This window comes from Gilliamella sp. X-23, assembly GCF_057063545.1.
The window spans coordinates 1-55,583 of record NZ_JBXSQG010000016.1; the positions used below are offsets into that span (position 1 = coordinate 1).

Below are 55,583 nucleotides of genomic sequence, written 5' to 3' on the forward strand. Positions count from 1 at the left end.
TAAATTTGTGGTCTATTTATAGTATGGCAAGGTTTCGGACGTTTTGACCTTTGGCGAATAAAATGGTTACAGTGATCACGTCCGAGTCAGGGAATTAAAGCGAATTCCCTGACAACCCACGCTTTGGTTGCAGAATGTGGCCTACGGCTACGCTACTCGTATCATCCTGATACTCGCCTCTTCGAGGCCATCTTCGCTGTGCTCAGATGTTCAAATTTGTTCCAGACAAATTTGTCCGCCGCCGCTCGGTCTTAACGCACCGTTTGTGGGATTACTCGTATCATCCTGATACTCGCCTCTTCGAGGTCATCTTCGCTTTGCTCAGATGTTCAAATTTGTTCCAGACAAATTTGTCAGACGCAGCACAAACTCGCCAAACATCCTTGTTTGGCGTGCTAACCTCGCTCTGTTGTCGGCACATTCTGACGCCGGAATAAGACAGACAACATAGCCTTGGGGGGGGTATGTGAACTGCTTTTTTGTTAAAAAACAATGCAATTACATCCAAAAAGCGGTCAGGAAAGGTATTGATTTTATTAAAGTTTTTATTTTTCTGTTTTCAAGCTAAATCAATCACTTACACAACCTAAGCAAAGTGCTGACATACAACAAATCAACAAAAACACGAATAGCGCTCTAATAACAACAATTTAACCGCTCCAAACCCTTTTTTTTACGACAATTTAAAATTAAATAAAATCAAAACATTAAAAAACAGCTCAAAAAAAGGGTTTTCAAAGATGAAATTGTTGTTTATCTTTATATAGCAAGATTTATCAAATCTTGAGTTCTACCTTAACGCCGTGTAGGCGGTTTAGAAATTTATCTCAGAGCTAACCTGAGTTTTACCACGCCTTAACGCCGTGTAGGCGGTTTAGAAAATTAACTGCTCGCTCAAAAAAACCGCGCCCATCCTTAACGCCGTGTAGGCGGTTTAGAAACTGCATTTTTGCTAATAAAATCTGCACCATATCCTTAACGCCGTGTAGGCGGTTTAGAAAAAAAACTTTTGTTGCCCAGATGAGATTTCAATCCTTAACGCCGTGTAGGCGTTTAATTTAAATAAATCATATAATTATAAAAACATAATATCTTCCAAAAAAGATGGTTATGCTGTTTGTTTTATTCCGGCGTCAGAATGTGCCGACAACAGAGCGAGGTTAGCACGCCAAACAGGGATGTTTGGCGAGTTTGTGGTGCGCTTGGAGCGCGTCCACAAACGGTGCGTTAAGACCGAGTGGCGGCGGAGGGTAGCCGAAGGCCACATTCTGCAGCCAAAGCGTGGGTTGTTAGGGAATTCGCTTTAATTCCCTAACTCGGACGTGGTCACTATGGCTATTTTGTTCACCAAAGGCCAAAACGTCCGAAACCACCACACCCAATCCATCCTATTCACCAACCCAAAAAGGCTTGATTTTCCGCTCAAAAATCGGTCAGGAAAGATATTGATTTTATTAAAGTTTTTCTGGCTGTTTTTTTAACAAAAACTGCCTTACAAAAACAAACTCACCCATCCTTCATTTAATAAAAAACCAGACATTACGTCTGGTCTTTTTACTCTTTTTATCACGACAACTTTTAAAAATCTAAATTTGCCGCTTTAAGGGCATTTTCTTCAATAAATAGTCGGCGGGGTTCAACTTCATCACCCATTAATGTAGTAAATAATTGATCCGCTTCAATGGCATCTTTTATGGTGACTTGCAACATGCGACGACTAGTTGGGTCCATTGTTGTTTCCCACAATTGTTCTGGGTTCATTTCTCCTAGTCCTTTATAACGTTGAATAGTTAATCCACGACGTGATTCTTTAATTAACCAATCAACAGCTTCGTCAAAAGATTCAACGGGTTGTTTGCGCTCACCACGTTGGATGAATGCGCTGTCTTCCAATAGATCTTTTAATTGTGCACCAAGATGACAGATGTTGCGGTATTCATTGCTATGAATGAACGCCTGATCCAACGTGTAATTCGTGTCAACACCATGTGTTTTGACCTTAATTACCGGCAGGTGCAATTGGGTTTTTTCATTGTAGTCAGTTGCATAGCGGTAACTGCTACCATGTTGTTCTTTGCTTGTCAGTTTTTCGACAAGTATTTTTGCCCAGTTTTCAGCTTGTTGCTGGCTTTGTAAGATAGTTTCGTTTAGTACATCGTGGTATACCAATTCTGACAGTAGTGCTTTTGGATAGCGTCGTTCCATTTTAGTGATGAGCTTTTCGACTTTTTGATATTCCGCAATCAGCCGTTCTAATGCTTCGCCAGCAAGTGCTGGAGCATGATCATTAACGTGTAACGAGGCATCTTCAAGCGCTAAGGCGATTTGGAATTGCGTCATGGCATCATCGTCTTTGATGTATTGTTCCTGTTTGCCTTTTTTGACTTTGTATAAAGGTGGTTGTGCTATATAAACATAGCCGCGTTCGATGATTTCTGGCATTTGACGATAAAAGAACGTTAATAATAAGGTGCGGATGTGTGAACCATCGACATCAGCATCGGTCATGATAATAATGCTATGGTAACGCATTTTATCTGGATTATATTCATCACGGCCAATACCACAACCTAATGCAGTAATTAACGTTCCCACTTCTTGCGATGAAAGCATTTTATCAAAACGGGCTTTTTCGACGTTTAATATCTTACCTTTTAGCGGTAAAATTGCTTGGTTTTTGCGATTGCGCCCTTGTTTTGCCGAGCCACCTGCCGAGTCCCCTTCCACTAAGTAAAGTTCAGATAGCGCCGGGTCTTTTTCTTGGCAGTCAGCGAGTTTACCCGGTAAGCCACCAAGGTCTAATGCGCCTTTACGTCGTGTCATTTCGCGTGCTTTGCGTGCTGCTTCTCGTGCTCTTGCTGCGTCAATGATTTTGCCGACGACAATTTTGGCATCGGATGGGTTTTCAAGTAAGTATTCTGCTAACTTTTCGCCCATGACGGATTCAACCGCCGATTTAACTTCTGATGAGACTAATTTGTCTTTAGTTTGTGATGAGAATTTAGGATCAGGGACTTTAACTGATACAACCGCGATGAGACCTTCACGCGCATCATCACCAGTGGCACTAATTTTCGCTTTTTTGCTGTATCCTTCAGCTTCCATATAATTGTTTAATGTGCGCGTCATTGCACCACGGAAACCGGCTAAGTGTGTACCGCCGTCTCGTTGGGGGATGTTGTTAGTAAAACAATAGATATTTTCTTGGTAGCCATCGTTCCACTGCAGTGCCACTTCGACGCCAATATCGTCTTTTTCTGTGCTGAAGTAAAATATTTTTGGGTGAATCGGGTTTTTGTTTTTATTGAGATATTCAACAAAAGCTTGGATTCCGCCTTCGTAATGATAATGTTCATTTTTGCCTGTACGTTCATCAAGTAATTTTATCGATACACCTGAGTTTAGGAACGAGAGTTCACGAAGTCGTTTGGCGAGTATTTCGTAGACAAATTCGATGTTGGTAAATGTTTCAGGACTTGGCCAGAAGCGGACGTATGTGCCTGATTCTGTGGTTTCGCCAATCACGTTAAGTGGTGCTTGTGGTACCCCTAAGTTGTAAATTTGTTGGTGTATTTTTCCGTCACGATAAATCACTAATTCTAATTTATCCGATAAAGCATTTACCACTGAAACACCAACACCGTGTAAGCCACCAGATACTTTGTAAGAATTATCATCAAATTTCCCGCCAGCATGTAATACAGTCATAATAACTTCAGCAGCAGAGATGCCTTCTTCTTCATGTATACCTGTTGGAATACCCCGACCATCGTCACGTACAGAAACTGAGTTATCGGGATGGATGGTTACTTCAATATGGTGACAATAACCGGCTAATGCTTCATCAATGGCATTATCGACCACTTCAAAAACCATATGGTGAAGTCCTGTGCCATCATCAGTATCACCAATATACATACCTGGACGTTTACGGACAGCATCAAGTCCTTTAAGGACTTTAATGCTAGAAGAATCATAAGAATTAGACATGGATTTCTCGACTTATTTGATTGTTTATATCATTCTGTATATTTACGAGATTATACCAGATTTTATGTAAAAAATCTTATCATTTTCATCGATCATATGGGTAATTTGCGATTGATTGACGGCCGTAATAAATACTTGTGAATTAGCAAGCTTTAGCCGTTTGGCTAATAATGTTCTTTTGTTGTTGTCTAATTCAGATGCAAAATCATCAATCAAGTAAACACAGGCTTGGGTATTTTGCTTTGAATAATATTCACCCTGCGATAGGCGTAAAGCACACATTAATAACTTTAGTTGCCCACGAGATAATAGATCTTCAACGGGGATATTGTCGATGCGTAAGCGAATATCCGCTTTATGTGGGCCGGTCGATGTGTAGTTGAGTAGTTTATCGCGTTCATACTGTTTTTGGAGTATTTGAGCATAATCTGTATCGTGATCCCAACCTTGGAAATACTGGCAATTTAGTTGATATTCGGGCAAAAAGTCATGACACGTTTGCATAATTTCAGGAAAAATTTTTTGCGAGTAATCAGCTCTTATTTGACTAATTTTTTCAGCAATGGGTGCGATCTCTTTGTCCCAAGGTAATAATTGATTATAATTTTTAGCTTGCTTTAGCAGTGCATTGCGTTGTTTAAATAGGCGTTTTAAACTGTTCCATAAATGGACAAATTCTGGGTAATGGTGAAAGCACCCCCAGTCGATAAATGAACGTCGATATTTAGGTCCCCCCGTTAATAAGTCAAACCCTTCTGGGGTAATGAGTTGGATAGGGAGTAGTTTGGCTAGATCAGTGAGTCGAAAGCCTTCGTCTCCGTCTATTTTGATTTTATTTTCACTATTGCGTGATTTAGAAAGACCAATTGAATGTGTTTGTTGGTTGGTGTTTTTTATTTCGCTAAATAATACCAGTTCGGGTTGTTCGTGCTGAATGATGCGATTGGATTGGGTGTGCCTAAATGCGCGGCCATGCCCAAGCATATAAATGGCTTCGAGTAGGCTTGTTTTGCCACTGCCATTATCGCCAACAATGAAGTTGAAATGCGGCGATAAGGTGAGCTTTGCGTAATCAATATTACGGAAATGATGTATGTTGATGGTTGAAAGAGTCATATGCTATCAATTATTCCGGCCGAAGCCGGAAAATTAAGTAAGAGTTGATTATAAGCGCATTGGCATAACAACATAAGTGGCAGATTGATTGTTGATATCTTCAATTTGTACACTTGATACGGCGTCAGTAAGTAATAGCTGTACGCTATCACATTTCAATGTATTTAATATGTCGAGTAAATAGGTGACATTGAAGCCAATTTCAAGCTCTGCTGATTCATATTTTACGTCAACAACTTCTTCAGCTTCTTCTTGTTCAGGATTGTTTGCAGTAATTTTTATTTGGTTGTTATGGACATGAAGTCGGATACCGCGGAACTTTTCATTAGACAAGATGGCAACCCTTGATAGGGCATTTCTGAGTTCTTCGCAGGAGACTTCAAGTGGTTTATCTGGATTGCGTGGTAATACGCGTTTATAGTCAGGAAATCGACCATCAATGAGTTTTGATGTGAAAGTGAAATCACCAAGGTTAACACGTAAGTTGTTATTACCAATTTGCATCGTGATTAGTTCGTCGTTATCGCTAACCAGTTTTGCGAGCTCAAGCACTCCTTTTCTTGGTAAAATAACGGAGTGAGTAGTTTGTGTATCTTGTTCTATTGGTTGTGCGCATAGTGCTAGTCGATGTCCATCAGTCGCGACTGTTTTTAATAGGCCATCTTCAATTTCAAATAACATGCCATTTAAATAATATCTGACATCTTGGTTTGCCATTGAAAATTGTACTGCATCAATCAGTCGTTTTATGGTTTTTTGTGGAACAGAAAGGTCGACATCGCTTTGCCAATTTTCCAAATTAGGAAAATCATTAGCAGGTAGCGTTGCTAAAGAAAATTTACTACGACCGGATTGAATCATCAATCGGTTATCGTCAACGCTTATCGATATTTGGGCATCATTAGGTAAGTTTCGACAGATATCAAGAAACTTTCTTGCTGGTACAGTAGTTGCACCCGGCTCACTTGGTTCGGTTAATTGTAGATAGGATATCATCTCTATTTCAAGATCCGTTCCCGTCATTGATAGCCTGTTGTCATTGACTTGTAATAATAGATTTCCCAAAATTGGTAGCGTCGGGCGATTACTCAGTGGAGCGCTGACAAGGTGCAAGGGTTTTATCAGTTTTTCACGATCTATAATAAATTTCATAGTATTGATTCTTTTTTAAGTTGATAATGTTCGAATTAAATTGGAATAATCTTCTTTAATTGCATTGCTTTCTTCTTTTAATTCTGCAATTTTTCTACATGCATGTAATACGGTTGTGTGATCTCTTCCACCAAAGCCATCGCCGATTTCAGGCAGGCTTTTGTTAGTGAGTTCCTTGGCAAGCGCCATTGCGACTTGTCGTGGTCTTGCAACCGAACGGGAACGACGTTTAGAAAGTAAATCTGATACTTTAATTTTATAGTATTCGGCAACCGTTTTTTGTATATTTTCAATGGTAACCAGTTTTTCTTGTAAAGCCAGTAAATCTTTTAAGGCATCTTTAACAAAATCAATGGTAATCGCTTTCCCTGTAAAATTAGCATTAGCGATGACGCGATTAAGTGCACCCTCTAACTCTCGAACATTGGAACGTAGCCTTTTAGCAATAAAAAAAGCGACTTCTTCGGGTAATTTAATATGATTTTCTTCGGCTTTTTTCATCAAAATGGCAACTCGTGTTTCGAGCTCAGGGGGCTCAATTGCAATGGTTAATCCCCAACCAAAACGTGATTTTAAGCGGTCTTCAACACCATCAATTTCTTTAGGGTAACGATCCGAGGTTAAAATAATTTGTTGATTGCCTTCTAATAACGAATTAAACGTGTGAAAAAACTCCTCTTGGGATCGCTCTTTATTGGCAAAAAATTGAATGTCATCAATCAACAACGCATCAACTGAACGATAGTAATTTTTAAACTCTTCAATAGCATTATTTTGTAGTGCTTTTACCATATCTTGCACAAAGCGTTCCGAATGCATGTAGACAACTTTGGCATTAGGCTTTTCTTCCATTATTTGATTGCCAACCGCATGTAATAAATGCGTTTTACCTAAACCAGTAGAACCGTATAAAAATAATGGGTTATAAGCTTTTCCGGGGTTTTCAGCCACTTGTTTTGCCGCAGCAACACCTAGTTGGTTTGATTTACCTTCGACAAAACTGTTGAAAGTATGTTTATGATTAATACCTGAACGGTAAATATGATTGTGATTTGTTTCTTTTGTTGTTTGCCAAGCCGGTAAAACATCCATTTTGCGCTGGCTACTTTGGGCTTTTTTATCTGTCGATACAGTCGAGCCAACTTCAAGAAATAATTTTAAAGAATCGTCATTAAAAAGCTTATTTAGTAATTGGGATATAGTGGTTAAATATTTATTCCTTACCCAATCTAACACAAATCTATTTGGTGCATAAATATAAAGTTTGTTATCGACCATTTCCGCTTGCAACGGGCGAATCCATAAATTGAATTCCGTTGTAGGAATTTCTTCTTGTAATTGAGAAAGGCAATCTTGCCAAATCGCGGTAGGCACGGCAACTCCTTCAATTTTTCTTACTAACAATACCGTAAGGCATTATAATCCCTTTTGTGGATAATTTGTAGTTCTAAGGTGATATATATTTAGTTGTTAACAAAAAAGAGAGATAAAAAAACCCGGCTTTTAACCGGGTCTTAATGAATAACTTAAAAAAACAAAAATTAATTTGTTGAATTAGTTACTTGAACTTCTTGAACGTTACGTGCTTTAACTTCAATTTCAACACGACGATCTGGTGCTAAACATGCTTTTAAGTCAGCGCCACGAAGTGCATTACATTTAGTACCAGTTACTGGTTGAGTTTTACCTACACCATGAGCACTGATTAAGTTAGCAGGAACACCTTTAGAAATTAAGTATTTCATTACAGAATTAGCGCGTTGTTCTGATAATTTTTGGTTGTAACTATCTGAACCGATACGGTCAGTATGGCCAATTACAACAACAGCACTTTCTGTTGGGTTGATTTTAACAAGGCTTGTTAATAAGTTGTCTAATGCTTGACGACCTTCAGCTTTTAAGTCAGCTTTTGCATAAGCAAATAGAACATCTTCATTTAATACATAACGTTTTACTTCAGTTTTTAATTCAACTGGAGCTGGAGCTGCTGGTGCGCCTAAACGGTAAGTAATACCTAAACTTACTAGTCCAGCATCTGGAGATGCATCAGTTTTAGTATGAATATGTTGAACATATTGGTATTCTAAACGAGTAGAGAAGTCTTCGTCGAAACGATAGTCAAGACCTAACGCATACACAGGAGATAGGTCAGTTTTTGTACCATTGTCAAGTTTGTCGCCATCTTTTACTAAACCGCCGTTTTTCCATTTAGCGATAGTTACCATTCCACCTGCACGACCATAGATATCTAGGTTGTCAATGATAGGGTAGCTTAATTTACCAGTTAAAGATACACCTTGAGCAGAAACTTTACTATGACCTACATCATAATCTCTGCCTGCATAATGGAAAGATCTTTTATATTTAGCAGATCCTAACCAGTCATAACCTAATTCAAAAGCTAAATAAGGATTTGCTTGGAAACCAAGGAAAGCACCACCAGCAATATTGCTACGGTTTGAAGTGCTGATACCAACGTTATCCCATACACGAACTTTATTCGCATCTAATCGATAAAGCTCTGACCAACCTAATTTAGCACCTGTATAAAAAGTGTTGTCTTCATATGCTGCATTAGCTGCAGTAGCTGTTAAACTTGCAACTGCGATTGCTAGAGCTAGAGTAGTTTTTTTCATTTTATTGCCTCAACTTATATATTGTTATAGACGATGTTTAGTTTCTTTTATTGTTTAAAATACACTTCAAATAAAAAGAACAATACTTATTTTTATATAATTATGTTACCCATAATCTGTCTGCTAGTATAGCATAGATAATAGGCAAATCCATAACTAATGATGGTATAATGCAAAAAAAATTTAAATAATTTTATCAAATGATTTTGTTAATTGTTATGTAAAAGTCATTAATAGTATTGGCTAATGAATTAGCCATAATAATGAAATCAGCTTCTAGTTTTTTATCAAATTCATCTGAACCGATATCTTCATTTTCGTCTAAAATAACCGAATCAAATTTAATTCGTTTAAATGTTAAGTCATTATTGACGATAAAGCTGACGCCTCTTTCATCAATAATTTTAATTTTTGTGACCCATTTGCCAGAATCAAAATGAACACGCATTTCGTCACCGGTGATCTCTTGGTTTTTGCAGTTGATAATTCCATTACCTTCAAGCGGATCTTTGAGTTCGGCTTGATCACCTAATATAAATGGTGGAAAATTCAGGTTTTCTTTAACCCAAGTCGTCATGATTTGTTCAAGTGGTTTATCAATTGATAACGGTGTTAATGCAAGCGATCCAAGCTCTTTGCGTAAAATGGCTAAGATATCTTCGGCTTGTTTAAAACTACTACAATCAACAACAATGCGTTTATTTTGTGTATCAATCCATAACCAATAGTGATTATATTTACTAAATGCTCTTGGCATGAGATCAATCATGACTTCGTCTTTTAAGGTGGCTTTTTCGTTTTTAGTCAGTTTTCTACTGAGTGCGTGTTCTTGTTTATCGATTTTCTCTAATAATGCTTGTTTAATAACAGGGGTGGGTAATATTTTGGTTTCTTTTTTGATTCGTAATAATAAATGCCCTTGCATATCAATAATAAAAGCATCGTCATTATTATCATGATAAGGCGATACCCAACCCATTTTGGTTGTGTCTAAATTACCGCAGGGGGTAAAAAGATGCGATTTTATTGCGTTTTCAATCGCATCTTTATTAAGTAACGTGTCATTATTGAGTTGATAAATGATGGCATTTTTAAACCAAAGCATACTTTTCTATTTCCTGAATTTTTTGTGGTAATGATTTTATTTCACTTAAAATAGCTAACAACTTGATATTGATGTCTATTAATTAAAAATTATAAGATACACCCATATAAATTGAGGTGACAGTGCTATTGTCAACCATTGGGCTATCAGCTGCGTCACCAGTTAATTTGTCGATATGAACACCGCCAAAAGTAGCCATATTTTCGGTGAATGAATATTGTGCTGCGATTTCGGCGTAAGGTGTCAATGAGCTATTGGCATTGAAGTATCTCAATCCTGAACGAGATGATTCTTTATGCGAAATACCATAATAATAACCATTGTGTTTACCATTAGCCCAATTTATCCCGATGGTCGGTGCAACAATGAAATTACCTTGCATATAAGGGACGGTATAATCGCTGTTAACTAAAATACTATTACTGTTATTTAGCATATCAGCCCCAACGCTACTAGAAAATCCACCCCAGTTGGTTACAAGGGAATATTCTATTTCAGTTAGTAATGTTGAGTGACGGCTATCAAGTTGTTTTAATTGGTGATTATCTGAATTGTGTGGTTTAAATTCATTAGATAAGTAGCGAGCACCAATTGAAATATTTTGATCATCAGCATGATAAACATAAATCCCAGCGGATAAATCATCGATAAAAAATCGCCCATTGTCATAATCAATATGGGGAATAGGAGAATAATGAGCACTGTAACTTTTATAAGGTGAATTTTCCCAACCAATACCAATCCCAAGGGAGGTGGGCTCAGCTAATGCGATCTGGGTAGTTCCTAATGCTATTATTGATAAAATAGAAAGTGCATAAGGTATTTTTTTCATTTTTTGATGCCCGTATATCGTGCTTATCTATATAAGAGAGCGCTTGTTATCAGTTCGCAAATTTTATTATCTTTTAGTGTATTTTTTTGTTTTGTTTATCGTCACACAATTTATACAGTAATTATACATTGTAACAAACAAATTTCTTGAATAATAATGCCACATTTTATCGTATTTGAATATGGATTAGTGAGATAAATTATGAGCAAACCAACTTTAGAAATGATTAACAGTCGTCCTGATGATGCGACACTGTTAGCGGATGAAGCTAAATATTGTTCTTTTGGCGATACCGTGCATTATGTTGAACCACCAAAAATCTTTGATGGTTGTGAAGGTAGTTATATGTATGACAAAGAAGGCAAAGCTTTCCTTGACTTACAAATGTGGTATTCTGCGTGTAACTTTGGTTATGCTAATGAACGTTTAAATAATGTGCTTAAAAAGCAAATTGATACTTTACCACAGTGCGCTAGCCAATATTTGCATCCAACTAAAATTGAATTAGCCAAAACCATTGCCCAAGGCATGGAAAAGCGTTTTGGTTATGAAGGACGAGTACATTTCAATGTGGGTGGTTCACAATGTATTGAAGACTCTTTAAAATTGGTTCGTAATGCATCTGGCGGTAAATCGTTAATGTTTGCTTTCCAAGGTGGATACCATGGTCGTACTTTAGGCGCTTCATCCATTACATCAAGTTATCGTTATCGTCGTCGCTATGGTCATTTTGGTGATCGTGCTATGTTTGTTCCATTCCCATATCCTTTCCGTCGACCAAAAGGCATGACAGCAGAAGAATATGGTGAACATTTGGTGGCTGAATTTGCGCGTTTATTTGAAACCGAATACCACGGTGTTTGGGATCCAAAAGTGGGACAAGCGGAATATGCAGCGTTTTATGCCGAACCTTTACAAGCAACAGGTGGTTATATTGTTCCTCCTCGTAATTACTTTAAAGGTCTTAAAAAAGTCTTAGATCAGTATGGTATTTTATTAGTCGTTGATGAAATCCAAATGGGCTTTTATCGTACTGGTAAACTTTGGTCAATTGAACACTTTGATGTCAAACCTGATGTTGTGGTTTTTGCTAAAGCATTAACTAATGGTCTTAATCCGCTAGGTGGTTTATGGGCACGTGAAGAATTAATTAATCCACAAGTATTCCCAGTTGGTTCAACTCACTCAACTTTTGCCTCAAATCCACTTGGTACAGCAGTTGGTCTTGAAGTGTTAAAAATGACTTCTGAAACCGATTACGAAAAAATGGTCATGGAGAGCGGTGCTTACTTCCTAGAAGGTTTAAAAACACTTGAGAAGAAACACAAAGAGATCGGCGAAGTTGATGGTTTAGGCTTAGCGCTACGTGCTGAAATCTGTACTGAAGATGGCTTTACAGCCAATAAAGCACTTGTTGACAAAATGGTTGATATCGGTATGTCCGGTGATCTTGATTGGAAAGGTACCAAAATGGGCTTAGTGCTGGATATTGGTGGTTACTATAAAAACGTGATTACCTTTGCGCCATCGTTACACATCTCTCGTCAAGAAATTGATCAGGGTATTGAACTGTTGGATCAATTAATTACACGAGCTAAAAAAGAGCTTTAATTGTTTTGTTTTCATTTTCCCGCCAATGTCTATTGGCGGGACCGCGAGTTACAGCCAATCTTATATTTAACGTTATGAAATATATCAATCAGTTAGAACCCAATGAATTAATAGACAATTTTCTAACTCATCCTCCACAAGAATTTTCCGCATGGCTGAGTGAAGATGGTGTGCCTGTTTTTTCTGCCAAGTTTGATCTTCTTACTACTGCAGATGATGATTTCAGACATAAAATTCAAAAACTGCCTTTTTATCATAAATGGCAGCGCTACTTACAACCCAATACTTGTTTTGTTGGCGCAACTGTTTCGGAATATGCGTTACTAAATGATAAAGTGGATGCTAATCAATTAGCACAACATCTAAAAACGGCTTATGCTAAGCAATATCCTTTTTTGATTGTTAAAGATATACCTATCGCATCGCCTTTACTGAGCGAAAAAGAAAATGATTATTCAATGCATCTTATTTCGTCACTAAAAGAACAAGGTTTTATTGAAGTTGAAGGGCAAGCATTGGCTTGGCTACCGATTGATTTTGCCAATATAGATGAGGTTTTTTCACGATTTTCTTATAGCCGACGTAAAAATTTTAGGCGAAAACTAAAATCACGAGAAAAATTAGTGATTAATATGTTGCATAGTGGTGATGAGTGTTTTTATGACCAAGCGGTTTTAGATGAGTATTATCAATTATATCTTAATGTTTATCAGCAAAGTGAAATCCATTTTGACTTATTGACTAAGCCCTTTTTTAGTCAGCTATTACAAAGCAAAACCCAAAATGCGCATATTGTGACTTATCACCATGATGATAAGTTGGTGGGGTACAATATTTGTTTTGTTGTGAACAATATGCTAGTTGATAAGTATATTGGTATGGTTTATCCACAGGCAAGAGAGCTCAATCTCTATTTTGTAAGCTGGTTTGTAAATCTTGAATATGCTTTGCAGCAAGGATTTAGTCATTATATTGCGGGTTGGACCGATCCTGAGGTAAAAGCATCACTCGGTGCAAAATTTACTTTTACTAAGCATCTTGTTTATATTCGCAATCCATTACTAAGAGCTGTATTACGCAGATTGATTGGTCACTTTGAAAGTGATAAGGAGAAAGTAGCATGAGCTGTCCTATTATTCTCAACTTTGATGGAAGCGTGGGTGATATTTGTCATGCTCAAACGGTTGATGTTACGCAGTGGCAAGATACAATTCGTTTTAGTTGCACTAAGAAACAATTTAGCCAATTTAAACAGGTATTACAGCAATCTTTGCCGGAAAGCTATGGCACGGTATTAATGGGCAGTGGTGATTTTCATCATATTTCATTACTACTTATTGAACGTTTAGCAAAGCAATATTCCGCAGATAATCCGATCCAAGTTGTGATTTTTGATAATCATCCAGACAATATGCGCTATCTATTTGGTGTGCATTGTGGATCATGGGTTAGTTATGTGGCAAGTTTGCCTTTTGTGAGTCATGTACATGTGCTTGGCATTACCTCCCATGATATTGGTATAGCCCATTTTTGGGAAAATAGATGGAAACCGCTATTTCATAAAAAATTGACTTACTGGAGCTTAGATGTCAATGTCGCATGGGCAAAAAAAATTGGTTTAGGACATGCTTTTAGGCATTTTGCCACACCAGATGACCTTATTGCTAACTTCTTATCCGAACAATATCATAGCGCACAACCGGTCTATTTATCGATTGATAAAGACGTATTAAGCGAAGAGGTGATTCACACCAACTGGGATCAAGGCAAGCTACAAACGTATCATCTGCTTGATACTATATCGTCAATTAAACCTAGAATTATCGGCAGTGATATTACCGGTGAACTATCAATATGGCAGCCATCTAATTGGTTTAAACGTTTGCTTAGTTCTCTTGATAAACAACCGAGCATATCGCCAAATAACCTTCTTAATTGGCAGCAAGAACAGCATCAACTTAATTTGACGCTATTAAAAACATTAACAGTATAAGTTTTTAAAAGTTTCAGGAAAGTAGGCTTAAGGCCTAGCTTTCCATTATGATTGGAACTTAGGGTTAATGGTTGTGCGGATTTTGTTTCGATAATTTGCTTTCTGCTAATGCCAAAAAGAGAATGCCTGAAACAATTAATATTGTACCAATTAACTTGAATAAGGTAATCGGTTCGTGAAATAACCAAATTGAAACAACCATCACTGTCACAACTTCGAAGTGTGATGCGGCAAAAGCGGGTCCTACAGGGGCTTTTTTTAATAACGTCATCCAAGTAAAAAATGTCAGAATATAGCCTGCTATTGAGATATAGATCCAAGGGTTAGTAAATACGCGAATTAACCATTCAATGCTCATCTCTAACGGTTGAGCTTCAATCGCTGTTAATTTAAAACTACATTGCGCAATTGTGTCAAAAAAGAGCAATACAGAAAAGCCAATTAAGTAAAATCTAGCCATATTACGACATTCCTACAAAAACAACACCGGCGGTGATTAATAGCATTCCGAGCAAGCGGTAACTAGTCAGTAATTCTTTGAAAATAATACGGCCAACTAGCATGATAGTAATAATATTAAATGAGGCAAGTAATACCCCTTGCGAAAGTGGTACTAACGTTAAAAAGGCTAACCATAATAAAAATTCAGCAACATACGAGGTAACACCAATCCAAATCCACTTATTTTTTGCTAAATCTAACCAATAGTACCAACCATCGCGATTGTTGGGGGCGATGGCTGCAAATTTAAAAGCGACTTGGCCTAAGGTATCGAAGCAGATGTTACTAACCCAAAGTAGAATAACTAATGGTGACATTATGCTTTTATTCCTTCTGCTATATTATCAAAGAAAGAAACACACTCCTTGATCACTTCGCGGCGCTGGCTATCAATGGTAATTAAATGATAGCTATCATTTAATACCACTAACTTTGTTGGTCCTGAAACTTGCTTTTCGACCAATTTGGCATTCGTTTCTATATTGGCGATATCATCGTTACCTGAATGCATAATTAAACAAGGCGAAATCACTTGGGGCAATTGCTTGCGCATAGCTTTTGCCAATAACTGCATTTCGGCAAGCGCAGGGAATGGATTTCCTGCAAGGCCTGCTGATGCAGCATCACCACTTAACATACTTTCAGAGACCACCGCACGAATGCGTTCATCTTTAAGTCCATAAGGCGGTTGTTCAATGAAAACCTGTTTTTGGAAAATACCCAATTTTTTAAAGTAAACAAGTAAGAAAAACAGTTTTTTTGCCCAAAATGGCATACTCCAACCATCGTAACAAAATGTGGGTGCTAACACACCAACCCCTTTAATTTGTTCAGGTCTGTCTACTGCCAGTTTGAGCGCAAGTAGTGCGCCCATTGATAGTCCTGCAACAAAGATATTATCTACATGCTGTGCTAAATAATCAGCGCCATCTTGCACGCTTTTATACCAATCTTGCCAAGTTGTTTTACACAAATCTTCTTCCGTACCACAATGCCCAGCTAACTGGATGGCATAAACCGTAAATCCTGCTTTATGTAAACCATTGGCTAAAATTCGCATTTCATTGGGGGTACCGGTTAAGCCATGAATTAACAGTACACCATTTTTATTACCTGGTAGAAAGTAAGATAAATCTTCGATTGTACTCATTAATGTTCCTTATTCTTTTACCATCATCACAGGAATAACCGCTTGTTGAGTTTGTTCTAATGCGGTTGTGACATCGGCAAAGCTGGTGATTTGCGTGTGTGCTATGCTATTTTTTTCGCAATAGTTAACTAACTTATCTTTAGCAAAGACAAAATCAACATTATGCGACACGCAATAGTCTGACGTACCGTCACCAACATAAAGTATTTGTGGAAAATATTTTTGTTTTTTAACATGATTACATTTGCAATTACCGCTTTTTTTGATGCAGTCTTTGTTTGCATAGGGGAACTCAAGGCGCCAACTGCGCGCATTATTATGCAGTAATTTATTGGCAAAAATCGGCAACTGTTTAATACCATGACGTTTTAAAATAAACTCAATGGCATAATCAAGACCGTCGCTAACTACGTGGACAGGGATATTATTTTGTTCAGTATATTGAATAAAGGATTTAAAATCCGGATCAATTTCAATTTGAGATAAGACGTCATTGAGCTCATCTAAGCTTGCATCCATTAAGGCAATTTGCTTGCTCATACATTCTTGAGAGCCAATTTTGCCATTAACCCATAATGTTTCGAGTTCATCACAACCCTCTTGACCAAAATGGCTTAGTAAGGTGTCGGTAACATCTTTTACACTAATTGTGCCATCAAAATCACACAAGACAATTGGCGAGTGATGTTGTGTATAAGATGGATGAAAAAGAAAGTTTGTAATTGATGAAAAAGTATTCATGTTTAATGTAAAAATAGCCTATTTAAAGATATTGGCGCAAATTCTCTCATAGAGTAACTATAAACTTTGTAGGCTCTTTGTATATATTTTGTAACGAGGGAATAATTGTCTGTATAATGGGGCATCTCTAAGTAAAAGTGGCAGTGATTAAGAACAAATAATGAGTGAACGTATATTAATCATCGAAGATGATCAGCGGTTAGCCAATCTAATTCAAGTTTATCTTATTCGGCAAGGGTATCTTGTTGAATGGCATAATAGCGGTGCAGGCGCTGAAGAAAGAATTCAACAGCTTAATCCAGATCTGGTTATATTAGATGTGATGTTACCTGAAAAAACGGGTTTTGATATTTGTCGTGATATACGCACATGGTTTACTAACTACATCCTTATAATGACAGCTAGCGAAGATAATATTGATGAGATCGTTGGGTTGGAATTGGGGGCGGATGATTATTTAGCTAAGCCTGTTGAGCCAAGATTACTGCTTGCCCGCATACGAGCCTTATTAAGACGGAAACAGATAGAAACCGACAAAGACAATCATAAAGAATTGATTGTGCCACTAAATAATAAAACGCTAATATTTGACAATTTAGTCATCGATGGCGAAAACCGAAAAGTGCTCTTGCAAGAGCAAGAAATTGATTTAACAACCGCTGAGTTTGATCTGTTATGGTTACTTGCGCATAATGCAGGGACAATTTTATCGCGAGATGATATTTTTTCTCAGGTAAGAGGGATCGATTTTGATGGTAGCGATCGTTCTATTGATGCACGTGTGTCAAGACTTCGTCGGAAATTACTCGATGATCCAGATAATCCATCGCGCATCAAAACCGTACGTGGTAAAGGCTATTTATTTATGCGAGAGGGAGAAAGCCATTGAGCCAATTATTAGCCAAACCGCTATTTTTTAATCGCCGAATTGTATTTTATCTAGTCATTTTACTCTTATTGCAAAGTATCATTGCTTATGGTGCTTTATTGGTTTTTGATTCATTACCTTCATCATTAACCGATATGCCTGATGATCATATTGTATTTCGAGAATCTCAACGAGGCACGGTAAACCTGATTCGTATGCAAATTAACGAGCACAAAGATCGTCCCCTTCAAGACGTGGTTAATGAATTACAACCTTATTTTGGTTACCCTATCGAAGTCTTGCCAATTAATACACCCTTACCCGATGCGGTACTTAACGAGTTACACAAGCTGGACTTTTCTTATGATAGCGACAGAGAGGTCGTTTACATTGATTTAAAAGATGGCAACTTGCTCCAATTAGGCCCTATTGCCATGCGAGATATTTTGGCATCCAACACCATGTCATTGACCATCTTTCTTATTATTTGGGCTGTATTTAGTGCCATCATCTTTTTTATTTTAATTTATATGGCGTTTAGCGCTGTTTGGAAAGATTTGGTTAATATCAGGCAGACCGCCGAACAACTAGGACAAGGTAATTTAAAAGCACGAACCGAAAATGTTAAAGGTTGGTTGTTTAAGCCGCTCGCTAACGTATTAAATAATATGGGCACGCATATTGAACACTTAGTAAGTACCAATCAAACGATTTCTCATGCAATGGCACATGAACTACGCACCCCGCTTGCACGAATGCGATTTGAACTTAGTATGCTTGAAGAATCTCACGACGAACAAGAAAAACGTCTTTTACAAAAAGGTATGAGTGATGATATTAACGAGCTTGAAACATTAATCAATGCCAGCTTGAATTATTTTAAAATGCAGCAAAGCAATATCGAGCTAAACTTAACACGTGTAGCACTCAAAGAGTGGGGCGAAAAAGTGTGCCAATCACTGGCGTTATTCAAACCGAAAGGATTTGAGCTAACTTGTAATAGCCAAGATGAACACGCCATGATTGATACCAATTTAGTTGAAACTATTGTGAAAAATCTGTTACTTAATGCATTTAAATATGCAGCTCATAAAGCGGTTTTAAATATCACCAAACATGAAAATCGTGTTATCCTTGAGATCGATGATGATGGCGCTGGTATTCCTTTTGATGCGCGCGAAAAGATTTTTATGCCTTTTGCCAGACTTGACACTAGTCGTACACGTTCAACCGGTGGTTATGGGCTTGGTTTAGCTTATGTAAAATTAATGGCAGAATTTCATGATGGCAAAGCGTTTGTTGTTACAAGTCCATTAGGTGGAGCAAGATTTGTGGTTTCGTTAAAATCGGGTGATGAATAGCGACTGTATTTATTTGGAAACACGGTCAAAAAGTGGTCAGGAAAGGTGTTGATTTTATTGAAGTTTTTTGTTAGTGTTTTTTTAGTTAACACATGGGTTATTTTATTAAAAAACGACATTGTTTAACCAAAAGCCAATTTTGTCGATACAAATAGCCTGTTTTTCGTTTCAGAAATAACAAAAATTTGTTATATTCATCAACCAATACAAGAAGTAATAGCAAAGCAAATATTCTTAATTTGTTACTAATAAATATATCATCAGAGGTTTTTTATGAGCGGTTCACTACCGACAGAGACTGAAACTCGTCCGACTAATTTTATCCGCCAAATTATTGATGCAGATCTTGCTGCTGGCAAATATAAAACAACGCATACCCGTTTTCCGCCAGAGCCAAATGGCTATTTACATATTGGGCATGCCAAATCAATTTGTTTAAATTTTGGTATTGCACAAGACTATCAGGGTAAGTGTAACTTGCGTTTTGACGATACTAATCCAGCTAAAGAAGATATAGAGTATGTTGAGTCGATTAAACAAGATGTCCGTTGGTTAGGGTTTGAATGGGATGGTGAGATTTGTTACTCATCTGACTATTTTGACAGGCTATATGATTATGCAATTGAACTCATCAATAAAGGGCTTGCTTATGTAGATGAACTGTCTGCTGATGAAATTCGTGAATATCGTGGTACTTTAACGCAACCGGGTAAAAATAGTCCTTATCGTGATCGTAGTGTTGAAGAAAACCTAGCTCTTTTTACACAAATGAAAGAAGGCAAATTCGCCGAAGGAAAAGCCTGCCTAAGAGCCAAAATTGACATGGCATCGCCATTTATTGTGATGCGCGATCCGGTGTTATACCGCATTAAATTTGCCGAGCATCACCAAACAGGCAACAAATGGTGCATTTACCCAATGTACGATTTCACCCATTGTATTTCAGATGCGATCGAAAATATCACCCATTCACTCTGTACGCTTGAATTCCAAGACAATCGTCGTTTATATGATTGGGTATTAGATAATATTACTATCGAAGCGCGTCCTCATCAGTATGAATTTTCAAGATTAAATTTAGAGTATGCCATTACCTCTAAACGTAAGTTAAATCTATTAGTATCAGAAAACATTGTTGACGGCTGGGATGATCCGCGCATGCCAACGGTATCGGGTTTACGTCGTCGTGGTTATACACCTGCTTCAATCCGTGAATTTTGCCGTCGAATTGGGGTGACCAAACAAGAAAATACTGTTGAAATGAGTACCCTTGAGTTTTGTATTCGTGAAGATCTGAACGAAAATGCACCTCGCGCAATGGCAGTGCTAGATCCCGTTAAAGTTGTGATCGAGAACTTCTCGGACACGATTGACGAAGTGCTTAGCATGCCAAATCACCCAAACCGCCCAGAATTAGGAGCTCGCGAAGTGACATTCACGCGTGAAATTTACATCGACCGAGCTGATTTTAGGGAAGAAGCTAACAAAAACTACAAGCGCCTAGTGCTTGGTAAAGAAGTGCGTTTGCGTAATGCCTATGTGATTCGTGCTGATCGCGTTGAAAAAGATGCCGAAGGCAACATCCAAACAATCTATTGCAGTTACGATCCTGCCACGTTAAACAAAAATCCGGAAGATGGTCGTAAAGTGAAAGGCGTCATTCATTGGGTTTCGGCTAAGTTTGCCAAACCGGCTGAAATTCGTCTGTATGATCGTTTATTTAATACGCCAACCCCAGGTGCAGCCGAGGACTTTTTATCAACCATTAATCCTAATTCATTAATTATTAAACAAGGTTTTGTTGAGCCAAGTTTACAAAATGCGAAAGCCGAGCATGCTTATCAATTTGAACGTGAAGGCTACTTCTGTTTAGATAATAAATATGCAACCGAAGATAAGCTTGTGTTTAACCGAACCGTAGGTTTAAGAGATAGCTGGAACGAAGCATAATTAACTCAATCATTCGCCGACTTATTGGGGCGGCGAATGATTGTAGTTGCCACCTCATTTATATTACTTGAATCTAATTCAATAAATTATTCTTCGTGTTTAAATAATTTTGTTTGTTGATCTAAATAGCTCAGCACATCAGGCATTCGGTGTTTGCCAGCCATTGATTGCACGCTATTAGCTGCATTTATTAGCGGTATGCCTATCGAGGTAACATATAGCGGATGCTTGCTTTGGCCACGAAGAACTTCGATCAAATACTCGCTATTGCCTGAAAACGGCTTTTTAGCAACACCAATAATAGGAATGGTTTTGTTTAATGCATGATACAAATGCCCACCTAGCCCTATCTTACCTTCATCCAAATGCACATAACCATCAATCACAATGCAGGTAAGTTTACTTAAATCAATTTTATCAAGTAGTGACATAATGCAAGGCAATTCACGTTGATAAAACTGACCTGATTGATAGGGCGCAACATTATCTTGATAATCTGTGATTACCTGTTCAATTGCTGAGGTTGAATCAGTCCAATGATGAAATAAAACGCCGACCGATTTGGCGCGGTTATCAATGTAATAAACATCAATTGCAAGTATCATATTAAGTTATCTTCTCTTTAAAACATTATTTATCAATGAATCAATACATTGAAACTAACTGAGTAAGATAACATTATTACTGTTATTAATTCAATGCGATAATATTCACTTCTGTGTTGATTATTATTAAATAAACTTATTAAGTTTAGTTATTCCGATGGTCATAAGCCAATCCACTAAACAATACATCATTTAAAAAGTACAAGCCGTCAATCTGTTGCAAATAACTTAACTCTACCCGAACCGGTGGATTAAACTCAGTTTTATTTTTTATCTCATTCATTTTATTTTCCTTTTCGCCCTGTTCTAATTATTGTGATGCGAGATCTGGTATTATACCGCATTAAATTTGCTGTGCATCACCCAAACAGGCAACAAGTGGTGCATTTATCCAATGTACGATTTTACCCATTGTATTTCAGATACGATCGAAAACATCACCTATATTAAATTTAGAGTACGCCATTAAATCTACTCGTGCTGAAAAAATCGTCGATGGTTGGGACGATCCGCGCATGCTAACGGTATCAGGATTACGTCGTAGTGGTTATATACCTGCCTAGATCCGTGAATTTTGCCGTCGAATTGGGGTGACCAAGCAAGAAAACATTGTTGAAATGAGTACCCTTGAGTTTTGTATTCATGAAGACCTGAACGAAAACGCACCTTGCGCATATGCAACAGAAGAAAAGCGTGTGCATAACCGAACTGTGGACTTAAGAGATAGCCGGAACGAGGCATAATTTAACTCAATTATCACCGACTTATTGAATCGGCAAATATCCACAATAGCCACTTCAATTCCCTTTACTTTAATCTAATTTTTCCAATCCCGACAACTCTACCATCACTATCCAAAAATTGGTCAGGAAAAGTATTGATTTTATTTAAGTTTTTATTTGATTGTTTTTACTCAAAAAACAGTAAAAAAACGTTTTTCAAGACATTACTTTATTAACAAAACTTTACAAAAATCAATAAAAAAAAGTTAGTTGTCCATTATGATGCGGAATATAATTTCGTTATAGGACAAAAGTCCGATCAGTTGAATAAGCAAATAATTCTAAAATTCTTATAAAAAAATTCACTTAACAGGTTGGTTTGTATGTATTGCAATTCCTCAGTGTATCTTTTGGGTTATCAAAGTTGTAGTTATCAAGATTCCTCACGAGTTTTATTTTTACCGCTGAATTTAGCGAAATTATTAGTATTTTCTCTGAGGTTGACACCTTTGTTATTACTTTCTTCGTTTAGTGTACAGGCGTTATCGGTTTATACATCACAAACTATTGAAGGTACTGCGCCGTATTTAACGTTCGACGGTGGTCGAACAAGGGCCACATCAACGGATAGTTTGTTGTCTATAAGGTTGCAGGATGGCCAAGTCATCACGCCGTCTACTAATACATCAAGTGTATCAAATCCAATAAGATTGCCTTATGCAGGGAATTCTCTGGATGATATAGATATGATAGTCCCGTCATCGGCTAGTTCAGTTGATTTAAGTGATTTAGTCACTCGATATAATTATTGGCGTGATGATGATGGGGATGGACAGGGTGCTAATGGTGTTACCGCATCGGGGAATATATCGGTATCGTTTAGGGATAAGGATGGCAATAGAGTTAATCGTAGTGATGCATTGGATATATGTAAGTCTCCTTATAGGGTAACTTTAAGTAGTACAGGGGGATATTTACAGACACAGTACGGGGTTCCTAATAGAACCAGTTTTAGTGGAGCTACGGTGGATTATTATATCAATCCGTATAACACTGTTCCTCGTATTTGTTACGCAAGGCCAAATCTTGATAGTTATGGCATAGGCAATCACGCAGGCCCAGCTAACATATGGAACCCTTATAAGGGTTTTTTAGTTCAGTCAACAAGTCCATCATCTTATAACCGAAACTTTCCGACAACAGGTGCTGATGGATTATATTTTGATTTGGACATAGGTGGAATCGATGCAAGTCAGTTGACGTGGTCTTCGGTCGCTCGGGGTGGAATAACGGCTACAGTGACAAGTGTTACACCTAGTGATGGATGGATTCCTAGTATTGATAGAGGAAAAGTTGTCGCACGTGTTAAGTTAAGCGGTCCTAGGGCTGATAGTACTCAAATAAACTCAAGTAGTCCTAGTCCTCTAGCTGTACCATCTTTGCCGCAGACCTTTGAGTTGGTAGGTAGGGATGGTAGTGGTAATGAGTTGAGGTATGGATTTGTGTTACAGCAGTGGTTCGTCCATCGGGATAATGTAAGCGATAGTCAGTCTTACCAATCCTTTTGGTGTAGAAGTTTGGGTTATCGTTTGCCAAAAGTAAAGGATTTAACCAATGCAGTCAAAACAGATAGTCCTTCTATTTCTGGTGCCTTACCATCTTCATCTAATAATTATTTCCAGCGTCACATAGGTGCTGGGTTTTTCACGGAGTGGGGCCTCATGGACGAGTATGATGTGGGCTTCTCCTTCTACGACTACTGGACGAGCGACGCATCAGGTAGCGATGGCTTCTTCATTGTCGACGCGGCGAACGGCGCCGTTAACAGCAACAGTGCCAGGTACTACCATTATGGCCTTTGTTCTGCACCTTAGCTTTTATTTCTTAGTCCTTAATCCTTGGGCTGCGGGGGCGGTTATGGTGCAGATAGAGGATAATCTAACAAAGAATAAAGCCCCCGCGTAAGTTGGGGCATTCCCTTAGGGTTGCGCTGTTGCGGCGAAGCCACAATCGCGCCGCCTCCCCCCGCCGACGACGCTGAAAGTGTCGATGGCAATCCTAGTGGATAATGCTGTGGCGGTTTAAATTTGTGGTCTATTTATAGTACGGCAAGGTTTCGGACGTTTTGACCTTGGGTGAACAAAATAGCCACAGTGACCACGTCCGAGCAAAGGGAATTAGAGCGAATTCCCTTTGCAATCCCACGCTTTGGCTACAGAATGTGGCCTACGGCTGCCCTCCGCCGCCGCTCGGTCTTAACGCACCGTTTGTGGACGCGCTCCAAGCGCACCACAAACTCGCCAAACGTCCTGTTTGGCGTGCTAACCTCGCTCTGTTGTCGGCACATTCCGACGCCGGAATAAGACAGACAACATAGCCATCGTTTTTGGGATGGGTTATTGTGTTTTTATAAGGCGGTTTTTGTTAAAAAATGGCCAGAAAAACTTTAATAAAATCAATATCTTTTCTGACCGATTTTTAGCGGAAAATCAAGCCTTTTTTGTTTTGGTGAATAGAATAAATTAGGTGCGCAGGTTTCGGACGTTTTGACCTTGGGTGAATAAAATAGCTACAGTGACCACGTCCGAGCAAAGGGAATTAAAGCGAATTCCCTGACAACCCACGCTTTGGCTACAGAATGTGGCCTGCGGCTCCCCGACGTCGCCGCTCGGTCTTAACGCACCGTTTGTGGACGCGCTCCCGGCGCACCACAAACTCGCCAAACATTCCTGTTTGGCGTGCTAACCTCGCTCTGTTGTCGGCACATTCTGACGCCGGAATAAGACAAACAACATAACCATCGTTTTTGGGCTGGGTTATTGTGTTTTTATAAGGCGGTTTTTGTTAAAAAAACAGTTAGAAAAAAACTTTAATAAAATCAATGCCTTTTCTGACCGATTTTTAGTGGAAAATCAAGCCTTTTTGGTTTTGGTGAATAGAATAAATTAAGTGTGCAGGTTTCGGACGTTTTGACCTTTGGTGAATAAAATAGCTACAGTGACCACGTCCGAGCAAAGGGAATTAAAGCGAATTCCCTTTGCAATCCCACGCTTTGGCTGCAAAATGTGGCCTACGGCACTACTCGTATCATCCTGATACTCGCCTCTTCGAGGCCATCTTCGCTTTGCTCAGATGTTCAAATTTGTTCCAGACAAATTTGTCCGCCGTCACTCGGTCTTAACGCACCGGCTATTATCCGTTCCAGACGGAGAATAGCCTCGCCAAACATCCCTGTTTGGCGTGCTAACTTCGCTCTGTTGTCGGCACATTCTGACGCCGGAACAAGACAAACAACATAACCTTGGGTGTTTTTTGTGAATTGCTTTTTTATTAAAAAGCAATGTAATTACATCCAAAAAGTGGTCAGGAAAGGTATTGATTTTATTGAAGTTTTTATTTTGCTGTTTTTAAGCTAAATCAAACACTTACACAACCTAAGCAAATCGCCGACATACAACAAATCAACAAAACCACGAATAGCGCCCCAATAACAGCAAATTAACCGCTCCAAACCCTTTTTTTTACGATAATTTAAAATTAAATAAAATCAACACATTAAAAAAGCTCAAAAAAAGGGTTTTCAAAGATGAAATTGTTGTTTATCTTTATACAGCAAAATTTATCAAATCTTTAGCTCTACCTTAACGCCGTATAGGCGGTTTAGAAAAAGCTTTAGACAATCAAAGTACGGGAACATATCCTTAACGCCGTATAGGCGTTTAATTCAAATAAAATCAATTGCATAATTATAAAAACATAATATCTTCTAAATAAGGATGGTTATGTTGTTTGTCCTATTCCGGCGTCGGGTAGCCTCAGGCCACATTCTGTAGCCAAGCGCGGGATTGCTAAGGGAATTCGCTTTAATTCCCTTAGCTCGGACGTGGTCACTAGCGCTATTTTGTACACCCAAGGTCAAAACGTCCGAAACCACCGCACTCAATTCATTCCATTCACCAAAACAAAGAGGGCTGATTTTCCGCCAAAAATCGGTCAGAAAAAGTATTGATTTTATTAAAGTTTTTCTGGCTGTTTTTTTAACAAAAACTGCCTTACAAAAACACAACAATCCATCCCAAAAAACGATGGTTATGTTATTTGTCCTATTCCGGCGTCAGAATGTGCCGACAACAGAGTGAGGTTAGCACGCCAAACAGGGATGTTTGGCGAGGCTATGCTTCGCCGGGAGCGAATCATAGCCGGTGCGTTAAGACCGAGCGGCGGCGTCGGGTAGCCGCAGGCCACATTCTGCAGCCAAAGCGCGGGATTGCTAAGGGAATTCGCTCTAATTCCCTTAGCTCGGACGTGGTCACTGTGGCTATTTTGTTCACTATAGGTCAAAACGTCCGAAACCTCTGCACCTAATTCATTCTATTCACCAAAACAAAAAAGGCCTGATTTTCCACCCAAAAATCGGTCAGAAAAGGCATTGATTTTATTAAAGTTTTTTTGATTGTTTTTTAACAAAAAACAAACTCCCCCCACCATCACCCGATTAATTGTATTTAATATAGCCACATCGTACGCTTTCTTTTATAATATTATTCTATTTTCCCCCTATTTTTAGCTTAAAAAGAGTAATTTTCATGAAAATTTTAGCTGGCTGTTCTGCTTTATCTGCATTTCGTATTAGTAAAATCTTATCTACTTGTTGTGAAAAATCCATCCCTGTTATTGATATTGAAGCCCAATATCTCCATTTTGTTGATTTGGCAGGCGAGTTAACGGCTGAACAACAGCTAACTTTAGATAAATTATTACAATACGGTCCTAAAACCGCACAAATCAATGTTAAAGAGATATCCAGCAAGCAACTTTTTTTAGTTACTCCAAGAGCCGGAACCATTTCACCTTGGTCGTCAAAAGCGACGGACATTGCGCATAATTGTGGCTTGTCGCAGATTCGCCGTATTGAGCGAGGAATCGCTTATTATGTGCAAGTGAGTTCGCCATTAACCGATTCACAAAAAAATGATTTTTTATCATTGATTCACGATCGCATGATGGAAGCCGTTTTTAGTCGTGTTGAGCAAGCCGAGCAGCTATTCCACGTTGAGTCACCTACGCCTGTAACAACCGTTGATTTATTAGGTCAGGGACGCAAGGCCTTAGAAGACGCTAACCTTAAATTAGGTTTGGCATTAGCGCCTGATGAAATTGATTATTTAGTTGAAAATTTTGAAAAATTAAAACGTAATCCGACTGATATTGAACTTTATATGTTTGCGCAAGCCAACTCTGAGCATTGTCGCCATAAGATTTTTAACGCTGATTGGATTATTGATGGTAAAAAACAGCCTAAATCACTGTTTAAGATGATCAAAAATACTTTTGAACACACCCCTGATTATGTTTCGTCCGCTTATAAGGATAATGCCGCTGTGATGGATGGCTCGAAAGTTGGGCGCTTTTTTGCCGATAATGAGAATAAAACCTACGGTTATCATCAAGAATATGCGGATATTTTAATGAAAGTGGAAACGCATAATCATCCAACAGCCATATCACCTTGGCCGGGTGCAGCAACGGGAAGTGGGGGTGAGATTCGTGATGAGGGTGCAACAGGGCGCGGAGCTAAACCTAAAGCTGGTTTAGTGGGTTTTTCGGTTTCTAATTTGCGAATTCCTAATTTTGAACAACCTTGGGAGCAAGATTTTGGTAAGCCCGATCGTATTGTCAGTGCGTTTAATATTATGATGGAGGGTCCTTTAGGGGGAGCCGCCTTTAATAATGAATTTGGTCGTCCGGCTTTATTGGGGTATTTCCGTACTTATGAAGAAAAGGTCAATAGCCATAATGGTGAGGAGCTTAGAGGATACCATAAGCCGATTATGTTGGCAGGCGGTATGGGTAATATACGTCGTGAACATATCCAAAAGGGTGAGTTTCCAGCTGGCTCTAAGCTGATTGTGTTAGGTGGTCCTGCCATGAATATTGGCTTAGGCGGTGGGGCGGCGTCGTCTATGGCGTCGGGCCAGTCTGATGCCGATCTGGATTTTGCTTCTGTTCAGCGTGATAACCCTGAAATGGAGCGCCGTTGTCAGGAGGTTATCGATCGTTGTTGGCAACTTGGTGAAGATAATCCTATTTTATTTATTCATGATGTGGGTGCAGGCGGTTTGTCTAATGCGATGCCTGAGCTGGTTAGTGACGGTGGTTGTGGTGGTCAATTTGAGCTACGCAAAATACTTAGCGATGAGCCAGGGATGTCACCGCTAGAAATTTGGTGTAACGAATCGCAAGAACGTTATGTGCTCGCTATCCATCCGGATAAATTGGCCCTGTTTGATGAGCTTTGCCAACGCGAGCGGGCGCCTTATGCGGTGATTGGTCAAGCAACTGCCAATAAAGCTGTTACTTTGCATGATGATCATTTTAATAATAATCCAATTGATTTGCCATTGGATGTGCTCCTTGGTAAAACACCTAAAATGCAACGAGATGTTAAGACCCATCAAGCACATGGCGATAATTTTTCAACTGCTGATATTAATTTATATGATGCGGTTAAACGGATTTTACATTTGCCAACCGTTGCTGAAAAGACCTTTTTAATCACCATTGGCGATCGCTCTGTGACGGGGATGGTATCGCGCGATCAAATGGTTGGCCCATGGCAAGTGCCTGTTGCTGATTGTGCGGTTACGACTGCAAGCTTAGATAGCTATTATGGCGAAGCTATGTCAATCGGTGAACGCGCCCCCGTTGCTTTGCTTAACTTTGCCGCTTCAGCAAGGCTTGCCGTTGGCGAGGCGATTACCAATATTGCCGCAACGAATATTGGCGATATCAAACGCATTAAGCTTTCAGCTAACTGGATGGCCGCCGCTGGCCATCCGGGCGAAGATGCTGGGCTTTATCAAGCAGTTAAAGCCATTGGCGAAGAATTATGCCCAGCATTGGGTCTGGCGATTCCTGTTGGTAAAGATTCGATGTCGATGAAAACCACATGGCAACAAGATGGCGAACAAAAAACAGTGACGTCGCCATTATCGTTGGTGATTTCGGCATTTGCGCGCGTTGAAGATGTGCGTAAAACCGTGACACCGCAATTGCGTGTCGATCAAGATAATACGTTATTGTTGGTTGATTTATCGAAAGGTCACCAAGCGTTAGGCGCAACTGCACTGGCACAGGTGTACCGTCATTTAGGTCAAAAAACAGCGGATGTTCATGATGTTAAGGAGCTTGCGGCTTTTTATCAAGCAATTCAAGCCTTAGTCAGTCAAAATGCTCTGCTTGCTTATCATGATCGTTCCGATGGAGGGCTGTTTGTGACATTGGCCGAGATGGCTTTTGCTGGGCATTGTGGTGTTGATGTTGATATTTCTCAATTAGGCCATGATGTGATTGCTTCGCTATTTAATGAGGAGCTTGGTGCTGTTATTCAGGTGGCCAATAGTTGTTTAGACGATGTGATGGCTTGCTTTAAGCAGTTTGGCTTATCTCATGCGGTTTATGTTTTGGGTCGTGCTAAAGCAGGACAACAATTTATTGTGCGTAACAAATCTGCTGTGGTTTACAGTGAGTCGCGCTCAACGTTAAGAACATGGTGGGCCGAAACAACTTGGCAGATGCAGCGGTTACGTGATAATCCTGAGTGTGCGGATCAAGAACATCAAGCCAAACAAAATGAAGATGATCCAGGCTTAAGTGTGCACTTAACCTTTGATCCTCAAGCAGATATTGCAGCGCCTTATATTGTCACTGGCGTAAAACCTAAAGTGGCTGTGTTACGTGAACAAGGTGTTAATTCGCATGTCGAAATGGCCGCTGCATTCAATCGAGCTGGTTTTGAAGCCATTGATGTGCATATGACGGATCTGCTTTCTGGTCGTATTACGCTTGATCCATTTAGTACACTGGTTGCTTGTGGTGGCTTTTCTTATGGTGATGTGTTGGGTGCTGGCGAAGGTTGGGCTAAATCGGTGCTGTTTAATGAGCGAGTTCGATATGAGTTTGAGCAGTTTTTCCATCGCGGCGATACGTTATCGTTAGGGGTTTGTAATGGTTGCCAAATGATGTCGAATTTGAAGGATTTGATTCCGGGGGCTGATCTGTGGCCACGCTTTGTTCGTAATGTGTCAGAACGTTTCGAAGCGCGTTTTAGTCTAGTGAAAATTCAATCAAGCCCATCTTTGCTGTTTACCGGTATGACGGACTCTTATATGCCAATTGCGGTTTCGCATGGGGAAGGACGGGTTGAAGTTGCTGATGATGTGCATTTAACGCATTTAGAAGCCTCTGGATTAGTTGCTATGCGTTATATTGATCATTTTGGTCAAGTCACAGAGCAATATCCTAATAATCCGAATGGTTCTCCAAATGGGATCACAGCAGTCACCTCTAAAGATGGTCGCGCAACGATTATGATGCCTCATCCTGAGCGTGTATTTAGAACTGTAACAAATTCTTGGCACCCAGATAATTGGGGCGAAGATAGTCCATGGATGCGCCTATTCCGTAATGCGCGTAAGCAATTAGGTTAAATAAAAAAATCGCCGATATTTTTGTCGGCGATTTTGTTATTAGTGTTTAGGCTTTAGCTGATTGCTGCTGCCTTTGGGTGAGCGGTTTTGCTAATTGGTTATTCATTTTTTGTAATAATTGTTCGGTACTTTCCCAATTAATACAAGCATCAGTGACTGATACGCCATATTTCAAGTTTTCTGGCGGTTGTTCAGACGATTGATTGCCTTCAAATAAGTTGCTTTCAATCATTACACCAATAATTGAGTTATTGCCGTGTTCAATTTGTTCAATAATTGAGTCGGCAACAATCGGTTGATTGCGATAATCTTTGTTGGAATTAGCATGACTACAATCAATCATTAAGTTAGGTAACAATCCCGCCTTTTTCATTTGTGTTTCACATAATGCGACATTTTCAGCATCAAAATTTGGCGTTTTGCCACCACGCAAAATAACATGACCGTGTGGATTGCCCATGGTTTGTAAAACGGTTACTTGCCCTTGTTGATTGATCCCCACAAAGCGGTGCGCCATTGATGCCGATTTCATGGCGTTAATGGCGACATCTAAACTGCCATCGGTGCCATTTTTAAAGCCGACTGGCATTGATAGTCCTGATGCCATTTCTCTATGTGTTTGTGATTCAGTCGTTCTTGCGCCGATTGCTGACCAACTAATTAAATCGCCAATATATTGTGGTGTGTTGGGGTCTAATGCTTCGGTTGCAATAGGCAACCCAATTTTGGTGATATCGAGTAATAATTTGCGTGCTTTTTTAAGTCCATGTTCAATATCAAATGAGCTGTCCATATGTGGGTCGTTAATCATTCCTTTCCAACCTACGGTGGTGCGTGGTTTTTCAAAATAGACACGCATGACAATAAATAGGTGATCGTTGACTTCGTCGGATAGTTTTTTTAATTTATGTGCATATTCAATTGCTGCAACGGGGTCATGAATAGAGCAAGGACCGCATACGATAAGTAATCGATGATCTCGGCGTTCTAAAATATCAACAATGGTTTGTCTTGATGAGGCAATTTGCTTTTCTAGATCATTAGATAGCGGATAAAGTTTTTTTATCTCTATGGGGGTAACTAGCATGTGTTCATCCCTAATTCTGACATTATTTAGTGAATCTTTTAACATTTTTATTTTCCTTGTTAAAATCATTTATACTTTATATGTAAAATATTAATTACATTAACGCTTATTATGTAAACACAAAATTACACAATAGTAAATTAAATTTTCACTTATTAATCAGAATTCATTAGGGTTGTTTTTATTGTGTAGTTTTAGTAAATTTATATTTACATTTTAATCGTGTAGAGCTTTATGTGTGTTGATTTAATCTGAGATCTGATAATAATGATTAAGCTAGGTTACCCTAGCTTAATGATAATTAAGGTCAATGCTAAATTTGGATAGAGCTAAATTAGAGCTGAAGTGCTATTATTTATTAGCTTTGTTGTCCAATAATAATCTAAATTTACCATCATTTTGTTTTTCTAGGCGGAATTTCCTTACCCATCTAAAATATGTATAGAATGTTGGGTCAGAAGTCAACTTACTGGTAAACTTAATGCGATAAGTTGTATTTGCTTGCAAAGGGTATTCAATTTTCAAGCATTCGCCAGAACGAATGTTCTCTCCTTTCCAATTATCTTTTTCCCAATCCTCTAGGAAGCCCTTTTCTGATAGAGTTGTTTCTGTAATATAAATAGTATCAATGGGAATTGATTGGTTTGCCATAATTTGGTTTGTAGGTATGCTGATACATAGTTGATTGTCATTATTTAATGTTATATCTGGTGTAACAGTAACAACTTCAGTTTTGTAGTGTGGGTAGCAGCCTGTTAGTGATATTAACGGAATAATAATTAATAATATAATTGCGAAGTTCTTTTTCATAAGGTTATTTATTGTTGTGATAAAGTTATGTTTGTTATTTAAATTGGTTTAATATGTTGTTTGTTTAATACTCTAACAATTGTAATGAGCCATCGTTTTGTTTTTTTAGTATCAATCTTTTATCTAATCTTTTAACTATATTCCAATCTTCGCTGTTTTGTTGCATTGCTTTAATAAATACATAGTAACGTATATCGGTTTTAAATTGATAATCAAGATTTAAGCATTCACCAGGGTGAACTTGGTATTGCATTTTTACGCCTGTATCAGTCATTCCACTATAATATCTTGTGCGATCATACGTAGGGCCATCTTTTATTTTCTCACTGATACTTATAAACCTAATATTAAATAACCTATTTTGGGAGTATTTTCCCTTGGGGATGCTAATACATAGCTGATTGTTATTTAATTCTACATCAGGTCGTTCTCGTACTGGTTGGCGAAATAGTAGACAGCATCCTGTTGTTGTTGATAATATTAAAATCATTATTAGTATTTGAATGAGGCTTTTTTTCATGCAGATGATCCTTTACTTTTTTATTCCTTCCTAATTTTTAAAGCGGTTTATTATTTTTGTAAAAATGTTTTAGTAGTTTAACGATATTTGGTGTAGAGTCAAAAAATATGGCTAATATTAGACGTTAGCAATAGATTCTAATACGATATTTTTATCAATACCATCCATCACATCAACATGCCCAATTTTAGTTGGCACAACAAGTCTTAACTGCCCAGATAGTACTTTTTTATCTCGTAACATGTGTGGAAGGTAAGATTCAATCGGCATTTGTGCCGGTCTGTTAACCGGTAGCTTAGCACGTATTAATAAGTTTTTTATTCTATCAATATCTGCTTGCGTTAATTGTCCGAGTAATTTGGCGGTGTGTGCGGCCATTAACATTCCCACGCTGACGGCTTCGCCATGTAGCCAGTTTCCATAGCCTAGTTCTGCTTCTATAGCATGACCATAAGTATGACCAAGATTTAAAATGGCGCGCATGTCTTGTTCTGTTTCGTCAGCGGCAACCACTTTTGCTTTTAGTTCGCAGCAATGGTAAATACAGTAACTTAATGCGTTAACATCTAAATTTAATAAATCTTCTATATGCTGTTCTAACCAATTAAAAAATTCGGGGTCTAAAATAATGCCGTATTTTATGACTTCAGCAAGTCCTGCTGACAGCTCTCTTTGTGGTAAGGTTTTTAAGCAGTTTAGATCAATAACTACTGCTTGTGGTTGGTAAAAAGCACCAATCATGTTTTTGCCAAGCGGATGGTTAATGGCTGTTTTTCCGCCAACCGATGAATCAACTTGGGAAAGTAGTGTAGTTGGTACTTGAATAAATTTAATACCACGTTGGTAAGCCGATGCAGCAAATCCAGCAACATCCCCGATGACACCCCCACCAAGTGCAATAAGGATTGAACTACGTGTATGGTTATTGGCAAGTAAGGCAGTGAGGATCGTGTTCCATGTTTCTATGGTTTTGTATTGTTCGCCATCGGGTACAACAATAGAGTCAGTTTTTATACCCTGCTTTTCAAGCATATCAGTGAGTGTTTGTAAATAAAGTGGAGCGATAGTGTCGTTGGTTGCAATCAGTACGCGTTGACCTGCCTTGAGTTTAAAATGTTGAAATTCGCTCAGTAAATTTTCACCAATTGTGATGGGATAACTGCGGTTGGCTAACGCCACATTTAACATTTTTTGCATATTAATTTCCAGACAAGTCAAAACGGATTTATTGTTGCAATGTTATCGATAAAAGAGTGGCAGTGCAACTTAGAATCATTTAAACTTATCAACAATTTTGATTTGTGATGTTAAATTCTATATGTCTATCTCTATTGTTTTAGCACAAAAAAATTGGCGTGTGGGCGATATTGAAGGGAATGCTCAACAGATTATTGAGCTAATTAGTCGCCATTCGTCCGATGACCTCATTGTTTTTTCTGAACTTGCTTTATGCGGTTACCCTCCCGAGGATTTAGTATATCGATCCGATTTTAAAGATCGCTGTCAAAGGGCGCTTGCTTTAATTCAACAAGCAAGTAAACACTGTGCGATTATTGTTGGGCATCCACATTGGCAAGATGAGCATATTTATAATGCCCTTTCATTTTTTTGTGATGGGAAATTGTTGGCTTGTTACCATAAACAATTACTGCCTAATTATGATGTATTTGATGAGAAGCGTTACTTTACTGCCGGCGATCAAACTTGTGTTGTGAACTTTAAAGGACAAAAGATTGGTTTGTTAATTTGTGAAGATCTTTGGCAAAATCAGCCAATCGATAATATTAAACAAGCTCAAGCTGATTTTGTGGTGGCAATTAATGCTTCACCATATGATTATGAAAAACAGCAACAACGATATGATTTAGTTAAACAGCATGCAAAACGCATTGGTTTACCGATTGTTTATGTCAACCAAATTGGGGGGCAAGATGAGTTGGTTTTTGATGGTTGTTCTTTTGCCTGTAATGGACAAGGCGAGGTGGTTTGCCAACTTGAAGCTTTTAAAGAAGATATGGCCGTTTTGGATTTGAACAATCCTTTTAGTGTTGAGTGTTCACAGCCACAATCAGAAGTGGCTGTTTTAGCTTCTGTTTATGATGCTTTAGTGTTAGCAACAAGAGACTATATTACTAAAAATGGTTTTGAAGGTGCTGTTTTAGGGCTTTCTGGTGGGATTGATTCTGCGCTCACGTTGGCAATTGCTGTTGATGCATTAGGTAAAGATAAAGTACAAGCAGTGATGATGCCATTTCGTTATACAGCCGATATCAGTATTGCTGATGCTAAGGAAGAAGCTGAAATATTAGGGGTCGAATTTGATATTGTTTCCATTGAACCGATGTTTGATGCATTTATGTCATCGTTAACCCCACTGTTTTTAGGCACAGCAAAAGATACCACAGAGGAAAATCTGCAAGCGCGCTGTCGTGGTGTTATTTTAATGGCTCTGTCAAATAAACGGCGCAGATTGGTGCTGACAACGGGTAATAAAAGCGAAATGTCGGTTGGTTATGCAACGCTTTATGGCGATATGGTCGGTGGGTTTGATGTGCTTAAAGATGTTCCTAAAACAATGGTTTTTGCATTGTCTAAATATCGAAATACTCGTTCTTATGTAATTCCTGAGCGAGTGATAACTCGTCCCCCTTCAGCAGAGCTTGCTCCAGATCAAAAAGATGAAGATAGTTTGCCTCCTTATGATATTTTAGATGGTATATTAAAAGGTTATGTTCAACTTGATCTTTCCATTGAACAACTTATTGCGCAAGGCTATGATGAAGCGACAATAAGGCGAGTTATTAAATTGGTTGATATCAATGAGTATAAACGCCGCCAATCAGCAGTTGGTCCTAAAATCACTGCTCGTAATTTTGGTAAAGGTCGACGTTATCCCATCACTTCTGCCTTTGGGTTTAAAAATTGGTAATCTCGGATTAAGGGAAAATAGATATGAAAAAAATTGAAGCTATTATTAAACCATTTAAATTAGATGATATTCGAGAGGCGCTAGCTGATCAAGGTATTACCGGTATGACAGTGACTGAGGTTAAAGGTTTTGGGCGCCAAAAGGGGCATACCGAACTTTACCGTGGTGCGGAATATATGGTTGATTTTTTGCCGAAAGTAAAAATTGAGCTTATTGTCCCTGACGATATTTTAGAAATGTGTATAGAGACGATTATGAAAACAGCGCAAACTGGCAAAATTGGTGATGGAAAAATTTTTGTTTATAATGTTGAACAAGTAATTCGGATTCGAACTGGTGAAATGGATGAATCAGCGATTTAGTTTAAATTATTGAATGTCTGGCCGCTCTTGTTTTAGTAATTGAGGTGTTACAACACCTTGAATAGAGCAAATAAGAAGGGTCATATTTGGACCTTTTTCAAGTAATAATAGCTTTTCGGTAGTATCCGGTGCTGGAATCGTTTTGACACCAACAACAGTGCCGGTATTTTTATGCCAGACTTGGATGTCATCATTAATACTTCGAATCATTGGATTTCCGATATAAAGAAGGTTTTCTTCCATATTTTTCCAATTTATTTCTTTTAGTGTCTCTTTTATTTGATTAATATCATTGTCTATGATGAACCCCCAGAAATAATATTTCCCTATTTTTCCAAGATCCATAGCACTGTCATAATAGCCTGTGATTGTTAGGTTTTTATAAGCCATTGGTGTTTTGAAATAAACATAGTTTTTGTCTAAATTAGTACGATTTTCTACAGAGATATAAGCTTGATTTTGATTGAAAACCTTGATGTTAGTATATTTTTCTAATTCTTCTTTATTGGCATAAACATCTTTAAAAAAAGATGGAGTGCACAATGTTAATGATTCAATTAATGGTAATTTATCGGCGGATGCGATAAAAGAGTAAAACATAAAAAATAGAGCAATAATTTTTTTTATCATATTGATTTGGATTGACAAAAATTAGTTACCATTAAGTTAGTTAATTGGTTTTGATTGTATAATTATTATGACAGAATAACAATGTTAAAGCAGCTTTTCTTTTTAAGAATTGTTAAGATTTGTTTGTTTTTTAATGATGTTTTTTTACAAAAATTGATTTTATGTCACAAGAAGATAATTTATCAAGTAATAATGTATTTAATGTTTATATATGGAAGACAGATCGCATAATTATGAATTTATTTAGAAATTGTTTGAATATGGAATAACTATAATTTAGATTAATTGATAAGTTATTTTAGTTGCTTAATAAAGTTTAAATGGAAATTGATTATGTGTTCAACATTTGCAAATCGAATTTTAACAGAGCTTTCTGATGTTAAAGATATTTCAATTAAAACATTTTTTGGCGGATTTAGCGTTAATAGTGAAGATACCATGTTTGGCTGGATTACTCAAAAAGACTTTTATTTAAGAGGACATCCTGATTATCGATCAATTTTTATTGATTTAGGCATGCAGCCATTAAGCATAACAATGGGTATGTCAACTAAATTACTTGATTATTATAAAGTTGGTGATGTACTTTTTAAAGATCATGAAAAGTTACTTGCTATGGTAACAATGGTGATTGAATATACTAAAAAAGAACAATATGAAAAAGGTAAACTCAAAGAAAAACGGATAAAAGAGATGCCAAATATGACTTTGTCATTAGAAAGATTGTTATGCAGTGTCGGAATCAAAGATGTTGAAGCTCTTCAAGAAGAGGGATATTTAAGTGCATATTATAAAATAAAACAAAAGAAATCGGCAATTTCAATTAATATTCTGTTTGTTTTATATAGTTCATTGCATCGGTTTCATGTTGCTACCTTATCTAAGGAAACTAAAAAAGCAATTGAGCTTGAATATCAATGTTTTTTAAATCAGATAGATGGCAATTTGAATGAAAAATGATTTTGGTGGCTGGTATTAATTAGTGCGAATAATATCATCATCAAAAGTTATCCTAAAATAAAGCTATTTAAAAATGATGTAGTTAAAGTATTATCGTATTTTTAGATAGCTTTTTATAGTTTATATTATTTCGTTTTTTTACTACCAGCTGTTTAGTTAGTTTGTAGGTTTTCTTCTTGGTGGACGCCTAAAAGGTTTTGGAGTTGGTAAATCGACCAATAATGCAGAAGGATCATACTGGCTAACGGGAATAGCATGAGCAATTGCTTTTTCAATAGCAGGTAAGTTTTGTGAATAACGTTCACAAGCTAGTGAAATCGAGTAACCTTCAGCGCCAGCACGTCCTGTTCGTCCGATTCGATGTCGATAATCATCGCAATCATCGGGTAGATCATAATTGAAAACGTGAGTAACATTTGGGATATGTAATCCTCGAGCCGCGACATCAGTGGCAACTAAAATATCAAGTTGTCCTTGTGTGAATTGCTCTAAAATTGATAAACGCTTTTTCTGAGCGATATCGCCTGTTAATAGTCCAACTCGATGGCCATCAGCAATAAGGTGTCGCCAAATTTTTTCACAAGCTACTTTGGTGTTAGCAAATACAATGCAGCGATCTGGCCATTCTTCTTCGATAAGTGTTTGCAATAGTGCCAATTTATCTTCATTTGATGGGAAAAATAGCTCTTCTTTGATTCGATGACCAATTTTTTGTTCTGGCTCAACTTCGACATATTGTGGATTGTTCATATGCTCAAAAGCTAATTCGCGCACATTGTGTGTTAATGTTGCAGAAAACAGCATAGTTAACCTTTTGTTTGGTGGAGTCATATGCTTGAAGATCCAACGTATATCGCGAATAAATCCTAAATCAAACATGCGATCGGCTTCGTCTAACACGACAACTTGAATAGCTTCTAAATTAATGTAATTTTGTTTCGCATAGTCAATTAATCGCCCTGTTGTTGCAATTAAAATATCAATGCCAGTCGAGAGCATTTTTAATTGTTTATCATAGCCATCACCACCAAAAGCAAGCCCTAATTTAAGCCCTGTTTCTTCCGATAAGCGTTCTGCGTCATGGTATATTTGCACAACTAATTCGCGTGTTGGTGCAATAATGATAGCTCTTGGTTGATTGATTTTGTGATCGGGTAAAGGTTCATGATTCAACAAGTGATTAAATGTTGATGCCAAAAACGCCATGGTTTTGCCTGTTCCTGTTTGCCCTTGTCCGGCGATATCAATTCTTTTGGTGGTTAATGGCAATGTTTTTTCTTGAATAGGAGTGCAATAAATAAACTCTTTTTTCTCAAGTGCTTTTAACACTAAAGGATGAAGAGGGAATTGGCTAAAAGTTGTTTTGGTAAGATATGCTTGAATCATTGTGATTGTGAATATAATTACAGAATTTTAGTATTATAACATATTCAATACGCTGGCATCACTAATAATTATATCCTATTATACTAATTACTAGTAGGGAAATACAAAGTAATCTATTATTGCATACCAGTTAAAGTATGTTGGAGATAAAAATGAGTAATAATATCGTTCTGTTATCGGAAGCTACATTTGATAAAACAATTAATGAATCAACAAAGCCCGTACTTGTTGATTTTTGGGCTCCATGGTGTGGACCTTGTAAAATGATTGCTCCGATCTTGGAAGAAATAGTGCAAGAATATGGTGATAAAATTGTTGTTGCTAAATTGAATGTTGAAGAAAACCCTAATGTGGCACCTAAATTTGGTATTCGAGGCATTCCTACTTTGTTGATTTTTAAAAATGGACAAGTGGCTGCCACTCAAGTAGGGGCTTTATCTAAAGCTCAGCTTAAAGATTTTATCGATCCGCAATTATAATAGATATCCTATGTTTGGATATGAGTTGTTAAAAGAGTAATTTTATATATTACTCTTTTGGATCCTATCTTTTTACTATGTTTAGTAACTTAGAATAACTAATTCAATTAAATATAGACATATTAGTATTTTTAGTGTAAATTGCTAGCCTCTTACAAATATTCCTTTCTAAAATTCATTGTTTTTATTGGTAAAGTGGTGAAATTCTATATTCAGATCTTCAATTATCATCAAAAGCTTAGTAATCGATTGAATTTATGTGTTGTAAGGGAAAGAAATTTTTTATAAGTAAATGAAACTAATATACAAAAATAATATTAATTGCAAACATATCAATTTTATCCTCAAGAATTTTTAAAATTATGAATTTAACTGAATTAAAAAACACTTCTGTCTCTGAGCTTGTCGCGCTTGGTGAAAAAAAAATGGGGCTTGAAAATCTTGCCCGCCTTAGAAAACAAGACATTATTTTTGCAATCTTAAAGCAGCATGCCAAAAGTGGTGAAGATATTTTTGGTGATGGTGTACTAGAAATTTTGCAAGATGGATTTGGCTTTTTACGTTCAGCCGATAGCTCTTATTTAGCTGGGCCTGATGATATTTATGTATCACCAAGTCAAATTCGACGATTTAATTTAAGAACGGGTGATACCATTGCCGGTAAAATCCGTCCTCCTAAAGAGGGTGAGCGTTATTTTGCTTTACTAAAAGTAAACGAAGTCAATCACGATAAGCCAGAAGATGCTCGCAACAAGATTCTTTTTGAAAACTTAACTCCCCTTCACCCTAACTCTCGATTACGTATGGAACGAGGCAATGGTTCAACCGAAGATATCACAGCAAGAGTGCTTGATTTGGCTTCGCCAATTGGTAAAGGTCAACGCGGTTTGATTGTTGCACCACCTAAAGCGGGTAAAACAATGCTTCTGCAAAATATTGCTCAAAGCCTAGCCGTTAATCATCCTGAATGTGAGTTAGTTGTATTGATGATTGATGAGCGTCCAGAAGAAGTGACTGAAATGCAACGTCTGGTTAAAGGCGAAGTTGTTGCGTCGACATTTGATGAACCAGCAGCAAGGCATGTTCAAGTTGCTGAAATGGTTATTGAACGAGCAAAACGTTTAGTGGAACATAAAAAAGATGTGATTATTTTGTTAGACTCAATCACTCGTTTGGCGCGAGCTTATAATACGGTTGTTCCTTCATCAGGTAAAGTTTTAACTGGTGGTGTGGATGCGAATGCATTGCATCGTCCAAAACGCTTTTTTGGTGCAGCCCGTAATGTAGAAGATGGTGGGAGCTTAACCATTATTGCAACCGCATTGATTGATACTGGTTCTAAAATGGATGAAGTTATCTACGAAGAGTTCAAAGGTACGGGTAATATGGAAGTCCATTTATCACGTAAAATTGCTGAACGTCGAGTGTTCCCTGCCATTGATTTTAATCGTTCTGGTACACGTAAAGAAGATTTAATGACTTCGCCAGATGAACTGCAAAAAATGTGGATTTTACGCAAAATTCTTAACCCAATGGGGGAGACTGATGCGATGGAATTCTTGATTGATAAACTGTCCATGACTAAAACCAATGATGAGTTTTTTGAAATGATGAAGCGGTCGTGATTTGCGCAGTTAATAGTAAATATCATTAAAGTAATGAAAAAGAGCTGTATTATATTCTGATACGGCTTTTTTTATGGCAAAATATAGCGTAATTTATAAAACTTAATTAAGTTTTAGTTGTTGTTAAAAAGCCTTATGGTTAAGGTTATAAAGGTTTAATAAAGGAGCCAACTCATGTCAAAGCAACAAATCGGTGTTATTGGAATGGCAGTTATGGGGCGAAATCTTGCGCTCAATATTGAAAGTCGTGGATTTTCTGTTGCTATTTATAATCGTTCTAAAGATAAAACAGAGCAAGTCATGGCTGAGCATTCTGATAAGCAATTGGTTCCTTATTTTACCATTGAAGATTTCGTCAATTCTTTAGAAAAGCCACGTCGCATCCTAATCATGGTTCAAGCAGGTAAAGGCACTGATGCTGTAATAGATGAATTACGCCCACTTTTAGATAAAGGCGATATTATTATTGATGGTGGTAATGCTTATTTTGAAGATACCATTCGCCGCAATAAAATGCTTTCAGATGAAGGCTTTAATTTTATTGGTACAGGTGTTTCTGGTGGTGAAGAAGGGGCGCTTAAAGGTCCTTCAATTATGCCAGGTGGTCAAAAAGAAGCTTATGAGTTAGTTGCACCTATATTAGAGAAAATAGCAGCTAAGGCTAATAACGAACCTTGTGTGACTTATATCGGTCCAAATGGTGCTGGCCATTATGTGAAAATGGCTCATAATGGTATTGAGTATGGCGATATGCAACTGATAGCGGAAAGCTATTCTGTGTTAAAACATGCCGTTGGTTTAACTAACGACGAACTTGCTGATGTTTTTACTGATTGGAATAAAGGTGAATTAGATAGTTATTTGATCGAAATCACAGCCGATATCTTCAAACATAAAGACGAAGAAGGTAATTATTTAGTTGATGTGATTTTAGATGCTGCAGGCAATAAAGGGACAGGTAAATGGACTAGCCAGAGCGCTTTAGATTTGGGTGAGCCTTTATCATTAATCACTGAGTCTGTATTTGCTCGTTATCTATCTGCAATTAAAGATCAGCGAGTTGCGGCATCAAAAGTATTAAAAGGTCCTGAAAAACAGTCTTATAGTGGCGATAAGAAAGAACTGATAGAGAAAGTTCGTAAAGCGCTATATATGGGGAAAATTATTTCTTATGCACAAGGTTTTGCTCAGTTGAAAGCCGCATCCCATAAATATCAATGGAATTTGAATTATGGTGAAATAGCTAAAATTTTTAGAGCAGGTTGTATTATTCGTGCGCAATTTTTACAAAAAATTACGGATGCTTATGCTGAAAATAACGAGATTGATAATTTGTTGCTAGCCCCTTATTTCAATAAAACGGCAGAAGCTTATCAACAGTCATTACGTGATGTGGTATCTCTAGCTGTACAGCAAGGTATTGCAGTTCCTACACTTTCGGCTGCTATTGCTTATTATGATAGCTATCGTTCGGCGGTATTACCCGCTAACTTGATTCAAGCACAACGAGATTATTTTGGTGCTCATACTTATCAACGTATTGATAAAGAAGGGATTTTTCATACAAATTGGCTAAATATTGAATCATAGTATTTTCAGTTAATAACCTTATTTTGGTAAACAAAAGTGCAAGTAAGTTTGCACTTTTGTTATTTTTTGTTAGTGAGTTTATTTTTCTTCTCTCTCTTCATTATTAAAACCCTTGTCATTATTGGCTTGAAACTTGTCAAGTAATTTTGTTTATTAAAAAATCTAGAAAAACACTATATATGGTGTATAATTATTTATTATTTACTATATATAGTGTTTGGCGATGTGGGGGTTGGGTTTATATCATAAAAACTAATGATTTAATAAGAAATGAATAATTACAACGAATATTGATGTTGATATAAAACCTACGATAAGCGCTAAGTGTTAATGAATATTGAGGAGTATATATGCCTGTAGTAATTAAACGAGATGGTTGTCAAACTGCATTTAATGAAACTCGAATCAAAGATGCCATCATCAAAGCTGCAGTTGCGGCCAATGTACATGATCCAGATTATTGCGTAGCTGTTGCTCGTGTTGTTACTAATCAAATGAGCGAACGTGAAAGTGTTGATATCAATGAAATTCAAAATGCTGTTGAAAATCAGTTGATGTCAGGTCCTTATAAAAAATTGGCAAGAACTTATATTGAGTATCGCCATGACCGTGATCGCGCTCGTGAAGAACGTAGTCGGCTAAATCAAGATATTCGCGGGCTAATTGAGCAAAGTAATGTTGCTATTTTAAATGAAAATGCTAACAAAGATAGCAAGGTGATCCCAACTCAACGTGATTTGCTCGCAGGTATTGTGGCAAGGCATTATGCTAAACAATATTTGTTACCAAAAGATATTTCACGTGCTCATGATTGCGGTGAAATTCATTATCATGATTTAGATTATGCACCATTTTTTCCGATGTTTAACTGTATGTTAATTGATTTAGATGGCATGCTAACTAACGGATTTAAAATGGGTAATGCTGAAATTGAACCACCAAAATCAATTGCGACAGCGACAGCAGTAACTGCGCAAATTATTGCACAAGTCGCTAGCCATATTTATGGTGGGACGACTATTAATCGGATCGATGAAGTTTTAGCGAAATTTGTTACCATCAGTTATAACAAACACAAACAAGTGGCAGAAGAGTGGAATATCCCAAACCCAGAGGATTATGCAAAAAGCCGAACTCAAAAAGAGTGTTATGATGCGTTTCAATCTCTTGAATATGAAGTGAACACTTTGCATACTGCTAATGGTCAAACGCCGTTTGTTACTTTTGGTTTTGGTTTAGGAACAAGTTGGGAATCACGCCTAATTCAAGAATCTATTTTAAACGTTCGTATCAAAGGACTTGGTAAAAATCATAAAACAGCTGTTTTCCCGAAATTGGTTTTTGCAATTAAAGATGGGATTAATTATAAGCAAGGCGATGCAAATTATGATATTAAACAACTTGCGTTGGAATGCGCAAGTAAGCGTATGTATCCAGATATTCTAAACTACGATAAAGTTGTCGAAGTTACTGGATCATTTAAAACGCCAATGGGCTGTAGAAGCTTTTTAGGTGTTTATGAAGAAGATGGTCAATTAATTCATGATGGGCGTAATAATTTAGGAGTTATTAGTTTAAACTTGCCTCGTATCGGTATTGAGGCTAAAGGCGATGAAGCTCGTTTTTGGGATATTTTAGATAAACGTTTAGCGCTATGTAAAAAGGCTTTAATGACACGTATTGCTCGACTGGATGGTGTAAAAGCGCGTGTTGCACCTATTTTATATATGGAAGGTGCTTGTGGTGTTAGACTTAATGAAGATGATAGTGTTTCTGAAATTTTTAAAAATGGTCGGGCTTCGATCTCTTTAGGTTATATTGGTCTTCATGAAACATTAAATGCACTTTACGGAAATCAAACACATCCATTTGACAGCGATAAATTACGTGAAAAAGGGGTAGAAATTGTTGAGCGTTTACGTAAAGCGGTAGATCAATGGAAGGATGAAACTGGTTATGGTTTTAGTTTATATAGTACGCCAAGTGAGAACTTATGTGATCGATTCTGCCGACTTGATACAGCTGAATTTGGTGTGATTTCTGGTGTCACAGATAAAGGCTATTATACGAACAGTTTTCATCTTGATGTTGAGAAAAAGGTTAACCCATATGAAAAAATTGAATTTGAAAAAGCTTATCCTTCTATCGCAAATGGTGGATTCATCTGCTATGGTGAATACCCTAATATGATTAACAACATCAAAGCATTAGAGGATGTTTGGGATTACAGTTATACTCGAGTGCCTTATTATGGAACTAATACGCCAATTGATGAGTGTTATGAGTGTGGTTATACTGGTGAATTTTCTTGTACGAGTAAAGGCTTTGTTTGCCCAAGTTGTGGTAATCATGATTCTTCAAAAGTTTCTGTTACTCGCCGTGTTTGTGGATATCTGGGTAGCCCTGATGCTCGCCCATTCAATGCCGGTAAACAAGAAGAAGTAAAACGCCGAGTCAAACATTTGAATAATGGTCAAATTGGTTAATAATAAATGTAATACTTATGAATTATCATCGCTATTATCCCGTAGATGTTGTGAATGGCGAGGGTACTCGTTGTGTACTTTTTGTTGCAGGCTGCGAACACCAATGTCCAGGTTGTTATAACAAAAGTACATGGGGAGTAAATTCAGGTTCGCCATTTACACATTCACTTGAAGATCAAATCATTAAAGATTTGCAAGATACAGAAATAAAACGTCAAGGATTATCTCTTTCTGGTGGTGATCCTTTGCATCCTCAAAATATTCAAGCTATATTAAAATTGGTTCAACGCGTTAAATCTGAGTGCGATAACAAAGATATCTGGCTTTGGACAGGGTATAAATTTGATGAGTTAACTGCTGAACAACAAGCCGTTATTCCTTATATTGATGTGTTAATTGATGGAAAATTTGTACAAGAACTTGCTGATCCTCGCTTATTGTGGCGAGGAAGTAGCAATCAAGTTATTTATCGTTTTAAATAAAAAATTGGGTTATTTTTGTGATTTATGTAAATTTAAAAGATAAGAAATTGCCTCACGATAATTAATTTCAAGATTTTCACTGCTGGATGATGTGATATGTAAATCGGTTATTTTACCGTTATCAATACCGTAAACCCAACCATGTAAATTCACTTTTTGACCTCGTTGCCATGCTGATTGGATTATTGTGGAGTGACCAAGATTGTAAACTTGTTCAATTACATTGAGTTCACATAACACATCTAAGCGGATATCGGGTGGAAATTGGCCCAGTAGTGAACTGTTTCGAAACCACAGATCACGAATATGCAGTAGCCAGTTATTAATTAACCCTAAATCAGGATTTTCAACCGCATCACGAATTCCACCACAACCTAAATGACCACAAACAATGATGTCTTCAATTTTGAGTACATCTACAGCATATTGAACGACAGATAAACAGTTTAAATCTGTATGGATTACAAGATTACCGACATTTCGATGTACAAATAATTCGCCGGGTTTTAACTTAATGAGTTTTTCTGCTGAAACACGACTATCCGAGCAGCCGATCCACAAAAATTTAGGGTTTTGTTCAATGGCAAGTTGTTTAAAAAAATCTGGATCTTCTTGCTCTATTTTTTCTGACCATTCATGGTTGAAACGAATTAAATCCTTGACATCAAACATAATTAATATTTTCCTATATATTTCATTATTATTTTTACTATTTTTTATTTTATGTTGATCAATATTGTTCAGTATGCTGAATCTTGCTTTTCATTATTAATTTACGCCATATAGGGGTTGTTAATAATTTAGCCTTAACAATTTTGCCATAAAGTTTGAAGCGTAGTGGAATTGTTCGTTGGTAATAGCATTTATTGGGCTTTGGATGGCCACTGTTTAAAATTTTACTTAAAATTTCAGCACTATCCAAAGCATAGCTAATACCTTCCAAAGAACTTGCACTAATAAAACCTGCTGCTTCCCCTATCAAAAATATATTTTCATTACCGGTGTAAAAATCACGTAATCGATTTGGATAAACCACTAAGCATTTTTCTGTTTTTAGGGGTTCTCCAAAAATAAATCCTTGCTTTGATAGTTTTTCTTTTAATTTTTCAAAATGTTGATTTGCTACTTTTTTGGGGAAAGCACCACCAAAGATAAAATAACCATCTTTCGAAATGCTCCAAGCGTAGCAATTTGTCGATTCATTATCAAAGACGCACGAATTAAAAGGATTTGGGTGCATTTCTGGAAACCATTGCTGTATCGCTACATACTGTCTTATTGTATGTTGAGGATATCGCATCCGCCTAACAAGGGAGTTTGCACCGTCAGCGCCGACTACATATTGTGCTGTGACATTGTGTTCTGTTTTATCTTGAGCAATATAAGTGATTTGATAACCATCAATGATACGTCTAACTTCTTTACAAAGTGTATTATGGAGTACTGTAACTTTTGATGGTATCAGTGATTTTAGCCATAGATCAAATTTGTGTCGATCAAAGCTTACGTAACTTCGTTGGTAATTACGAATAAGTTTGGTTTGTAAGTCTATAGTTTTGACACTAAAAATTTGCGGATCAGTTAAGATATCTTTGGGTAAATTTAACTTTTGTCTAATAAAAGCTTTTTGTGCATCATTGGCTAATAATCCTCCACAAGGTTTATGGAAACCTTCATTTCCGGCTTGATGTTTTGTATCTAATGCAATGACTTTAAAAGAAGGGCTGAGTAAGCGAGCTAGCGTACTGCCAGCAGGTCCAAGACCTATGATTGCGATATCGTAATCCATGTTAATTTTGTTGTTTGCTTTATCACTTTTAAAAGGTGTTTATGTTAGCAAATTATATTAAATGTGGCTATTAGATATGTAAGTTTATCTATACCAGTTAACTTTTAAAAAAAATCAATAAATTATATGTTTTAGGATAAAAACAGGATTTGGACTCACTATCTCGATCTGCTTACTTTTGTTATTGGTCTGATATTGTTTTTAAAAATGCTTGATTTAATTCATTAAATGGTAGTTTACGACTGATTATTACTAATCGTGATATTCTTTCTGATAAATTTTGCCAGGGAGAACCATAGTCAAATCCTACGACCTTATGCACACCTTGAACAATTAATCGTTGATCGTTCCCTTTTATTGCTAAAACACCTTTGTAGCGCAACATATCGTTGCCATATTGTTCGACTAAGCGTTCCATAAAAGATCCAATTTTTTTTAGATCGAGTTCGCCAGCTTCAAAGAGATAAGAACAAATATTATCATCCCACGATGTGTTTTGTTTTTGTCGTGGTAGTGGTTTAAATCCAGCTTCGAAAATTTGCGTTGGATTAATAACAAAAAAACCTTTATTTATTGTTAGCTCATCACTTAATTCAAAGGCATGTATATCAAGCCATTGCGATTTTGGTATTTGACCTTTTTCTGTTTCAAAGATAGCCGCTTTATGGTTGATTTTATGAATTCGGTTAATGACTTCTGCCTTTTGTTCATCATTAATACAATCAGTTTTGGTTAAAATAATTCGATCAGCAAAACCAATTTGTGAAAAGGCTACACGATGTTCATTAAGGTGTTTTAAAATATGTTGAGCGTCAACAAGAGTAATAACAGCATCAAGTTGAATTGTTTCACGAATTAAATCATCAATAAAAAAGGTTTGAATAATCGGTGCCGGATCAGCAAGCCCAGTTGTTTCGATAATCAATCGCTCAAATTGTAATTCACCAACTGAACGTTTTGCGTGTAATTTATGTAATGCTTCAGTGAGTTCACCTTGCACTGTACAACAAATACAGCCATTAGTCATTTCAACAAGTTGAATTTCGGCACTAACATTTAATAAATTACTATCGATGTTTACTGGACCAAATTCATTTTCGATAATAATCACTTTCTCATCATGGTTATGCTTTAACAGATAATTAATAAGTGTTGTTTTACCGGAGCCCAAAAAACCAGTTAATAAGGTAACAGGTAATAATGAAGATGAAATAGGGTCTGTCATTTATTGTCCCTTAACCGTTAGCAACATTTAAATCCACCTTTGCCACTATATTTTGCATCTTGACGCTCTTTGAAAAACTCTTCATAAGTCATGGGTGTTTGTTCTGGATGAGTGAGCTTCATGTGCTGAACATAATTATCATAATCAGGAATGCCAATCATTAATTTAGCAGCTTGGCCCAGATATTTTCCTGCTTTAGCGAGTGAATCAAACATACCTTTTCTCTTAATTGAACATTATTGTCTTATACTGAGATATTAAATCCTTGTCAATCATATCTCATAACTTAAATTACATTTAAAAATTAATATATTCCAATATAAGATGCTAATTAGCCTGAGTCAATCATTGATTAATCGTAATTGTTATTAAAGTAAGAAATATGATGAAATTTCGATAGCTATTGATTTTATTTATTTTTCGTTGATTTAGAAGAAGGCCGTATTTTAAATTTTTCATGAAATTCATTTATCTATCAGTAAATAAATTCTATAATATTTGCTAATTTATCAAGCATAAGAGTTAATAATGGAAAAATTTCACGTAACAGGCCCAACCATGTTAAATGGTGAAGTGGTTATTTCTGGGGCAAAAAATGCTGCACTACCCATTTTATTTGCTGCGATTTTGGCAGAAAAACCAGTAGAACTTCGCAATGTTCCCAAACTGAAGGATATTGACACAACGTTGGAATTGTTAAGCCAGCTAGGTGTAAAATGTGAACGAAATGATTTTATTCATCTTGATGCAAGTCATCTTAATAACTATTGTGCGCCTTATGATTTAGTTAAAACTATGCGTGCCTCAATTTGGGCTTTAGGTCCATTGGTTGCTCGTTTTGGACAAGGACAAGTTTCATTACCTGGTGGCTGTGCTATCGGCGCAAGACCTGTTGATCTTCATATTACGGGTCTTGAACAATTAGGGGCGACAATTACACTTGATGAAGGTTATGTTAAAGCATCGGTAAATGGACGGCTGAAAGGTGCTCATATTGTTATGGATAAAGTCAGTGTTGGCGCGACTGTGACTATTATGTCATCTGCTACTTTAGCTGAAGGTAAAACTGTAATCGAAAATGCAGCTTGTGAACCTGAAATTGTTGATACAGCTAAATTCCTGAATATGCTAGGCGCTAAAATTACCGGTGCTGGTACTATGCGTATTGAAATTGAAGGGGTCGAATGTTTAGGTGGTGGTGTGCATGAGATCGTTTCGGATCGCATTGAAACCGGGACTTTTTTAGTTGCGGCTGCTATATCTCAAGGTAAAATTACGTGTCGTAAAACTGATCCTACCTTACTTGATTCCGTGCTTTCTAAATTGAAGGAGGCTGGTGCTAAAATTGAAATTGGTGAAGATTGGATTTGTTTAGATATGCAGGGAAAAAGAGCGAAAGCGGTCAATATTCACACCGCTCCGCATCCAGGGTTTCCTACTGATATGCAGGCACAATTTTCATTATTGAATATGGTTGCTGAGGGTACAGGAATCATTAAAGAAACGATTTTTGAAAATCGATTTATGCATGTGCCTGAGTTAATTCGTATGGGTGCTAGAGCTGAAATTGAAGGCAATACATTAATTACGCATGGCGTTGAAAAATTAAGTGGAACACAAGTTATGGCAACGGATTTACGAGCATCTGCAAGTTTAGTTTTAGCTGGTTGCATAGCAGAAGGTTTAACGACGGTTGATCGAATTTATCATATTGATCGTGGTTATGATAATATTGAAGAAAAACTAAGAAAATTAGGTGCGAATATTGAAAGGGTAAAATAAATCTCATTTTATTAAATATGATGAGTCAGTTACTTATTCAAAAGAGGGGCAACAATGACAAAACAAGCGTTGGTATTTTTATCAAATGGTTGTGAAGAAACAGAAGCAGTCACGACAATTGATTTATTAACCAGAGCCGATATTAAAGTGACTACCGCGAGCATCTCGAATATTCGTGAAATTGAATGTTCCCGAGGAGTAACAATTTTAGCTAAAAAAACGATTTTAGATATTCAATACATTGATTTTGACGTTGTTATTTTACCCGGTGGTGTAAAAGGTGCAGAAAATTTTCGAGACTGTCCATTATTGATCGAGAAATTAAAACAAACACACCAGAGTGGTGGTATTGTTGCTGCAATCTGTGCTTCGCCAGCCATGGTTTTGCTGCATCATAATTTATTCCCACATGCTGATATGACCGGTTATCCAACCACTAAAGAGGCATTCAAAAACTGGAAAGCTGATAGAGTTTATTATGATGAGCAAAATAAAGTCATTACCAGCCAAGGTCCTGCGACATCCATTGATTTTGCCTTAAAAATTATCGAGGTATTGTTAGGACAAACAAAAGCTGCCGAGGTTGCTCAACAGTTAGTTCTTCCATCAGGGATTGAATCCTATCAATAAATAGGTATCAAATGTCAAATTCACATTTGTATGAAAGATTAGTTAAAAGAGCGACATTGAGCGCTGTTCTAATCTCTATTTTTCTAATTTTAATTAAATTGATTACTTGCTGGTTAACGGGATCAATAAGCTTATTTGCGTCATTATTGGATTCAAGTATCGATTTACTTGCTTCTGGATTCAATTTCTTTTTAGTCCGTTATGCGCTAAAACCTGCAGATGATGAACATACTTTTGGTCATGGTAAGGCAGAATCGTTGGCTGCATTATCGCAGAGCGCATTTATTATTGGTTCTGCGATAATTTTATTACTTTCTAGTATTCGCTCTTTTATTCACCCAAGCGAGTTGCAGCTTCCTTTATTAGGAATTGCTGTTTCGATAGTTTCTGCTGTAATTACAGCTGTTCTTGTCTTATACCAAAGACACGTTGTAAAAATGACCAGCAGTAATGCTATTCAGGCTGATATGCTACATTATTCTTCCGACATGCTGATGAATATTGCTGTTATTATTGCACTTTGTTTAAGTTGGTACGGCATTACTTATGCTGATGCTGCCTTTGCATCGTTTATTGCTTTATACATTTGTTATAACGCTTATCATATTGCTTATCGTGCTATTCAAGATCTACTTGATCGTGCTTTGCCTGATAGCGACAAGGTAAGAATTGCTGAAATTGTTACTTCATATCCTGAGGTACAAGGTTTTCATGAGCTAAAAACACGGCAAGCAGGTCCTTTGAAATTTATTCAATTGCACCTTGAGCTAGATGATGATATGCCTTTAATTAGAGCACATGCTATTGCCGATGCTATTGAAGAACATATTTCTAAAGAGTTCTCTCCAGCAACAGTGATTATTCACCAAGATCCAATTTCCGTTGTGCCAACCGAAATAAAGAAGTAGAAAAATTAATCAAAAATAGCTTTTATTGTCTATTGTTAGATATCAGTTAAGACTCTATAATAACGAAAAGTTAATAATTTGGAGTTGTTTCATATGATAAAAAAAATAGGTATTTTAACCAGTGGTGGCGATGCTCCGGGAATGAATGCTGCTATTCGTGGTGTTGTAAGAACTGCATTAGCAGAAGGATTGGATGTCTTTGGTATTTATGATGGTTATATGGGGCTTTGTGAAGATCGTATTGTTCAATTAGAGCGTTCAAGTGTATCAGATATTATTACTCGTGGTGGTACATTTCTTGGTTCGGCTAGATTCCCAGAGTTTAAAGATAAAAACGTAAGACAAAAAGCCATTGCTAATTTAAAAAAACATCAAATTGATGCTTTAGTGGTTATTGGTGGTGATGGTTCATATATGGGGGCAATGCGATTAACTGAAGAAGGTTTTCCATGTATCGGCTTACCAGGTACTATCGATAATGATATTCGTGGAACTGATTATACTATTGGCTATTTTACTGCCCTTAGTACTGCAGTTGAAGCCATTGATAGATTACGTGATACTTGTTCTTCGCATAACCGAATTTCAGTTATTGAAATTATGGGGCGGGACTGTGGTGATTTAACTTTAAATGCTTCTGTTGCTGGTGGCTGTGAGTTTATGATTATTCCTGAGGTTTCTTATACTAAAGAAGATCTAATCGAAGAAATTAAACTGGGCTTTGCAAAAGGTAAAAAACATGCAATTGTAACTGTTACAGAGCATATGTGTGATGTAAACCAACTTGCAGCAGATATTGAAGCGGCGGTTCATCACGAAACTCGTGCAACGGTATTAGGTCATGTTCAACGTGGCGGCTCTCCTGTTCCTTATGATCGTATTTTAGGTTCTCGTATGGGCGCTTATGCTGTTGAATTGCTGCTACAAGGTCATGCTGGTAGAAGCGTTGGTGTACAAAATGGTAAATTAGTACATCATAATATTATTGAAGCTATTAATAATATGAAGCGCCCATTTGATATGGATCTATACAATACCGCTAAGCGATTATTCTAAAAGTTAATTGTTTGGTAAAACATAATCTGTATTGATAAAGATCTAACTTTTTATTATAGGTGAACTATTGAACATAGAATCTTACAATAGTCACCTAGTTTGTTTATTTGTAAACCTTCCTAAAATTAGTTTATATTGGATTCAACTTACTATAAAAGTTTTTGGCATTAATGAAGTATAAATGTGTTTCACAATAATTTAATTACAATTGTATATAGGTAATTTTATGTCATTACATTTTTTAGAAGATGATGATTGTTTTTACGTCTGTGATGTCAATAATAGAAAAATAGCTGAAATGACTTTTACAAGAGTTGGAAATGATAAAGCTACCATTGATCATACTTACATTGATCCAGCATATCGAGGCCAAGGTATTGCTAATCATTTATTAGATCTTGTGGTTGAACGATTACAGCAAGAAAAGCGTGAAATTATTCCTATTTGTTCATTTGCTGTTAAAAAGTTATCAATATAACTATTCTTTTAATTAACTGATTTTTATATATATAATTATAATTATTTGTCCAAATTTTATTTTCATAAATAGTAGTTCTAATTATGCGAATATGCGATAATGTATGCTAATGTGTTTTCATTAACTTACAATACCCAAAATGGTAACAGAAAAACCGCAAAAAATTCATTCAATACATGTATTACGTGGTGTTGCAATTATTATGATTGTTTTTAGTCACTGTTTAGGTGTGTTTAAAAACACTCACTTAATTGCTGATAGTTATCTATTTTCTTTTTTGAATTTATTTGCATTTAATTTCACAACATTTTTTGTATTAATTGCAGGTTTTTTATTTCAACATCTAACATACAAATTTGACACTAGAACATATTACTTATCAAAGTTTAAGACTGTGGTATGTCCTTACATTTCGGTATCTATTTTCTGCTTTATATTTTTTCATTATCAATATTTATCAGATTTACCTTGGTATTCCTCGACCGAATCTAGCATAATTAGTACAATAACAAAAATGATGTTAACTGGAACACAGTTGTTGCCATTATGGTTTATGCCTATGATTATTATCATTTATTTAATGGCCCCTTTATTATACTTTTGGTCGAAGAAGAGTTTAATTGTGGCTGGTTTGATTTCTATGTTTTGGGTTGTGATGTTTACTAAACCTGATTTTACTCAACCTTTTTTAAATTTATTACATTATGGTCCAGTTTATTTAACTGGTATGATGATAAAACAAAATTATCAAACCATTATGAAATTAGTAAAAAGTAATTTATTTTTAGTCATATTCTTTTTTGGTTTATGCTTTTGTGTTCCTTTCGCTTATCGCTATACAAGCCATTTAAGTGTTGAAAAGCTTTATTATGATACATTACAAAAAATTATTCTGTTTATATTAGCGCTTTATTTTTTAGATAAATTAAATCACAAAAGCAATGAAGGAAAATGTTATAAATTCTTTTCTTATATGGCAAATATCAGCTTTCCAATCTATTTTATTCATGAAATTATTGTGTTAGAACTTGAACAAATATTGTATCAGTCTCCACTCAAAAGCATAATTAAAACAAATAATGGCTGGCTAGCATCATTGGGCGCTATAATTTTTTTAGTACTCAGTTTAGTTTTAAGTGTTATCATTGCTAACATTATAAAATTGATTTTCAAAAATAAAGCGCAATATCTTATTGGTGGTATGCGTTAAGTAATGCTATTCATATTTTAATTTATTATTTTTTATTAAAAAACTAGATTGTCTTTTATATAGCTAATGAAATTTATTTTGTTTGTATCAAATGTATTAAGTAAAACAATTTGAGCAAATAAAGAACAAACGGAAAAAAAATTAAAATTAATACTTGCGCGAATTTTTTAAGTCCCTATAATGCGCATCCACTGACACGCAGTCAGCGAAAAGCAGACGGTGAGTGAGTTAAAAATAAGATCGAAAAATTGAAAAAAGATCTTGACGAATAAAAAAGTGTAGCGTAGTATACGCAGCCCTTGAGACAGCAAACTAAAGCGGTAAAATGTTTGGTTAA

Annotated in this window: 45 protein-coding genes and 1 pseudogene; 23 read left to right on the top strand and 23 right to left on the bottom strand. The window is 36.9% G+C overall.

Annotated features, from left to right (window positions below; translation table 11 throughout):
- Window positions 1-1,578 precede the first annotated feature (1,578 nt).
- The 7 genes from gyrB to ACYH9I_RS09885 all read right to left on the bottom strand — a co-directional run bounded on the left by gyrB (window position 1,579) and on the right by ACYH9I_RS09885 (window position 10,831).
- Entirely contained in the window at window positions 1,579-3,990 is a 2,412-nt protein-coding gene (gene gyrB / locus ACYH9I_RS09855; protein WP_483560563.1) for a DNA topoisomerase (ATP-hydrolyzing) subunit B, read from the bottom strand.
- Window positions 3,991-4,032: 42 nt separating this feature from the next.
- Window positions 4,033-5,106 (bottom strand): DNA replication/repair protein RecF, encoded by a 1,074-nt coding sequence (recF, locus tag ACYH9I_RS09860; protein WP_483560564.1) that lies wholly within the window; start codon window positions 5,104-5,106, stop codon window positions 4,033-4,035.
- A gap of 48 nt (window positions 5,107-5,154) precedes the next feature.
- Complete coding sequence (dnaN, locus tag ACYH9I_RS09865) at window positions 5,155-6,258, bottom strand: DNA polymerase III subunit beta (protein WP_483560565.1); 1,104 nt, start codon at window positions 6,256-6,258, stop codon at window positions 5,155-5,157.
- A 15-nt stretch (window positions 6,259-6,273) separates the two neighbouring features.
- Window positions 6,274-7,632, bottom strand: a complete 1,359-nt coding sequence (gene dnaA, locus ACYH9I_RS09870; protein WP_483560566.1) for a chromosomal replication initiator protein DnaA — start codon at window positions 7,630-7,632, stop codon at window positions 6,274-6,276.
- A 167-nt stretch (window positions 7,633-7,799) separates the two neighbouring features.
- Entirely contained in the window at window positions 7,800-8,894 is a 1,095-nt protein-coding gene (gene ompA / locus ACYH9I_RS09875; protein ID WP_483560567.1) for a porin OmpA, read from the bottom strand.
- A gap of 196 nt (window positions 8,895-9,090) precedes the next feature.
- Window positions 9,091-9,999 carry a recombination-associated protein RdgC gene (locus tag ACYH9I_RS09880; protein WP_483560568.1) on the bottom strand — a complete coding sequence of 303 codons (909 nt, stop codon included), beginning with the start codon at window positions 9,997-9,999 and terminating at the stop codon, window positions 9,091-9,093.
- 82 nt (window positions 10,000-10,081) lie between these two features.
- Window positions 10,082-10,831: a MipA/OmpV family protein gene (locus tag ACYH9I_RS09885; RefSeq protein WP_483560569.1), complete on the bottom strand. Its 750-nt coding sequence runs from the start codon at window positions 10,829-10,831 to the stop codon at window positions 10,082-10,084.
- Between the two features lie 201 nt (window positions 10,832-11,032).
- Between ACYH9I_RS09885 and ACYH9I_RS09890 the strand changes: the two genes are divergently transcribed.
- The 3 genes from ACYH9I_RS09890 (at window position 11,033) to ACYH9I_RS09900 (ending at window position 14,435) form a co-directional block, all read left to right on the top strand.
- Window positions 11,033-12,442 (top strand): aspartate aminotransferase family protein, encoded by a 1,410-nt coding sequence (locus ACYH9I_RS09890; RefSeq protein WP_141669987.1) that lies wholly within the window; start codon window positions 11,033-11,035, stop codon window positions 12,440-12,442.
- A 74-nt stretch (window positions 12,443-12,516) separates the two neighbouring features.
- Window positions 12,517-13,566, top strand: coding sequence for a GNAT family N-acetyltransferase (locus tag ACYH9I_RS09895; protein WP_483560570.1), 1,050 nt, complete (start codon window positions 12,517-12,519; stop codon window positions 13,564-13,566).
- On the top strand, window positions 13,563-14,435 hold the full coding sequence (locus tag ACYH9I_RS09900; RefSeq protein WP_483560571.1) for an arginase family protein: 873 nt from the start codon (window positions 13,563-13,565) through the stop codon (window positions 14,433-14,435). Before ACYH9I_RS09895 ends, ACYH9I_RS09900 begins: the two co-directional genes overlap by 4 nt.
- Before the next feature lie 64 nt (window positions 14,436-14,499).
- Here the strand turns inward: ACYH9I_RS09900 and ACYH9I_RS09905 are convergent, their stop codons facing one another.
- Genes ACYH9I_RS09905 through ACYH9I_RS09920 form a run of 4 tightly spaced genes read right to left on the bottom strand, consistent with a single transcriptional unit; the run spans window position 14,500 to window position 16,827 of the window.
- A complete protein-coding gene (locus ACYH9I_RS09905; RefSeq protein WP_483560572.1) occupies window positions 14,500-14,895 on the bottom strand; it encodes a DMT family transporter in 396 nt (131 codons plus the stop codon).
- Window position 14,896: 1 nt separating this feature from the next.
- Entirely contained in the window at window positions 14,897-15,253 is a 357-nt protein-coding gene (locus ACYH9I_RS09910; protein WP_483560573.1) for an EamA family transporter, read from the bottom strand.
- Window positions 15,253-16,086 (bottom strand): alpha/beta hydrolase, encoded by an 834-nt coding sequence (locus ACYH9I_RS09915; protein WP_483560574.1) that lies wholly within the window; start codon window positions 16,084-16,086, stop codon window positions 15,253-15,255. Before ACYH9I_RS09915 ends, ACYH9I_RS09910 begins: the two co-directional genes overlap by 1 nt.
- A 9-nt stretch (window positions 16,087-16,095) precedes the next feature.
- On the bottom strand, window positions 16,096-16,827 hold the full coding sequence (locus ACYH9I_RS09920) for an MtnX-like HAD-IB family phosphatase (RefSeq protein WP_483560575.1): 732 nt from the start codon (window positions 16,825-16,827) through the stop codon (window positions 16,096-16,098).
- Between the two features lie 160 nt (window positions 16,828-16,987).
- On the opposite strand from ACYH9I_RS09920, the gene ACYH9I_RS09925 reads away from it, so the two are divergent.
- The 3 genes from ACYH9I_RS09925 (at window position 16,988) to glnS (ending at window position 21,006) form a co-directional block, all read left to right on the top strand.
- Complete coding sequence (locus ACYH9I_RS09925) at window positions 16,988-17,716, top strand: winged helix-turn-helix domain-containing protein (protein WP_483560576.1); 729 nt, start codon at window positions 16,988-16,990, stop codon at window positions 17,714-17,716.
- Window positions 17,713-19,056 (top strand): ATP-binding protein, encoded by a 1,344-nt coding sequence (locus ACYH9I_RS09930; protein ID WP_483560577.1) that lies wholly within the window; start codon window positions 17,713-17,715, stop codon window positions 19,054-19,056. Before ACYH9I_RS09925 ends, ACYH9I_RS09930 begins: the two co-directional genes overlap by 4 nt.
- A 273-nt stretch (window positions 19,057-19,329) precedes the next feature.
- Window positions 19,330-21,006, top strand: coding sequence for a glutamine--tRNA ligase (gene glnS / locus ACYH9I_RS09935; protein WP_483560578.1), 1,677 nt, complete (start codon window positions 19,330-19,332; stop codon window positions 21,004-21,006).
- 86 nt (window positions 21,007-21,092) lie between these two features.
- Here the strand turns inward: glnS and ACYH9I_RS09940 are convergent, their stop codons facing one another.
- Both ACYH9I_RS09940 and ACYH9I_RS09945 read right to left on the bottom strand, forming a co-directional pair.
- Entirely contained in the window at window positions 21,093-21,611 is a 519-nt protein-coding gene (locus ACYH9I_RS09940) for an endonuclease V (RefSeq protein WP_174787055.1), read from the bottom strand.
- Between the two features lie 145 nt (window positions 21,612-21,756).
- A complete protein-coding gene (locus ACYH9I_RS09945) occupies window positions 21,757-21,894 on the bottom strand; it encodes a hypothetical protein (RefSeq protein WP_483560579.1) in 138 nt (45 codons plus the stop codon).
- Between the two features lie 29 nt (window positions 21,895-21,923).
- Here ACYH9I_RS09945 and ACYH9I_RS09950 point away from each other — a divergent pair.
- The 3 genes and pseudogenes from ACYH9I_RS09950 to purL form a co-directional block, all read left to right on the top strand.
- Window positions 21,924-22,291, top strand: a pseudogene (locus tag ACYH9I_RS09950) (glutamate--tRNA ligase family protein); the annotation flags it as partial.
- 551 nt (window positions 22,292-22,842) lie between these two features.
- Window positions 22,843-24,207 (top strand): hypothetical protein, encoded by a 1,365-nt coding sequence (locus ACYH9I_RS09955; RefSeq protein ID WP_483560580.1) that lies wholly within the window; start codon window positions 22,843-22,845, stop codon window positions 24,205-24,207.
- A gap of 2,712 nt (window positions 24,208-26,919) precedes the next feature.
- Window positions 26,920-30,822 (top strand): phosphoribosylformylglycinamidine synthase, encoded by a 3,903-nt coding sequence (gene purL / locus ACYH9I_RS09960; protein WP_483560581.1) that lies wholly within the window; start codon window positions 26,920-26,922, stop codon window positions 30,820-30,822.
- Between the two features lie 46 nt (window positions 30,823-30,868).
- Here purL and ACYH9I_RS09965 read toward each other — a convergent pair whose 3' ends face one another.
- The 4 genes from ACYH9I_RS09965 to aroB all read right to left on the bottom strand — a co-directional run bounded on the left by ACYH9I_RS09965 (window position 30,869) and on the right by aroB (window position 34,427).
- Window positions 30,869-31,954, bottom strand: coding sequence for a 3-deoxy-7-phosphoheptulonate synthase (locus ACYH9I_RS09965; protein ID WP_091348275.1), 1,086 nt, complete (start codon window positions 31,952-31,954; stop codon window positions 30,869-30,871).
- A gap of 306 nt (window positions 31,955-32,260) precedes the next feature.
- Window positions 32,261-32,719, bottom strand: coding sequence for a putative T6SS immunity periplasmic lipoprotein (locus tag ACYH9I_RS09970; RefSeq protein WP_483560582.1), 459 nt, complete (start codon window positions 32,717-32,719; stop codon window positions 32,261-32,263).
- Between the two features lie 64 nt (window positions 32,720-32,783).
- Window positions 32,784-33,239: a putative T6SS immunity periplasmic lipoprotein gene (locus ACYH9I_RS09975; RefSeq protein WP_483560583.1), complete on the bottom strand. Its 456-nt coding sequence runs from the start codon at window positions 33,237-33,239 to the stop codon at window positions 32,784-32,786.
- A 117-nt stretch (window positions 33,240-33,356) separates the two neighbouring features.
- Entirely contained in the window at window positions 33,357-34,427 is a 1,071-nt protein-coding gene (gene aroB / locus ACYH9I_RS09980; protein ID WP_483560601.1) for a 3-dehydroquinate synthase, read from the bottom strand.
- Window positions 34,428-34,557: 130 nt separating this feature from the next.
- Between aroB and ACYH9I_RS09985 the strand changes: the two genes are divergently transcribed.
- Together ACYH9I_RS09985 and glnB are read left to right on the top strand one after the other, a co-directional pair.
- The gene (locus tag ACYH9I_RS09985; RefSeq protein ID WP_483560584.1) at window positions 34,558-36,168 is read left to right on the top strand and encodes an NAD+ synthase; all 1,611 of its coding nucleotides are present in this window, start codon (window positions 34,558-34,560) and stop codon (window positions 36,166-36,168) included.
- 23 nt (window positions 36,169-36,191) lie between these two features.
- On the top strand, window positions 36,192-36,530 hold the full coding sequence (glnB, locus tag ACYH9I_RS09990; RefSeq protein ID WP_065586186.1) for a nitrogen regulatory protein P-II: 339 nt from the start codon (window positions 36,192-36,194) through the stop codon (window positions 36,528-36,530).
- Between the two features lie 6 nt (window positions 36,531-36,536).
- On the opposite strand, the gene ACYH9I_RS09995 is transcribed toward glnB, so the two are convergent.
- The gene (locus ACYH9I_RS09995) at window positions 36,537-37,178 is read right to left on the bottom strand and encodes a hypothetical protein (RefSeq protein WP_483560585.1); all 642 of its coding nucleotides are present in this window, start codon (window positions 37,176-37,178) and stop codon (window positions 36,537-36,539) included.
- A 315-nt stretch (window positions 37,179-37,493) separates the two neighbouring features.
- Between ACYH9I_RS09995 and ACYH9I_RS10000 the strand changes: the two genes are divergently transcribed.
- A complete protein-coding gene (locus ACYH9I_RS10000) occupies window positions 37,494-38,120 on the top strand; it encodes a TfoX/Sxy family DNA transformation protein (protein WP_483560586.1) in 627 nt (208 codons plus the stop codon).
- A 156-nt stretch (window positions 38,121-38,276) separates the two neighbouring features.
- Here ACYH9I_RS10000 and rhlB read toward each other — a convergent pair whose 3' ends face one another.
- On the bottom strand, window positions 38,277-39,506 hold the full coding sequence (gene rhlB / locus ACYH9I_RS10005) for an ATP-dependent RNA helicase RhlB (RefSeq protein ID WP_483560587.1): 1,230 nt from the start codon (window positions 39,504-39,506) through the stop codon (window positions 38,277-38,279).
- A gap of 152 nt (window positions 39,507-39,658) precedes the next feature.
- Here rhlB and trxA point away from each other — a divergent pair, with 152 nt between their 5' ends.
- The 5 genes from trxA (at window position 39,659) to nrdG (ending at window position 46,168) form a co-directional block, all read left to right on the top strand.
- Window positions 39,659-39,985: a thioredoxin TrxA gene (gene trxA / locus ACYH9I_RS10010; protein WP_483560588.1), complete on the top strand. Its 327-nt coding sequence runs from the start codon at window positions 39,659-39,661 to the stop codon at window positions 39,983-39,985.
- A gap of 362 nt (window positions 39,986-40,347) precedes the next feature.
- Window positions 40,348-41,610, top strand: a complete 1,263-nt coding sequence (gene rho / locus ACYH9I_RS10015; protein WP_091348247.1) for a transcription termination factor Rho — start codon at window positions 40,348-40,350, stop codon at window positions 41,608-41,610.
- A 174-nt stretch (window positions 41,611-41,784) separates the two neighbouring features.
- Window positions 41,785-43,200: an NADP-dependent phosphogluconate dehydrogenase gene (gndA, locus tag ACYH9I_RS10020; RefSeq protein WP_483560589.1), complete on the top strand. Its 1,416-nt coding sequence runs from the start codon at window positions 41,785-41,787 to the stop codon at window positions 43,198-43,200.
- 350 nt (window positions 43,201-43,550) lie between these two features.
- On the top strand, window positions 43,551-45,686 hold the full coding sequence (gene nrdD, locus ACYH9I_RS10025; RefSeq protein WP_483560590.1) for an anaerobic ribonucleoside-triphosphate reductase: 2,136 nt from the start codon (window positions 43,551-43,553) through the stop codon (window positions 45,684-45,686).
- A gap of 17 nt (window positions 45,687-45,703) precedes the next feature.
- Window positions 45,704-46,168 (top strand): anaerobic ribonucleoside-triphosphate reductase-activating protein, encoded by a 465-nt coding sequence (gene nrdG, locus ACYH9I_RS10030; protein ID WP_483560591.1) that lies wholly within the window; start codon window positions 45,704-45,706, stop codon window positions 46,166-46,168.
- A gap of 9 nt (window positions 46,169-46,177) precedes the next feature.
- On the opposite strand, the gene can is transcribed toward nrdG, so the two are convergent.
- The 4 genes from can to ACYH9I_RS10050 form a co-directional block, all read right to left on the bottom strand.
- Entirely contained in the window at window positions 46,178-46,840 is a 663-nt protein-coding gene (gene can, locus ACYH9I_RS10035; protein ID WP_483560592.1) for a carbonate dehydratase, read from the bottom strand.
- A 58-nt stretch (window positions 46,841-46,898) separates the two neighbouring features.
- Entirely contained in the window at window positions 46,899-47,957 is a 1,059-nt protein-coding gene (locus ACYH9I_RS10040; protein WP_483560593.1) for an FAD-binding protein, read from the bottom strand.
- A gap of 181 nt (window positions 47,958-48,138) precedes the next feature.
- Window positions 48,139-49,182 carry a CobW family GTP-binding protein gene (locus tag ACYH9I_RS10045; protein ID WP_483560594.1) on the bottom strand — a complete coding sequence of 348 codons (1,044 nt, stop codon included), beginning with the start codon at window positions 49,180-49,182 and terminating at the stop codon, window positions 48,139-48,141.
- A gap of 17 nt (window positions 49,183-49,199) precedes the next feature.
- Window positions 49,200-49,397 (bottom strand): YbdD/YjiX family protein, encoded by a 198-nt coding sequence (locus ACYH9I_RS10050; protein ID WP_174797950.1) that lies wholly within the window; start codon window positions 49,395-49,397, stop codon window positions 49,200-49,202.
- Window positions 49,398-49,710: 313 nt separating this feature from the next.
- On the opposite strand from ACYH9I_RS10050, the gene murA reads away from it, so the two are divergent.
- From murA to ACYH9I_RS10080, 6 genes are all read left to right on the top strand, one after another.
- Entirely contained in the window at window positions 49,711-50,964 is a 1,254-nt protein-coding gene (gene murA, locus ACYH9I_RS10055) for a UDP-N-acetylglucosamine 1-carboxyvinyltransferase (RefSeq protein WP_483560595.1), read from the top strand.
- Between the two features lie 54 nt (window positions 50,965-51,018).
- A complete protein-coding gene (locus tag ACYH9I_RS10060) occupies window positions 51,019-51,594 on the top strand; it encodes a DJ-1 family glyoxalase III (RefSeq protein ID WP_483560596.1) in 576 nt (191 codons plus the stop codon).
- Between the two features lie 11 nt (window positions 51,595-51,605).
- Window positions 51,606-52,502 (top strand): cation diffusion facilitator family transporter, encoded by an 897-nt coding sequence (locus ACYH9I_RS10065; RefSeq protein ID WP_483560597.1) that lies wholly within the window; start codon window positions 51,606-51,608, stop codon window positions 52,500-52,502.
- Between the two features lie 93 nt (window positions 52,503-52,595).
- Complete coding sequence (gene pfkA / locus ACYH9I_RS10070; RefSeq protein WP_483560598.1) at window positions 52,596-53,558, top strand: 6-phosphofructokinase; 963 nt, start codon at window positions 52,596-52,598, stop codon at window positions 53,556-53,558.
- Window positions 53,559-53,784: 226 nt separating this feature from the next.
- The gene (locus ACYH9I_RS10075; protein WP_483560599.1) at window positions 53,785-54,036 is read left to right on the top strand and encodes a GNAT family N-acetyltransferase; all 252 of its coding nucleotides are present in this window, start codon (window positions 53,785-53,787) and stop codon (window positions 54,034-54,036) included.
- Window positions 54,037-54,175: 139 nt separating this feature from the next.
- Window positions 54,176-55,246 (top strand): acyltransferase family protein, encoded by a 1,071-nt coding sequence (locus ACYH9I_RS10080; RefSeq protein WP_483560600.1) that lies wholly within the window; start codon window positions 54,176-54,178, stop codon window positions 55,244-55,246.
- Window positions 55,247-55,583 lie beyond the last annotated feature (337 nt).

Bases quoted from the DNA above. Each gene is read 5' to 3' on its own strand.
- ACYH9I_RS10065 (WP_483560597.1), top strand. From the start codon at position 51,606: ATGTCAAATTCACATTTGTATGAAAGATTAGTTAAAAGAGCGACATTG.
- gndA (WP_483560589.1), top strand. From the start codon at position 41,785: ATGTCAAAGCAACAAATCGGTGTTATTGGAATGGCAGTTATGGGGCGA.
- ACYH9I_RS10045 (WP_483560594.1), bottom strand. From the start codon at position 49,182: ATGACAGACCCTATTTCATCTTCATTATTACCTGTTACCTTATTAACT.
- rho (WP_091348247.1), top strand. From the start codon at position 40,348: ATGAATTTAACTGAATTAAAAAACACTTCTGTCTCTGAGCTTGTCGCG.
- can (WP_483560592.1), bottom strand. From the start codon at position 46,840: ATGTTTGATGTCAAGGATTTAATTCGTTTCAACCATGAATGGTCAGAA.
- trxA (WP_483560588.1), top strand. From the start codon at position 39,659: ATGAGTAATAATATCGTTCTGTTATCGGAAGCTACATTTGATAAAACA.
- glnS (WP_483560578.1), top strand. From the start codon at position 19,330: ATGAGCGGTTCACTACCGACAGAGACTGAAACTCGTCCGACTAATTTT.
- ACYH9I_RS09985 (WP_483560584.1), top strand. From the start codon at position 34,558: ATGTCTATCTCTATTGTTTTAGCACAAAAAAATTGGCGTGTGGGCGAT.
- ACYH9I_RS10040 (WP_483560593.1), bottom strand. From the start codon at position 47,957: ATGGATTACGATATCGCAATCATAGGTCTTGGACCTGCTGGCAGTACG.
- ACYH9I_RS09905 (WP_483560572.1), bottom strand. From the start codon at position 14,895: ATGGCTAGATTTTACTTAATTGGCTTTTCTGTATTGCTCTTTTTTGAC.
- murA (WP_483560595.1), top strand. From the start codon at position 49,711: ATGGAAAAATTTCACGTAACAGGCCCAACCATGTTAAATGGTGAAGTG.
- ACYH9I_RS09945 (WP_483560579.1), bottom strand. From the start codon at position 21,894: ATGAATGAGATAAAAAATAAAACTGAGTTTAATCCACCGGTTCGGGTA.
- ACYH9I_RS10050 (WP_174797950.1), bottom strand. From the start codon at position 49,397: ATGTTTGATTCACTCGCTAAAGCAGGAAAATATCTGGGCCAAGCTGCT.
- ACYH9I_RS09880 (WP_483560568.1), bottom strand. From the start codon at position 9,999: ATGCTTTGGTTTAAAAATGCCATCATTTATCAACTCAATAATGACACG.
- ACYH9I_RS09900 (WP_483560571.1), top strand. From the start codon at position 13,563: ATGAGCTGTCCTATTATTCTCAACTTTGATGGAAGCGTGGGTGATATT.
- ACYH9I_RS09940 (WP_174787055.1), bottom strand. From the start codon at position 21,611: ATGATACTTGCAATTGATGTTTATTACATTGATAACCGCGCCAAATCG.
- ACYH9I_RS10075 (WP_483560599.1), top strand. From the start codon at position 53,785: ATGTCATTACATTTTTTAGAAGATGATGATTGTTTTTACGTCTGTGAT.
- ACYH9I_RS09915 (WP_483560574.1), bottom strand. From the start codon at position 16,086: ATGAGTACAATCGAAGATTTATCTTACTTTCTACCAGGTAATAAAAAT.
- nrdD (WP_483560590.1), top strand. From the start codon at position 43,551: ATGCCTGTAGTAATTAAACGAGATGGTTGTCAAACTGCATTTAATGAA.
- ACYH9I_RS09920 (WP_483560575.1), bottom strand. From the start codon at position 16,827: ATGAATACTTTTTCATCAATTACAAACTTTCTTTTTCATCCATCTTAT.
- nrdG (WP_483560591.1), top strand. From the start codon at position 45,704: ATGAATTATCATCGCTATTATCCCGTAGATGTTGTGAATGGCGAGGGT.
- dnaN (WP_483560565.1), bottom strand. From the start codon at position 6,258: ATGAAATTTATTATAGATCGTGAAAAACTGATAAAACCCTTGCACCTT.
- ompA (WP_483560567.1), bottom strand. From the start codon at position 8,894: ATGAAAAAAACTACTCTAGCTCTAGCAATCGCAGTTGCAAGTTTAACA.
- aroB (WP_483560601.1), bottom strand. From the start codon at position 34,427: ATGTTAAATGTGGCGTTAGCCAACCGCAGTTATCCCATCACAATTGGT.
- pfkA (WP_483560598.1), top strand. From the start codon at position 52,596: ATGATAAAAAAAATAGGTATTTTAACCAGTGGTGGCGATGCTCCGGGA.
- ACYH9I_RS09965 (WP_091348275.1), bottom strand. From the start codon at position 31,954: ATGTTAAAAGATTCACTAAATAATGTCAGAATTAGGGATGAACACATG.
- ACYH9I_RS09975 (WP_483560583.1), bottom strand. From the start codon at position 33,239: ATGAAAAAAAGCCTCATTCAAATACTAATAATGATTTTAATATTATCA.
- ACYH9I_RS09970 (WP_483560582.1), bottom strand. From the start codon at position 32,719: ATGAAAAAGAACTTCGCAATTATATTATTAATTATTATTCCGTTAATA.
- rhlB (WP_483560587.1), bottom strand. From the start codon at position 39,506: ATGATTCAAGCATATCTTACCAAAACAACTTTTAGCCAATTCCCTCTT.
- purL (WP_483560581.1), top strand. From the start codon at position 26,920: ATGAAAATTTTAGCTGGCTGTTCTGCTTTATCTGCATTTCGTATTAGT.
- ACYH9I_RS10080 (WP_483560600.1), top strand. From the start codon at position 54,176: ATGGTAACAGAAAAACCGCAAAAAATTCATTCAATACATGTATTACGT.
- ACYH9I_RS09885 (WP_483560569.1), bottom strand. From the start codon at position 10,831: ATGAAAAAAATACCTTATGCACTTTCTATTTTATCAATAATAGCATTA.
- ACYH9I_RS09895 (WP_483560570.1), top strand. From the start codon at position 12,517: ATGAAATATATCAATCAGTTAGAACCCAATGAATTAATAGACAATTTT.
- ACYH9I_RS09890 (WP_141669987.1), top strand. From the start codon at position 11,033: ATGAGCAAACCAACTTTAGAAATGATTAACAGTCGTCCTGATGATGCG.
- recF (WP_483560564.1), bottom strand. From the start codon at position 5,106: ATGACTCTTTCAACCATCAACATACATCATTTCCGTAATATTGATTAC.
- glnB (WP_065586186.1), top strand. From the start codon at position 36,192: ATGAAAAAAATTGAAGCTATTATTAAACCATTTAAATTAGATGATATT.
- ACYH9I_RS09910 (WP_483560573.1), bottom strand. From the start codon at position 15,253: ATGTCACCATTAGTTATTCTACTTTGGGTTAGTAACATCTGCTTCGAT.
- gyrB (WP_483560563.1), bottom strand. From the start codon at position 3,990: ATGTCTAATTCTTATGATTCTTCTAGCATTAAAGTCCTTAAAGGACTT.
- ACYH9I_RS10060 (WP_483560596.1), top strand. From the start codon at position 51,019: ATGACAAAACAAGCGTTGGTATTTTTATCAAATGGTTGTGAAGAAACA.
- ACYH9I_RS09925 (WP_483560576.1), top strand. From the start codon at position 16,988: ATGAGTGAACGTATATTAATCATCGAAGATGATCAGCGGTTAGCCAAT.
- ACYH9I_RS10000 (WP_483560586.1), top strand. From the start codon at position 37,494: ATGTGTTCAACATTTGCAAATCGAATTTTAACAGAGCTTTCTGATGTT.